The sequence below is a fragment of the Vreelandella mediterranea genome, from assembly GCF_970647075.1.
The window spans coordinates 2666865-2723333 of the sequence record NZ_OZ310198.1; the positions used below are offsets into that span (position 1 = coordinate 2666865).

The window sequence follows — 56469 nt, forward strand, 5'->3', positions numbered from 1 at the left end:
TCAACCCCGCACACTGCGCTCTTTTCAAACGCCCTACCCTGCTCTTCGCTTCGAGCGCTTCTCGATTTCATTTCCTGTTATGACGCTACTGCTTGCGTGTCAGTTCGACCACCAGTGTGGCCAAACGTTGCCGCTGGGTTTTATCCAGCTTCTGCCCCGAACGCTCGAGCGCCAGCAGCGCGTGGTACTCCTCTTCCGGCGAGCGCTTGCGCTGATGGGCACTTAGGTGCTCGACCAGCCCTAAAAGCTCGGTTTCGCGCGTAGCCGCCGGAATCAAAAGCTCCCGCCGGGCAAGCTCGGCCAGCACCTGGCCCTCTTCGCTGCCTTGAAAATGCGCCAGCACCACCTGGGGGCTTTTATAGCGCCCGGCGCGCAAAAGCGTGACCAGCTCGCGACAAAGCGGCGTATGGCTGTCGTCTTCCGGCAGCCAATCGAGCTCGCCCGGGAGTGCTTCGACCAACCGCGGTTCGAAAAGCAGCAATTGATTGATACGTTCGACGCTGGAGAGCACCTTGCCAAGCGCCGACCGCGGCCTGGCCGCTTTCCGAGGGGCCGCAAGGGAAGGCGCGGACTGCGCCGGCTCGTCGACATCGACCTCGGCGGGAGGCGCCGGGGCGCGTTTTTCGAGCATGGCCTGAAGCTGCTCTTTGGCAAGCCCGCTTCGTTTGGCAAGCGCCTCGAACAGCAGCGACTGGAGCATGCCCTCCGGCACCTTACCAATCGCCTGCAGCACCTGGCTTGCGAAGCGTTCGCGCCCCTCGACCGTATTCAAATCGCGCCCCTGGCCGGCCTGCTCGAACAAGAACTCGGACAGCGGCATCGCGCAGGTGACCCGGTCCTGAAAGGCTTTTTCGCCTTCGCGGCGTACCAGCGAATCCGGGTCTTCGCCTTCGGGCAGAAACAAAAAGCGCGCTTCGCGCCCGTCGATCATCTGCGGCAGCGCCGTTTCCAGCGCCCGGCTGGCGGCCTGACGCCCGGCGCGGTCGCCGTCGAAGCAGAACACCACGCGGTTGACCAAGCGAAAAAGGCGATGCAGATGATCTTCGGTGGTCGCAGTACCTAGGGTTGCCACGGCGTTGTGAATGCCGTACTGCGCCAGCGCCACCACGTCCATGTAGCCTTCGACCATGATCAGCTGTTCGAGCTTATTGACCGCCCGGCGGGCCTCATAAAGTCCGTAAAGCTCGCGGCCTTTATGAAACACCGGCGTTTCCGGCGAGTTCAGGTACTTCGGCTGGCCGTCCCCCATGATGCGCCCGCCAAAGCCCAGCGTGCGCCCGCGCAGGTCGCGAATGGGGAACATCACCCGGTCGCGGAAACGGTCATAGGTGCGCCCAGTATCTTCACGGTGAATCAAAAGCCCGTATTCGACCTGGACCTCTTCGCTCACGCCCTTGGCGCTGAGGTGCTGCTTGAGCGCCTCCCAGCCATCCGGGGCGAAACCGATACCGTAGGTACTAATCACCTCATCGGACAAATCGCGCTTTTTGAGATACGCCTTGGCCTCCTGACCTTCCTGCATCTTGAGCCGCTCGCGGTAAAAGCTACCGGCAAGCTCCAGAAGGTTCACGCCCTCTTTGCGCTTTTGCTCGCGCTTGCGCTCCCGGGGGTCGTCACCGCCTTCGCGCGGAACCTCGAGCCCCTGGCGTGCGGCCAGCTGTTCGACGGCTTCGGGGAAAGGGAGCTTGTCGTACTCCATTAAAAAGCGTAGCGCGTTGCCGTTGGCGCCGCAGCCAAAGCAGTGGTAGAACTGCTTGTCGGCGCTCACCGTAAACGAGGGGGTCTTTTCCTGATGGAAGGGGCAAAGGCCCGAGTAATTACGCCCGGCCTTTTTAAGCTGCACGCGCTCACCCACCACCTCGACGACGTCGACGCGGTCCAATAGGTCGTCAATGAATCGCTGGGGGATCTGACCGGCCATGGGTGAAGGTTTCCTGCGCGGGGCAAGATAAAATAATGTAACCCAAACGACGTGCTTGGGTTACGCCACTTTCTCTTGTAAGCATCGATTCTTTGGGACGCCCTTAAAAACAAACGGCCACCTTACGGCGGCCGCTTGGCATCCCTCTTGAAATATCCACTAAAACCGACGTGGATATTTCTGGGTACGGATCAATAGAGCCGTTCGAAACGCTTTTGCTCACGCTGAATTTTCTTGGCGTGACGTTTTACGGCCGCGGCCGCTTTGCGCTTGCGCTCAGCAGTCGGCTTCTCGTAATGCTCACGACGGCGTACTTCGGAAAGAACACCGGCTTTTTCGCAAGAACGCTTGAAGCGACGCAGGGCGACGTCAAACGGCTCGTTATCACGTACTTTTACAGAAGGCATTAAGCACTCACCACCTTAAGGAGACTTAGTTCGGATAGTGCGTACACCGCTTTATACAACATCTGTAGATACAGTGTACGACCCTTTTTACAGCGCCGAGTAGTCTAGTCGCCACAAGGCAATTTTGCAACCGGCCGCTTTTGGGCCGCCTTCGCCAAACGCCGTTAGCGGCCAGGGCTCAAAGCTGCTCGCGCAGGTGTGAAAGCGAGGCGCCAATGCGCGAGGCGAGCTGCTCTTCGTCCAGGTCCAGAAGCTCGCCGCCGCGTTTGGCGATGCGCCCGCCCACGGCGACCAGCGACACGTTGGCCGGGGTGGCGGCGAATACGATAAACGCATAGGGCTCGGTGGGCAGCATGCCAAGGCTGACGCTTTTAGTATCGAGCATGATCAGATCCGCCTGCTTGCCCGCGGTGAGCGTACCGATCTCATCGCCCATACCGATGGACTCGGCGCCCTTACGGGTGGCAAGGGAAACCAGGCGCTCGCAGTCGACGCTTTGCTGCTCGCCGCTGGCGGCAATCTCAGTAAGCGCGGCGTGTTTCATCACCGCGAACATATCACCGCAACCTGCCAGGGCGTTGCCGTCGATACCCAGCCCCAAACGCTCGACGTCCTTGAAGTGGGAAAGACGGGTGATCCCGTAGCCGACCCGGTGCTCGGTGACCGGCGTCAGCGACAGGCTCGCCCCGGCCTCGGCCAGAGCTGCAAGGTGCTCCTCGCGCGCGTCGGTGGCGTGCACCACCTGAAGCTTGGGTACCAAAAACTCGCCATCGATCAGGTGCTGGAACATCTCATGGTGGCCTTCGCCGCTTACGTGCACGGCAATCGGCAGGTCAAGTTCGCGCGCGGTGTCGAACTCCCGGCGCTTCATGGTCAGCGCGTCCTGGTTGCCCAGATTATCCGGCAGCCGCCAAGCCAACCCCAGGGAAAGGCGCCCCTGCTCGCCGTAACGCTCCCAGTTTTCGTGAAGCTCGCTCAAGCGTTCCAGGTCGATCTGGCTGCCGTTGGTTTTGCTTTCGTTGCCGAAAAGAAGCCGCGCGCGCAGCGGCGAGGCGGACAGCGCCTCAAGTGCCGCCTGGCTATGCTCGGGGCTACGGTTATTGTCGAAAAAGTCGTTACTGGTCGTGATCCCGGCGCTAATGTTCTCCATCGCCCCCAGATATTCGCCGACCCAAATATCCGAGGCGCGATAATGCTCGGCCAGTCGGTTGGTCAGCGGAAAGAACAGGTTGTCCTCGCGCTGGCCGAACATACCGCGCATTTGGGTTTGCCACAGGTGGTTGTGAGTATCGACGAGTCCCGGCATGACGATGAAGCCTTCGCCGTTGATGATTTCGCTATCACCGGTATCGAGATTTTCACCGACCGCTTCGATCTTGCCATCGACGACCCAGATGTCGGCCTTTTCCAGCGGTGCCTTGTCCGGCTCCATGGTCAGCACGGTGGCGCCTTTGATACACCAGCGCCTTGGGGAGCCTTCGGGCGCGTCTTCATCGCGCTCGTTTGAGGAGTCGCTTGCGTAAGCGGCGGGAATCAAGCTCGCCCCCGCGATGGCGGACACTGTGCCCAAAAGCCTACGCCGGGTAATACTGAACGGGTCCCGCATTACAATCTCCTCGAAGTGGATAAACGGACCTTCAATAAAGCTAGTCGAGCTTTTCCTGGCGTCAACCGGCGGTGAACGACGAAAGCGCATAACGGCTCGCCGGGCAAGCGTGATAAAATCGCCGCTATCAAGTGATTTACAGAGACCCCCTATGCGTGTGCTTGGCATTGAGACCTCCTGCGACGAAACCGGCGTAGCGATATTTGATACACAAAAGCCCGAGGGCGAAGGGCTTTTAGCCGATGCGCTCTACAGCCAGGTGGCCATGCACGCCGAGTACGGCGGCGTCGTGCCTGAGCTCGCATCAAGAGATCATACCCGCAAGCTTTTACCGCTGATCGACCAGGTCTTGCACCAGGCCGGTCTTGGCAAACAGGATCTGGACGGTATCGCCTACACTGCCGGGCCGGGGCTTGTCGGCGCACTGATGGTGGGGGCCAGCACCGCCCACGGCATGGCCCGGGCGCTGGATATTCCGGTGCTGGGCGTGCACCACATGGAGGGCCACCTGCTCGCGCCGATGCTCGAGGAGCACGCCCCGGCGTTTCCCTTCGCCGCGCTTTTGGTCTCCGGCGGGCATACCCAGCTGGTCGAAGTGGCCGGGCTCGGCCGCTACCGGCTGCTGGGCGAGTCCGTGGACGACGCCGCGGGCGAAGCCTTCGACAAGGCCGCCAAGATGCTGGGGCTTGCCTACCCCGGCGGCCCGCGGGTCGCCCAACTCGCCGAACGCGGCGACCCCAAGCGTTTTCGCTTTCCGCGGCCGATGACCGACCGCCCCGGGCTCGACTTCAGCTTTTCCGGGCTCAAGACCCACACCCTGACGACGCTGAAAAAACTCGATGCCGAGGGGGCGCTGGACGAGCAGGCCCGCGCCGACGTCGCCCGGGCGTTCGAGGAGGCAGTCGTCGATACCATGGTGATCAAATGTCGCCGGGCGCTGGACGAAACCGGCCTCAAGCGGCTGGTGATGGCCGGCGGGGTCAGCGCCAACGCGCGCCTGCGCGAGCGCCTGGCCGTCGAGACCCGAAAGCGCGGCGCCGATACCTTCTACCCCCGTGCGCGGTTTTGCACCGACAACGGGGCGATGATCGCTTTTGTGGGCGCGATGCGCCTGAACGCCTGCGAGCATGACCAGATCGGCATCATGCAGGCCACGCCGCGCTGGCCACTGGCGTCGCTCACCCCGCCCGCGCGTTAGCGGCGCCCGCCAAGGTCGGGCTCCTCGCCCCGGCGCAAACGGCGAATATTGAGCGCGTGGCGTAAGAACACCACCAGCGTAAAAGCGCCCACCACATACACGTAGGCCGGGGAAAACCAGAGCGCCAGCAGCAAAGCGAGCAGCGCGCTTACAAGCGAGGCCACCGCCGCGGTGCGCAGCCGCCAGGCCAGCAGCGCCCAGCATGCCGCACTTGATAGCGCCACCCACGGCACCAGCACCAGCAGCGCCCCAAAGGCGCAGGCCACCGCCTTGCCGCCGCGAAAGCCATGCCACAGTGGGTAGCTGTGGCCAAGCAGCACCGCAAGCCCCACCCCGCCTTGAACCCATACCGGCAGCCCCTGACCTTTGGCCAGGGCAAGCACGGGCATCGCTTTGACGGCATCGAGGACAAGCGTCGCGCCCGCCAGGCGCGGCCCGTAAAGGCGCAGCACGTTGGAAACACCGGGATTGCAGGAGCCGCACTTCCGCGGATCCGCCACCCGGGCCAGGCGGCACACGAAAAGCGCGGCGAGCCAGCTACCGCAAAGGTAACCCAACACCACGCAGAGAAGCGCTACCACCCGGCAACAACCCGCTGTTTTGTATCGTTGACCGGCTTGCTCACGTACACTATTTCCTGACTGTGATGGGGATAAGACGCATGGACCGTATTTTAATTGAAGGCCTGGTGATTGAAACCGTTATCGGCGTTTACGATTGGGAGCGCACCATCACCCAGTCGCTGCGCCTGGATCTAACGCTTGCAACGGATATACGCCCGGCCGCGGCGACCGACGATTTACGCCTGACCCTGGACTACGCCGCGATCTGCCAGCGTATTCAGCAGTTCGCCGACGCGCATCAGTTCGCGCTGATCGAAACCTTCGCCGAACGGCTTTGCGAATACCTGCGCCACGAGTTTCCGATCAGCTGGCTACGCCTGGCCGTGCGCAAGCCCGGTGCAGTGCCCCAGGCACAAAGCGTCGGCCTTGAAATCGTGCGCGGCGAGATCCCCGAGGTCATCGAGGCATCCACGCCGTGAACCTGGTGTGTTTAAGCCTTGGCAGCAACGCCGAGCCACGACGTCATTTGGGCGCCTGTTTCGAGGTACTCGAGCAAACCTTTGGCGAGGTCAGCATCTCGCGGGTCTTCGAAAGCGAGCCGGTCGGCTGCGAAGGCGAAACCAACTTTTATAACGCGGTGGTGGCGTTTAAAAGCGATTGGAGTATCCAGGCGCTCAGCGCCTGGACGAAGGCCCAGGAAGCGGCCCTGAACCCGCGCGTCGCCACCCAGCGCCACCAGCCCAAGGCGCTGGATATCGACCTTTTGAGCGTGGGCGACACCTGCGCGCAAGTGGGGGATATCACGCTTCCCCGGGACGACATCACCCGCTACGCCTTCGTGCTCCAGCCGCTTGCGGAGCTTCTGCCCGACCAGCGCCACCCCCGCTGCCAGACCCCTTACAAAACGCTTTTCGAGCGCACTGATTTCCCCCACCAGCGCCTCTGGCCGGTGGCCTTCGAATGGCGCGGCGTGACGATCTCGCCCTGAGCTTTTTAACCTGACAGCGCCTCAGAAACCGCCCACTGGCGCCGCTCGCGCAGCGCCTGGCCAAGCTCCCCACCGTGAAAGCCCTCGGCTATCAGCGCCTGGGGGTTGATCTCGCGTGCGTGCCCAAATGCCTGGGTCAGCGGTTCCCGTAAATCCGGCGCCAGCGTCGCCACCAGCTCAAGCTGTGCTTCGACCTGAGCGGGTTTACGAAAGGCGTCCAGCCGCTCCAGCCAGTTAAACACGCCCTCGCCGCTCAGGCCGGCCTTCAACAGCGCACGGGTGAGCGCCACGTGGCGGCAAAGCGCGGCCACGGCATTGGGCAGGCGCAGCCGCTCGACCAGCGCCTCCCGTTTGGCATCACTAAGGGCACTTGCCAGTAACGCCATCCGCCAGTGGGCCAGCGCCTGACCCTGCTCGGGCGGGGCCAGGCGCATCAGCGCAAGCGCCTCGACAAGCACCGCCGCAAGCCCTGGCCACCAGCTCTCAAGCGTCCCGCAATCGTTCAAGGTGGTGAAATACGCCGCCGGGCTCGGCTCGCCCAGCGCCTTTTCGGTTTCCACCCATACCCGCTCGGCGGCCAGGTGTTCGAGCTCGCCGGCGTCGCTCATCCGGCGCATCAGCCCAAGGGTTTCATCGGCGATGACAAAACCAAGCCCTGCGTAGCGGGCCAGAAAACGGGCGGTGCGCAGCACGCGCAGCGGGTCTTCGCCAAACGCCGGCGAAACATGGCGCAGCACGCGTTTTTCGAGATCGCCCTGGCCATCGAACGGGTCGCAAAGTGTGGCGTCCGGGCGCTGGGCGATGGCGTTGATGGTCAAATCCCGGCGCAGCAAATCCTCTTCGAGCGTTACCTGTGGGCTTGCGTGTACCTCGAAGCCACTATAGCCGTGACCGGCCTTGCGTTCGGTACGCGCCAGGGCGTACTCCTCGGCCGTTTCCGGGTGCAAAAACACGGGAAAATCGCGGCCCACGGGCTTGAAGCCGCGCTCACGCATCGCATCGACCGTGGCGCCCACCACGACCCAGTCGTTGTCATAAACCGGCCAGCCCAGCAGCGCATCGCGCACGGCGCCGCCCACCCGGTAAACCTCCAGCCCCCCCAGGCGACGATCGTGTTCGGCCACCTCAAGCTCCTTCATTCTGACTTGCCACCGCGATGCGCTCGCCGGTATCGAGGTTCATCGCAGTCAACGCGCCGCCCCACACGCAGCCGGTATCCAAGGCGTGGACGTCGATTTTAGCCTTGGGGGTCTGGCCCTCGAGCGCAGCCCAGTGGCCGAATATGAGCCGGATATCGTCCTCCCGCGGGAACTGAAACCAAGGGTAGAAACCGGCTGGCGCGCTATCCAGGCCCTCCTTGGCGGCGAAATCAAGGGTGCCATCGGCGCTGATAAAGCGCATACGGCAAAACACGTTGACCAGGGCGCGCAGCCGGTCCATACCATCCAGCGCCTCGGTGAAGCGCGCCGGCTCATTGCCATAAAGCGTCTCGAGAAAGCGCCCGGAAGCCTCGCTTGCAAGCGCGGCCTGGACCTCGGCGCTGTAGCCAAGCGCGGCCTCGGCGCTCCAGCTCGGAAGTATCCCGGCGTGGGCCATCAGCGTGGTCTCTTCTACGACCGCCAGCGGCTGGGCCTGAAGCCAGTCGAGCAGCGCCTCGCGTTTGGGGGCGCCCAGAATATCGTCCAGGGTGTCGCCGCGCTTGAGCCGCCCGCCGCCCCGGGCGGCCACCAGCAGGTGAAAATCATGATTGCCCAGTACGCAGCGCGCGGCACTTCCCAGCGCCTTGGCCTCTTGCAGGCAGGCAAGCGAGCCGGGGCCACGGTTGATCAGATCCCCCACCAGCCACAGCGTATCGCGGGTCGGGTCGAAGCTGAGCTTATCGAGCAGGGCGACGAACTCCGCGTGGCAGCCGTGCAGATCCCCGATGGCGTATGTACTCATAAAAAAAGCCTTATGGTTGGCTAATAAAGATTAAAACGTTAAAGAAAATGCCCCGCTCCCGGCATCCGATCGGCTAATCTGGGGGGACGACCATCACAACGAAAAACGGGCCCTATGCGAGCTATCTCTTTAACGAAGACCGGTCAGCCATCAACGGCGAAAGACCCTGCGCGCCGGGCGCTTTTAAAAGCCGCCTCGTTGGGCGCCGGGAGCGCGCTGTTGGCCGGCGCGCCCTGGGCCAGCACCTTTGCCGCCCAAACCAAGGCACCGGTGATCAAAAACGGCTGGCTGCTCGCCCCCGCCGATCTGGACACTAACCGCTAATGTATCAGCCATTTGAAGCGCTAAGCGAGCGCCAGCCTTATGATGTCTGCGTGATCGGCGCCGGGGCGGCGGGCATTACCCTTGCCATGACCCTGGCCCAGCAGGGCCACCAGGTGCTTCTATGCGAAGGCGGCGAGGCCTCGCGAAGCGAGCGCTCCCAGGCACTTTACCAGGGTACCAGTATAGGCGACACCTACCTGGATCTGGCCAGCATCAGGCTTCGCTATATGGGTGGCTCGACCAACCACTGGGGCGGCGTGTGCCGGACGCTTGACGCCCACGACTTCACCGCCAAGACCGCCGCGCCACAAACCGGCTGGCCGATCGGCAAGCAAGCGCTCGCCCCTTATTTTGAAGCCGCCGCGGCGCTTTTGGACCTGGAAACCATCCCACCGGATGCGCCCATCGACGGCGCAGGGCTCGAGCGCGTTTATTTCTCGTTGGGTCATGCCGTGCGCATGAAGGACAAGTTCGCCGCCACCCTGAACGGGCTCGAGACCCTCACCTACTGCCTGACCGCCAACCTGGTCGGGCTCGAGACCGACGGTGACCGAGTGCACGCGGCTACGTTTAGCGACTTCGATGGCGTACGCAAAACCATACGCGCGCGCACCTTCGTGCTGGCCTGCGGCGGTATCGAAAACTCGCGCCTGCTGCTTTGGTGCAATCAGCAAAGCGGCGGGCGGCTGGTGCCGGATGACAGAACGCTTGGCCGCTACTGGATGGAGCACCCCCACGCGACCATCGGCCAGGCGCTGTTGTTCGAGCCCGCCCGCTTCGGGCTCGACACCGATTACAACGTTTATCTCTCGCCCACCGCCGCCGCTATGGCCGAGCGTGGCATCCTCAACTGCGGGCTGCGTCTGCACCGCATGGCCCCGGAAGCCACCGAGGCGCTCATCGCGGAGCTTGCCGAGCAGGCGCCCGGGCTTGGCGCCGAACTTGCGGGAAGAGCCGGTGGCCCGGTCATGCACGGGGTGTACCTGCGCGCGGCCTGGGAGCAGGAGCCGCGATTCGACAACGCCGTGGAGCTTTCTAACGAGCGCGATGCGCTGGGCGTGCCGTTGAGTCGGCTGGTGTGGCAGCAGTCGGCACTCGACCGGCATACGATTCGCGAAAGCCTGATGCTTTTGGGCGAGTACCTGCTTAAGCAGAATATTGGCCGCGTGCAGTTCGCCGACTGGCTGGCCACGGAGCCGGTAGCGCTGCCCGAAGAGGGGGAAATTGCCGGGCGCCACCACATGGGTGGTACGCGCATGAGTGATAGCGCCGACCAGGGCGTGGTCGATCGCGACTGCCGACTCTTCGCCCAGCAAAACATGTACGTGGCCGGCTCCAGCGTGTTCGCAAGCGCCGGCCACGCCAACCCCACGCTCACCATCGTGCAGCTCGCCCTGCGCCTTGGCGTTCACCTCGACGAAAAGCTGCGTGGGGAGATGCCTGGCTAGTGGAGCTGGCTGGGCGCGGCCAAGCGAAACGGCGCGATGGCGACGTCGAAAGCGCGCTGGGTGTAGGTGTTGAGCAGCGTATAGGCGCCTTCCATGACGCCGACCGGGGTTTGCAGAATCGCCCGGCTGGTGTAGCGAAAGCGCTGGCCGGGGCCGATGAGCGGCTGCTGGCCGACCACGCCCTTGCCGCGTACTTCCTGGGCGTCGCCACTGCCCTGGGTGATTTTCCAGTAACGCGCCATCAGCTGCACGCTGTGCGGGCTCTGGTTATGCACCGTCACGGTATAGCTGAACACGTAACGCGACTCGCTTTCGCTAGACTCCTCCGGGCAGTACGCCGGGACCACGCTCACCTCGATCGCTAACTGGCTCACGAATCACCCCGCTCGGCGGCCGGCGAAAGCGCGGCCACGTGGTTGGCGATCGTGACGTACTCTTCTACGGTCAGCGTTTGGGGGCGCCGGCCCGGGTCGATCTCAAGGCTTTCCAGGGTCTCGGCGCTAACCCGCCCCTTGAGGTTGTTGCGCAGCGTTTTGCGCCGCTGGCCGAAGGCGAGCTTGACCAGCTCGAACAAAAGCGCCGGATCCGTCGCCGTGTGGGGCAGCTCCTCATGGGGGGTCAGTCGCACGATGGCGGAATCCACCTTGGGCTGCGGCACGAACGCCTCCGGCGCCACGACGAAGAGCTGCTCGACCTGGCAGTAATACTGCGCCATGACCGACAGCCGCCCCCAGTCGGTGCCGCCGGGTTCGGCGGCCAGCCGTTCGACGACTTCCTTTTGCAACATGAAGTGCATATCCGCCACCGCGGACCCCATGCCCAGCAGGTGTACGATCAACGGCGTCGAGATGTTGTAAGGCAGGTTGCCCACCACGCGCAGCGCCGGGCCGTCGCCCTTGAGCGCGTGAAAGTCGAACTTCAGCGCGTCGCCTTCGTGGATGACAAAGCCCGGGTAGTTGAAAAACTGCACGCGCAGCCCCGGGATCAGGTCACGGTCGAGCTCGACCACTTCAAGGGCGCCGTTGGCGTCCAGAAGCGGCCCGGTCAGCGCGCCCTGGCCCGGGCCGATCTCGATCAGCCGGTCGCCCTTCGCCGGCCCAATAGCGCGAACGATGCGCGAAATGGTGCCAGGGTCACGAAGAAAGTTCTGACCGAAGCGTTTTCTAGCTCGGTGTTGAAGGGGCGCTTGAGACATCTAACGAAAGTCCTTGAGTAGGATAGAGCATGTAACGGTGTGGGCGGGCCGGTGACGGCTAAGTGGGCAGCGCGGCGGCGCGGCGGCCGCTTAATCGGCGCGCCAGGTTGAGCGCCACCAGAAGGCTATCCGGGTTTGCCACGCCGCGCCCGGCCAAATCGAGCGCGGTGCCGTGGTCTACCGAGGTGCGCACCAGCGGCAGGCCCAGGGTGATATTGGCCGCCCGACCAAAGCCTGCATACTTTAGCACTGAAAGCCCCTGGTCGTGATACATCGCCAGCACCGCGTCAGCCTCTTGCAAGTGGCGCGGGGTAAACAGCGTATCCGCCGGGAAAGGGCCGCGCACGTCGATTCCCTGGCCACGCAGGTGAGTAAGCGCCGGGGTGATCGTCTCGATCTCCTCGCGCCCCAAGTGCCCGTCCTCCCCGGCGTGAGGGTTCAGCCCGCACACGGCAATGCGTGGGGCGGCGATACCGAACTGGCGGGTTAGATCGGCGGCAAGAATCGTTACGATCCGCGTCAGACGCTCGAAGGTGATCGCATCGGCGACGTCGCGAAGCGCCAGATGGGTGGTCGCCAGCGCCACGCGAAGGTCCCCACTGCCCTGCCAACTGCTTGCCTGAGTATGCAGCGCGCAGTCGGTGGCCAGCATCATCACCACCTCGTCGACCCCACAGGCGTCGCGCAGCCACTCGGTGTGGCCGGTAAAATCCTTGAAGCCGCCGTCGATGATCACGCCCTTGTGCAGCGGCGCCGTGACGATGGCGCAGGCCAGGCCTTGCTGGCAGGCGCGAACGCCCACGTCGAGGGTTTCGATCACGTAGGCGGCGTTGGCCGGGTCGAGGACACCCGGGGTGCACGGCGCTTTCAGCGCTACCGGCCAAACCCCCAGATGCGGCGTGTCGGGGCGCTCCAAATGCCCGCCCTCGGCGACGACGATCTCCACGTCCAGGCCAAGGCGCGCGGCGCGATCTTGCAGCATTCCGGGGTCGCCCACCGCCAGCGTCTCGGGCCCGAGACGCCCCTGGGCTGCCAGCATCAGGACCAGTTCCGGGCCGATACCGGCGGGCTCCCCGGTAGTGATCAGCAGCGGAAGAGGAGCGCTTTCAGCCATTACCGGCGGATATCCACGAAGGCCTGGTCGCGAATCTCACGCTGCCAGTTTTGCAGCTCTTCGTTGGCACGGCGCTGGAAAATCGCCTGGCGTACCTGCTCGCGGCGGCTCTCGTCGGTCACGTCCTGACGGCGGCGGTCGAGCACTTCGATGATGTGATAGCCGAACTGCGAGCGCACCGGCGCGGAGACCTGGCCGGCGCTTAGGTCGTTCATCGCCTCTTCGAAGGCGGGCACGGTCTGGCCCGGGCGTACCCAGCCAAGGTCGCCGCCGTTCATGGCGCTGCCCCGGTCGTCGCTGAGCTCGCGGGCCACCGCACCGAACGCCTCGCCCTGCTGTAAGCGCGCGCGGGCCTGTTCGGCGCGCTCCCGCGCCTGGTCTTCATTGCGGGTGGGCGTAAGCTCCACCAGAATGTGGCGCGCCTGGCTCTCTTCGATGAACGCCTGGCCCTGCTGGGCGGGCTGCTGCTCGAGGAATCGCTCGACATCGCGGTCGCTGACGCTTACGCGCTGCTGAATCTGGCGCTGCTGGACCTGGCGCATGAGCATCTCGCGGCGCACGTCTTCGCGCACCTCGGCAAGCGACATACCGTCGGCTTCGACGGCGTCGGCAAAGGCGTCCATGCTCAGGCCGTTGGATTCGGCGATGGTTCTTAGCTGACGATTGAGCTCGGTATCGTCGACGCTTAGATTGGCCTGGCGGGCCATTTGCAGCTGGATCTCGTCGAGCACCATGCGCTCGAGCACCTGCTCCTGGAGCTGGCGGCGCGGGGGCAGGTTTCCGCCCTGGGCCTGGGCCTGCTGCTCGACCTGCGCCATACGCTCGTCGAGCTCGCTTTGCATGATCACGCCGTCGTTGACCACCGCGGCCACGCTGTCCAGGGTTTGGCGTTGGCTATTTTGAAAGTCTTGGGCGTGGGCGTTAACGCTTACCAGCGCCGCGCTCGCGCCCAGACAAAGCGCCAGCGCCCCGGCCGTCGACAGCCACTTTAGCTGCCGTGAAAAACCGCCACCTGCCAGGCTCTTGTTCATCGTCATAGAAAAATCTCTTGTCGTCGCTATTGAATAAAAGCGGGGTATTGGATGGTCATGCGTTACAAGGGTGACGGGGTATAGCCCGGAACCGCCCGGTCGAAATACGTGTTCGCCCCTTGGCCCACGCCGCCCAAACCGCGGAACACGAAGCGCAGAAACAGTCCGCGGTCGCTGAAATCGTCCCCTACTCGGGCGGTGTCGTTATCGTCGATCCACTCGCGCCAGACCACCTGCACGCCGTAGCAGCAGTCGTTCCACTGCACACCGGCGAGCTGCTCCAGCGCCCGGTCGTTGGTTTGGTCATACAGATAGCGCCCGATCAGGTCGATCTGCGGGGCGGCCTTGTAGCCCACCGAGAGATCCCACTCTTCGCGGCTATAGTCGCGAAAGCCGTCGTCGCCGGGTACCACGCCCGGGTCGTACCCTTCGATCTCCCAACGGTAGCCAAGGTTCACTACGTGGCCCTCGGGATGACGATAAGCCACGTCGACGCTGGAGCGCTCGGTCTGCTCGCGTTGATCATCGTACAGCCACTCGTAGCCGGTGCTCCAGCGATCGCTGATCTGCCAATCGAGCCGGGTGACCAGCGGCGAGCGCTCGCGGGTCGCCTGGTAGCGGCTTTGCGGGTTCACGTTCGGGTTCTCTTCCGGGCGGTCCGGCAGCGTATCCGGGTCGCCGTCGCTGTCGATGCGCCGCTCGGCGAAGTACACGCTTTGGCCGACACCGAAGCTCAGCCGGTCCCGCCCGGCGCCATCCTCGATCAAACGCGACTGAACGCCTAACGACACGCGGTTGAGATCGCCCACCCGGTCAGCGCCGGAGAAGCGATGGGGCGACCAAAGCTGGTCCCAGGAGAAGGCGCGCTCGCGGCTGTCGAACTCGGGTAAGTCCACCTGATCGGTACGTGGAACGTACGCGTAGTTGAGCCGCGGCTCCAGGGTCTGGCGGTAGTCGCTTTCGCCCAGCGCCAGTTCGCGCTCGAACACCAGGCCGCTGTCGATAGAGGTAATCGCGACGCTGCGCGTAGGCGAGGTGCTTCGACTGGTGTCACGGTCGCCGTAATCGAGCTCGTAGGCGGTGTTCCAAAACTCGGTGCGCGGCTCGATATACCCCCAGGGCTCCTCGAAACGCCAGCCCACCGCCGGCGAAAGGTGAAGCCGAGAGCCGTTGGCGGCTTCGCGCTCCGGCACCAGGGTTTCATCGACATCGCGCCAGAAGTAGGTGGCGTTGGAGCGCCACTGGCTATAAAAGCCGTTCCCGAGCTGCCAGTTGTTCGTGTTGGCCGTCAAACTCGGTAGCCGGTAAAAGGGCTTGTCGCTGTCGCTTAGCGGGTCTTCCAGGCGCTGAAACCCTTGGGCGCGGGCGTCGAGCTGCCAGCGCTCGCCGCGGTAATCGACCTGGGCGAAACGCTCCATGGCGGCGCGGTCGCTGCGGCCGAACTCGGCGCCGAAGTCGTCGAAGTAGCGCCCGTCGCTGGCCCCGCCGTAGCGCAAGCTGTAGTTGCTGCGCGGGTTGACGCGGCCGCGGTGGCGGGCGTCGATATACCAGCGATCCTGGCCTTCGAAACGGTTATCGCCGGTGCGCCGACCGCCGTCGTCGGCCAGATAGCCACCCTCGACCATGCCCTGACTCTCATCGAGCAGGTAGCGGTACTCGCCGTTTAAAAGAAGGCCCCGGTCACTCATCAAGCGCGGAGTGATGGTGGCGTCCTGATTGGGTGCGATGTTCCAGTAAAACGGCTGGGCGTAGTCCAGCCCGCTGTTAGAAAACCCCAGGGTCGGCCACAAAAAGCCGGTTTGGCGGCGCTCATCCAGCGGAAAGCGCACCCAGGGCCAGTAAAACACCGGCACGTCCTTGACCTCGAGGCGGGCATTGCGCGCGGTGCCAAAGCCCGCGGCCTGATCGAGGCGGATGTCGCTACTCACCAACTGCCAAGTGTTTTCGCCCGGGTCGCAGGTGGTAAAACGAGCATCGTGCAGCCGGTACTGGTCTTCGCCGGTCTGTTCGAGCTGGCTGGCCTGGCCGCGCAGGTGGGGCTCGTAGAGCACGAAACGGCTGTCGTCGATACGGCCGCGGTCTTCGTCCAGGCGCAGGGTGGCCTGGTCGCCGCGCAAAAGCGCCTGGCCGTTGCGCAGTGCCAGTCCGCCTTCGACCTCGACCTGTTCCCGGCTGGACGGCAGAAAAACCTGCGCGGCCTGGAGCTCGCTATCCGCCCGGCGCAGCACTACGTCGCCGCGCAGCAACGCTTCGCCATCCTGGGCGTAGTCGGCTTGTGTCGTTTCGATCGAGAGCGTTTCGGGGTTTCGCTCGGCGGGCAACCGGTAGCCGGGCATGACGTAGCGCCCGCGGCATAGCTGGCCCTCGGCCTCGGCGGGCCGGTACGGTTGCCAGTCCAGCGCCTCGGCAGGCAAGGGTTCACTCTGCGCCATCGCTGAATACGCGGTGAGCGCAAAAATGCCCACCAGCGTGTGTCCTACCGGCGCAGTGCGCGTAAATCGCTTGCCCATGTTCGTTATCCTTGGCATTCAGAATCGGTATTATACAGCTCGCTAGATGTCCGACCAGCAAGGAGCTTGCATGCCCACTTCCAGGATCGACGCCCTCACCCGATGGGTCGCTGAAAAAAACGGTCTCGCGCCGTCCGCTCTCACCCTCGCCCCGGCCGGGGGGGATGCGAGTTTTCGCCGCTATTTTCGCCTGATACTACCCTCAGGCGAAACACAAATTGTCATGGACGCCCCGCCCGAGCAAGAGGACTCGGCGCCGTTCGTCGCCATCGGCCGGCAATGGCACGCGGCGAACCTTCCCGTGCCCGCCATCTACCACGCCGATCTTGACGCCGGTTTCATGCTGCTCGAAGACCTGGGCGATACCCCGCTTCAGGCGGCATTTACCGATGCCGCCAGCGCCCGCGCGCGCGCCGGTGAAGCGCTCGAGCTGATCGGTCGGCTGCAAAACGCCGCCAGCCCTGACGCTCTGGCGCCGTACGATGCCTCGCTACTACGCCGCGAACTCGAGCTGTTCCCCACCTGGTGTTTAACCCAGTGGCTTGGCCTCGAGGCGCCGGAAAGCCTGGCCGCGCTGAACGACGACCTGATCGCCCAGGCGCTGGCGCAGCCGGTGGTGAGTGTACACCGGGATTTCGATGCCATGAACCTCATGCCCCACGCCGGAAAGCTCTACATGATCGATTTTCAGGACGCGGTGGCCGGCCCCATCAGCTATGACGTCATCTCGATTCTTTGCGGGCGCTACTGGCGCTTCGAGCCCGCCGAATTCGACGCCCTGGTCAGGCACTTCTACACGCAGGCACGCCGGGACGGGCGCCTCTGCTCGAAAGTCGATGAAACCACGTTTTTGACCCAGTGCCGCGCCATGGCCGCCCAGCGTTCGCTCAAGGTGCTGGGGATTTTCTGCCGCCTGACCCTGCGCGACGCCAAAACCGGGTACCTGGCCCGTTTGCCGCACTTTTTGAACCACCTCGAGGACAGCCTGGCAGCACTTGGCCAGCACGCCGCGTTCACCACCTGGCTGCGTGACACCCTGCGCCCCGCGATCACCGCAAAGCTGGGTGAGACTTCATGAAGGCGATGATTCTGGCCGCCGGGATTGGCACGCGTATGCGCCCGCTGACCGACACCTGCCCCAAGCCGCTTTTGCCGGTAGGCGGCAAGGCGCTGATCGAGCACCACCTGGAGCACCTACGCTTGGCCGGTATCGACGAGGTCGTCATCAACGTAAGCTACCGCGCCGATCAGATCATCGAGGCGCTGGGCGATGGCGAGCGCTTCGGGCTTTCGATTCGCTATAGCGTCGAGCCAACGCCTTTGGAGACCGGCGGTGGCATTTTCAACGCGCTACCGCTTTTAGGCGAGGCGCCCTTTTTGCTGGTCAACGGCGATGTCTGGTGCGACTGGCTGCCCACGCCCACCCTTGCCCCGGGCAAGCTGGCCCACCTGGTGTTAGTGGATAACCCGCCACAGCACCCGGAGGGCGACTTCGCCATCATCGAAGGCCTGGCCCGGATGGCCACACCCGCGCTCACCTATTCGGGCATCGGCGTTCTCCACCCGGCGCTGTTTGAAAACTGCAGCGCCGGCGCCTTCGCCCTGGCGCCACTTTTTAAAGCGGCGATAGCCAAGGGCCTGGTCAGCGCCGAGCACTTTGCCGGCCACTGGGTCGACGTGGGCACGCCGGCGCGGCTTGGCGTGCTCGAACGCCATTTGGCAGCGCGCTAAACTGATTTACCCTTTTGACAGGAGGCCCCGTGAGCCTTGCCGATGATATTGCCCTGACGCCGCTGGTCGCGGTTTACGGCACGCTGAAAAAAGGCCTCAACAACGCCCACGTGCTGGAGGGCGCCGAGTTTTTGGGCGATGACCGGAGCGCGCTCCTTACGCTCTACGACGTCGGCCCCTACCCCGGCGCCAAACGCCGTGACTCCAAAGGGGTCGCGCTGGAGATTTACCGCGTCGATCAAGCGACCTTAGCGGCGCTGGATGTACTGGAAGATCACCGCCCACAAGCGCCCTTTGACGGCGAGTATCAGCGCGTCACGCTTGCCACTCGCTTTGGCGACGCCTGGGTGTACCTCTACAACCCGGATACCGCCGCACTGAGCGCCATTGGCGAAGGCGGCTGGCCGGTAGAGGGATAGCGCCGGTTGGCGCAAAGGCGTGTTATGCTGCGCGCCACGTACGAATCGTTAGCAAGGAGAGCCGCGTGAAAGCACGGGTGAAGTGGACAGACGGCCGCCAGTTCGTGGCGGAATCGGGCAGTGGCCATAGCGTTGTGATCGATGGCCCGCCGGATCACGGCGGGCGCGATACCGGCCCCCGCCCCATGGAAATGCTGCTGATGGGCATGGGTAGTTGCACCGCCTTTGACGTGCTCAACATTCTCGACAAGGCCCGGGCAGACGTGACGGACTGCGTGGCGGAGATCGACGCCGAGCGCGCTGACGAGGTGCCCTCGGTATTCACCCGCATCCACGTTCATTTCGTGGTGACCGGGCGGGCGCTCAAAGAGAAGCAGGTCCAGCGCGCCGTCGAGCTTTCCGCCGAGAAGTACTGCAGCGCCTCGATCATGCTGGTCAAGGGCGGGGTCGACGTGACCCACTCCTTCGAAATTCAGGACGCCGCGGCGGATTAAAATCGCGTCGCTGGATGCAACTCGGGGACCGGGCGGGCATAATACGCCCGCCCGGTCCCCGGGCAACGTAAAATCAGGAACATGTACGGATCCGGTTCCGGCGCTGGCTCGTCGGGGTGTTTTCACTGCTACCAGGAGGCGCGGAATTGCCTGATAATCTCCGACTCCACGGGTTTAACAACCTCACCAGCTCGTTAAGCTTCAACATTTACGATATCTGCTACGCCAAGACCGAAGAGCAGCGCGGCGAGTATATCGATTATATCGACGAGCTTTATAACGCCGAGCGTTTGACGCAGATTCTCAAGGATGTGACCAATATCATTGGTGCTCACGTGCTCAATATCGCACGTCAGGATTACGAGCCCCACGGCGCGAGCGTGACGGTGCTGATCGCCGAGCACGAGTTGGACGAGCCGCTACCCGCGCAGACCAAGCCGGGCCCGGGGCCGCTACCGGAAACCGTGGTCGGCCATTTGGATAAAAGCCACGTTACGGTGCATAGCTACCCGGAATCCCACCCGGATAACGGCATCAGCACCTTCCGGCTGGATATCGACGTCTCCACCTGTGGCCACATCAGCCCGCTCAAGGCGCTGAACTACCTGATCCACAGCTTCGATTCCGATATCGTCACCATCGACTACCGGGTACGCGGTTTCACCCGGGATGTGGACGGCAAAAAGCTCTTCATCGATCACGCCATCACCTCGATTCAGGACTACCTGGCCGAGGATACCAAGCAGGCGTATCAGATGATGGATGTGAACGTGTATCAGGACAACATGTTCCATACCAAGATGCTGCTCAAGGATTTCGAACTGGATAACTACCTGTTCGGCACCTCGCGCCGGGACATCACTTTTGAGGAAGCGCGGGAAATCGAAAACCGCCTGCGCAAGGAGATGCTGGAGATCTTCTACTCGCGCAATATCGATTAGCCTTTGGCGATCGAAGACGAAAAAGCCGATGCCCGCGCGTCGGCTTTTTTTGATGGCGGCTCCGGGCCCGGAGGCTCGCGCAACCCTACGCGGGGGCGCTGTGAATACTTCCCTGTAAGCTACTTTCGCCTTCCCTGGCGAAAGACCCCCGCTACGGGTTACACGATCCTCCTCCCACTGAGCGCATAGCTTTGTATCGATCCTCGGCTAGTAAACCTTTTCCTCTCCTTCCGGGCGCGTTTTGAAGCGCCGGTGCAGCCACAGATACTGCTCCGGGTGCTTGCGAATCGCCCGTTCGATGAACTGGTTGACCCGGGTGGCATCCTCTACCTCGTCCTTGCTCGGGAAGTTCTCGAAGGCGGGCAGGCACTCGATGGTATAGGTGCGGTTGTCCGGGTTTCTATGGAACATCAATGGCACCACCGGCGCGCCGGTCATACGGGCGATCTTGGAGGTCAAGCGGATGGTCGCCGCCTGTTGACCGAATAGCGGCGCGAAGACGCTGACATCGCGGCCGAAATCCTGATCCGGCGAGTACCACACGATATGCCCCGCCTTGATGCGGCGCACCACCCCGCGCAGGTCGTGCCGGTCGATAGCCTGGCCGAAAATGCGCGAACGGGCGCGGGTCATGAAACGCTCGAACAGCGGGTTGTTGTGCGGCCGGTACACCACGTCCGCCGGGAAGAAGAGCGAGTGCAGCGCCCCGCCCAAATCCAGCGTCGAAAAGTGAATGCCGACCACCAGTACGCCCTTGCCCTGTGCCTTCGCCCGGGCCAGGTGCTCCTCGCCGTTATAGGCGACCCGGTGCCTGAAGCCCTGCGCGCTGCGACACCACCCGGTGGCGGTTTCCACCAGCCCGATCCCGTTGGCGATGAAGGTCTCCTTGACCAGCTGTCGCTGGGCCTCCGGGCTTTTCTCGGGAAAGCAGAGCGCGATATTGGTGGCGGTAATGTGGCGCCGGCGTTTGATCAGCGCCCAGGCGAGCAGACCGATCATCTTGCCGATCCAAAGCTTAAGCCGCCAGGGCAGCCAAGCGACGAGATACATCGCGCCAATGGCGACCCAAGTGGGCCAGTAGCGCGGATGCGCGAAAGAGCGGGGAAACGTTTTTTTAGACATACCAGTAACCGTTAAGTGAGCGCGCCGCTGTAAATGCGCGGCACGCGAGGCAAGACCCCGGTCAACAGCGTATAGCTGATCGTATCGCAGTGGCGGGCCACTTCATCGACGCACAGCAACGCGCCGTGGGCACTTTGGCCCCAAAGCACCACCTCGCTGCCAATCCCGGCGTCGATATCACTCACATCGACCGTGAGCATATCCATCGACACCCGCCCGGCGATGGGGCAGCGCTGGCCGTTGACGAGTACCGGCGTGCCGTCACTGGCGTGGCGGTCATAGCCATCACCGTAGCCTGCGGCCACCACAGCGATGCGCGAGCGCCGCGGCGCTAACCAGCGCCCCCCGTAACCCACCGGCTCGCCTTTTTCGACACTGCGCAGGGCGATGATTTCTGAGCGCAGGCTCATGACCGGGCGAAGCGCGCGGGTGATGGCGTTATCCACATCGAGTGGATTGCTGCCGTAAAGCATCACACCAGGCCGGTTCCAGGCGCCGTGGGCGTCACGGTGGGCAAGCGTTGCGGGAGAGTTCGCCAGGCAAAGCGGAGCGCCGAGGGTTTCACCGAGCGCTTTGACCGTCGTCATTTGCTGGTCGAAATAGCCACGCTCGCCGGCGTCCGCCGTGGCGAAGTGGCTCATCAGATGAAGCGCGCCCACCTGAGGCGCGGTGCTCAAGCGGTGCCAGACATCCTCCACGCGCTGTGGGTCAAAGCCCAGCCGATGCATCCCCGAATCCACCTTCACCCACACGGGGATCGGTTTTTCGGGCGTGCAGGCTAAAAGCGCCTCGACCTGCCAGTCGCTGTGCACGCTGACCCATAGGCCAAGGGTATCCACCAGGGCCAATTCGTCGGCGCTGAAAAAGCCTTCGAGCAGCACGATGGGCCCTTGTATGCCTCCCTCGCGCAGGGTGATGGCCTCTTCGATACAGGCCACCGCGAAGGCCGGCGCCTGGGGGGCCAGTGCGCGGGCGCAGGCAAGGGCGCCGTGGCCGTAGGCGTTGGCCTTGATGACCGCAACGGACTGGCTTTGGGGCGCGCAGCCCGCGGCTAGCTGATAGTTATGACGCAGCGCGTCTAAATCGATATGGGCCGCTAGCGGGCGCATTTTAACGGTTCTCACTTACAAACGCCTCGCGGCGCCTGACGACGGTCGTTCATGAAATCGGATATTGAAGGCGCCCGAATGGGTAGCCCACTAACATTAACGCACCGGATAGTTAATCCGGTGCGTTAGGTCTTGCCTTTTTTAAGGCTCGCTGGAGGTATTAGCTCTCGAAAATAGCGTCGAGAGAAAGGCCCTGTTTCTCCAGCGCGCGGCGAAGCTTCTTTAAGGCTTCCACCTGTATCTGACGAACCCGTTCCCGGGTCAGGCCGATTTCAGCGCCGACTTCCTCGAGGGTCGCCGATTCGTGTCCGCGCAGGCCAAAGCGGCGAACCACGACTTCACGCTGCTTTTCACTCAGCTCGTCGAGCCAGTGATCCACGTGCTCGCGCACGTCACCATCCACCAGAAGCGATTCCGGGCCGGAGACATCGTCATCGGCCAGGGTATCGATCAAGGGCTTGTCACTTTCCCCACCCATGGGGTAATCCACGGAGGAGACGCGCTCGTTGAGCCCCAGCATCTTCTTGACGGTTTCGACCGGTTTATCCAGGTGCTCGGCGATCTCTTCCGCCGTTGCCTCGTGGTCGAGCTTTTGAGTGAGTTCCCGCGCGGCGCGCAGGTAGATATTGAGTTCCTTGACCACGTGAATGGGCAAACGAATGGTACGGGTCTGGTTCATCAGCGCCCGTTCGATCGTTTGGCGAATCCACCAGGTCGCGTAGGTCGAAAAACGAAAACCGCGCTCGGGGTCGAACTTTTCGACGGCCCGGATCAGCCCCAGATTGCCTTCTTCGATCAAATCCAACAGCGTCAGGCCACGGTTGAGGTAGCGCCGGGCGATTTTTACGACCAGGCGCAGGTTCGATTCGATCATTCGCGAGCGCCCAAGCGGGTCACCCTTGCGCGCCAAACGGCCGTAATAGACCTCTTCTTCTGGCGTCAACAGCGGCGAAAAACCGATCTCGTTGAGATAAATTTGCGTAGCGTCCAGGCTTTGGGTCGCTTGACGATCCTCGCGACCCAGCGCTTTTTCGAAGGCGTTTTCCTCTTCGGTGGCGGTGTCTTCAGCGTCGTCCAACGCTTCTTCCACCGTCTCCAGGTCAACCTCCTGTAGGTCCTTCTCCAGCATACTCATGGTCTTACCCCCGTTGTCTTGCCTAACCGCCATGTAGAAAAGTATGGGTGGCCGCACTTCAGTGTGCGCGTGCACCGTTATTGTTATATGACGCTCTTATCAAGCTATCCGGGTTCTTCCAATGGCGCCAAGCGCCCTTACCAAGCCGTTTAGAGAGAACGCGTTAGCGCGATGGTAAAAATTCCAAGGGGTTTTGGGGCTGGCCATCGCGGCGCACCTCAAAATGGAGTTTGACGCTGTCGGTATCGCTATCGCCCATCGTGGCAATGACTTCTCCCGCTTCGACCACATCGTTTTCGCTGACGCTCAAACTGTCGTTATGAGCATAGGCGCTGAGATACTGATCGTTGTGTTTGAGCAGTATGAGGTTGCCGTAACCCCGCACACCGCTACCGGCGTATACCACGATGCCAGGACCGGCAGCTCTTACAGGTTGCCCCTTTTGTCCGGTGATATCAATCCCGGCGGTAATCGTACCGCCTTCACCGAAGTTTCCGCTCACCTGCCCATCGGTGGGCCAGCGCCAGTTGACATCGTCGACCGGGGTGAAGCTTCGCGAGGAGCGATCCGGCGCGGAAGCGGCGGGCGCCGGTTCGGGCTCTGGCTCGGCGGCGGGTTCGGGTTCCGGCTCGGGCTCCGGCGTCGGCTCGGGTTCCTGTTCGGGCTCCGGGGGGCGCTCGTCCGCCTGGGGCGACTCGCTTTGCTGGGCGTCCTGTGCCGTTTCGGGCTCGCTGGCGTTCGGGGTATCCGGCGTCTCGCTTTCGCCCCGCTCGGCGTTGATGCGCTGATTACGCTCGATCGCGCTTTCATCCGGCAAGAGCCAGTCCATCTGCTGGTTGTCGCTTTGGCTGGCGGCCTGATTACTAGCTGCCACGGTCGTCGAGTTCAAGCCCGTGGCGACCGCGCCGCTTTGCCGCGACACTTGAATGTCACCGCCTTGATGGGAGGCCTGATTACGCGCCGGAGCGCTTCCCGCCCCCTGGCGCAGCGCAATGGTCTGGCCCGGATGGATCTGATAAGGCGCGTCGATATCATTGAGCGCCGCCAGCTCGCGGTAGTCCAGGTCGTGCTGCCAGGCGATACCGTAAAGCGTATCGCCCGGGGCAACGGTGTATTGAGGCGAGTCTTCCACGGCGCGCCTCGCTTCGCTCAAGTCCCGTACCTGCGGGGTGTGTGGCTGCTGGTTAGCGCAGCCGCTAACGGCCAGCGCTAACAAAGACAGTGTCAAAACCTTACGCATGCAAACCCTACTCCTTTTCAACGCCGCGCGCTTTATGTCGAACTGCGTGGCCTTTGAGCTGCACGCCGATTGAGTAATACTACCAGAAGCGCCCCAACGAGCATCAATGCGACCACGCCCACCACCTGGGCGGAAGCACCGGTCAACGCGGCGTACTCGCTTGGCAGTAAGTAGCGGTGGGCCAGTGGAATCATCTGCCCTTCTGGCCCCTGTTGGTAGCTCAGTAGTTCGCGCCAGGGCCATAGCACCGGTAGCGAGCCGACGATGAAGCCAAGCAATAGCTGCATGGTGCCCGCGTGATAGCGCTTTAAAAGCCAGCCTAAAAACCGTGAAAAAAGCATCAAGCCGACAAGGCATCCCACGCCAAACAGCATGATAATACTCATATCAAGACTTTTGATAGCCCCCATGATGGTGCCATAAAGCCCCATGGTGAGTAACAGAAAGCTCCCCGAGACCCCGGGCAGCAGCATCGCACTGATGGCGATGGCACCGGCGGTCATCACGATCAGCGCCTCGTTACCCAGCAGTAAAATCAGCGGCATCAGCGCCGGCAGCCCGCGAGCGAGCAAAAAGCCGGCCAAAAGCGGCAGTATATAGATAAGCCGCCAGCGTCCGGTGGCGCGGCCGACCACCAGCGCCGAGGCGGCCACCAAACCAAAAAAGAAACCGTCGAGCAAGAGCGGATGCGCCTGCATCAGCCAAAGCGCCAGATGCGCTACGCTGACCAAACTCACCGCGACGCCCGCCAGTAGCGGTATTAAAAACCCCAGGTTGAGGTGGGCAAAAAGCCCGCGCCAACCACCCCGACGCCAGGCCCCCCAAGCGCTGGGGCCGAACTGCCGGATGGTATGGATCAGCTCTTCATAGATACCGGTAATGAAGGCTATGGTACCACCGGAGACACCGGGGACCGCGTCGGCGGCGCCCATACCCGCGCCTTTGAAAAATACGCCCAAGCGTCGATGCTTCAATCCACCACTCCTTGCAATAAAGGGACGAACCGTACCGGCTCGAGTCTTCGTTTCTCGAACGCGCCGCCGATACGCTTGACCTGCGTTAACCACTGGCTGCCGTCCGGCGCCTCCAGCGGGGCAATCAGTACGCCGTCGCGGGTTAGCTGCTCCAACAAGGGTTCCGGGAGCGTCTGCGCGCAGGCGGTCAATAAAATTACGTCGAAAGGCCCTTTTTGCGGCCAGCCTTCGCCGCCGTCGGCCAGGGCCAACTGGACGCGGGCATCCAGATATTCGAGCCGCTTGGCGGCGCGGCCGGCAAGCGTCGCTATACGCTCGACGGAGTAGAGCGAGGGCACCAGCCGCGCCAGAATGAGCGCCTGATACCCGGACCCGGTTCCCACCTCCAGCACGCGCTGCGGCCTGGCCTTTAGCACCAGTTCGGTCATCCGCGCCACGGTAAACGGCTGCGAGAGCGTTTGCCCGCAGCCAATCGGCAGCGCCGTGTCTTCGTAGGCGCGATGGGCAAGCGCTTCGTCGACGAACAAATGGCGTGGCTCGCGGGCCATCACCTCGAGCACCCGGGTATTCGTAATGCCCTGGCCCACCAGACGTTCGACCATACGATTACGCGTGCGCTGGGACGTCATGCCCCGCCCACGGCGCTCTCCTGACGAGAGCTCAGTCAAAAGCGTCCAGCCAGGCTTGCACGTCCGCGCGGGCGGGGTGGCGCGTTAAATCGGTCTGGAGCGGCGTAATCGAGACAAAGCCTGCGTTGATCGCGGCAAAATCGGTATCCTCGCCGTCGTCAGCATTGGCCGCGACCGGAGCGATCCAGTACCGCGTGCGCCCTCTTGGGTCCTGGACCGGCAGCGCTTTTTCCGCCGGCCCCCGATAGCCAAGCCGGGTCACCTTGACGCCCTGTATCTCCTCCCAGGGTAGATCCGGCACGTTGACGTTCAAAAGCGTGCGCGGTGGCAGCGAAAGCGCGCCAGCGGCGCCCACCAGCGTAGCCGCCATGCGCGCCGCGGTCTCGAAGTGGCGCCCACCGCAAAGCGACACCGCCATCGCGGTCATACCCAGGTTGCGCCCCTCCATGGCCGCGGCCACCGTGCCGGAGTAGAGCACGTCGTCGCCCAGGTTGCTGCCGTGGTTGATACCGGCAATGACCAGGTCCGGGCGCTCGTCCCACACGCCGTTGACGCCCAGATACACGCAGTCGGCGGGCGTGCCGTCGACACTGTAAAAGCCGTTATCAAGTGCGGTGAGCGACAGCGGGCGCGAAAGCGTCAGCGAGTTGCTCGCCCCGCTGCGGTCCCGGTCCGGCGCGACTACGCGCAGGTGGGCATGACTCACCAGCCCGTCGTGCAGCGCGCGCAAACCCGGCGCATACACACCGTCGTCATTGGATAGCAGCAGTCGTCGCATGGGCCTCTCCTGGGGCGTTGTCTGGGCGTAAAGCCTGGTTCAAAAGTCCGGATGATCGATCAGCTCGCCGAGAAGTGAGGTGGCAAAGCTTCCCCTGGGCAGCGAAAATTCGAGCACCGCGGCCGCGCTCTGCCAGGTAAGCCGGGGCTCGATAACGCGGACGCGCAGCGCCCGGTGGCTTTTTTTCACGCCCGCCTTGACCAGGCCATCGCAAAGCGCCGGGTGGGAGGCGTAAAGCGCCTGCTCGTAGGCCAGTGCCTCGCCGGTTGTCGGCTCGCCGGTGCCCCAAAGCGGGCCGGTCGGGTGCAGGTCGAGGGCGTCGGCCCGCGCCTCGAGCCCCTCGTCCTCGGCCTGGGCATTAAACACGCTTTGCGTGCCGTCGAGCATCAAGGTATCGCCTAAAAGCGGGGTTCTCCAGCGGCCGTCCGCGATCCGCGCGCCTAGCACTTCATTGAATAGAAAGCTACGCGCGGTGGAAAGCAGCATTCCCTGGCGGTCGTCGCGCTTGCGCCAGCCTTTTTGCAAAATGGCCGCCGCTTTTTGCAGGTTGCGCCCCTCATTACCAAAGCGCTGGGGGCCGAAGTAGTTGGCCACCCCCTCACGGCAGAGCGCCTCCCAGCGAGGCAGGAACGTATCCGTGTTGATTGCCTCACCGCTTACCCGCAGGCGAAAGCGATTAGTGCGGTGAACGCCCCGCTTGAGCTTTCTTGGGTGGCGCCCCTGCTCGATCACCTTGATACCCAGCGCCTCGAGCGCGGAATCGAGGGTCGGCGGTGCGCTCGCCCCCGGCAGTTGTACGCTGAGCCACTGGCGCGTGACCGCGGACCGGTCCTTCATACCCGAGTAGCCCACGACGCGGGGACTCACCTCGCAGAGCCGGCTTAGCGCGTTCACCACGTCGAGGGTGGTCTGGTTGCGCTTTTCGATACGCAGCCACAGGTGCTCACCGCTGCCTTCCGGGGTGAAGTCGAGCTGCTCGTCGACCCAAAAATCCTCCGGCGAGGCGCGGTAGCTTCCCGGCGCGCGGGGCCCAAAGCGGGCGTCGAGCACCCGCGGCCAAACGGGCAGTGCCCCCATTAGTTGGCCGCCGGCTTTAGCAGCACGACCGCCTCGGCGGCGATGCCTTCGCCACGGCCGGTAAAGCCGAGGCGCTCGGTGGTGGTGGCCTTGACGTTGACCAGGCCCATATCAGCCCCGATATCCTCGGCAATCACACGGCGCATGGCGTCGATATGCGGCGCCATTTTAGGCGCCTGAGCCATGATCGTGGCGTCCAGGTTGTTGACCACGAAGCCCGCCTCCCGCACCAGCGCCATTACGTGGCGCAGCAGCTCGCGGCTGTCCGCGCCTTGCCAGGCGGCGTCGGTGTCGGGGAAGTGGCGGCCGATATCGCCCAGCGCGCAGGCGCCCAGCAGGGCATCGCTGATCGCGTGGAGCAGCACGTCGCCGTCGGAGTGGGCGACGAAACCTTGTTCGAAAGCGAGCTTGACCCCGCCGACCATTAGATGGTCGCCGGGGCCGAAGCGGTGTACGTCAAATCCATGGCCAATACGCATCGAGACTACTCTTCGCTGTTGCCTGCCTGTAGCGCCAAAATGGCCGCCGCCAGGGCAAGGTCGTCAGGGTGGGTGATTTTCAGGTTGTCGCGCCGCGCACTGACCAGCCGCGGTGCTTGGCCCAGCGCCTCGACGGCCGAGGCCTCGTCGGTCACCATTACGCCGTTCTCGACGGCCTGGTCGAGGGCACGCTTTAAAAGCGCGAAGCGAAAGCCTTGGGGCGTCAGCGCGTGCCAAAGCCCGTCGCGGGGCTCGGTTGTCGCGCTCAAACCAGGCCCGCCTTCACGCTTCATGGTATCCGCCACGGGCATGGCCAGAAGCGCCCCGCCCGGGTGCTCCAGCGCCGCCTGGTAAAGCGCGTGCAGATCCCGGGATGTCACGCAGGGGCGCGCCACGTCGTGCACCATGACGATGTCGTCCGGGGCGGCGGCCATGGCATCGAGCGCGTTTTGCACGCTGTCCATGCGCTCATCACCGCCCTCGACCCGCTGCCACTGGGCAAACGGCACCCAGGCCGGGTCGAACCAGCGATCCGCCGGGTCCAGGCAGAGCACCAGGCGCGCTTCGGGAAAGGCGCGGTAAAGACGCTCGAGGGTATGCGCCAGCACCGGGCGCGCCGCAATCGGCAGATACTGTTTGGGGGTGGCGCTGCCCATGCGCCGCCCCTGCCCCGCCGCGGGGACCACCAGCCACAACGCCTTACTCATTGTCGGTGTCCGGGGCGTTCGCCGCGGGCGCAAGGTTTGGCTGGGTGACCAGTGCCGCGTTCAGGCCAATCAATTCGTTTTGGATCGCAACCCCTGGCACCCAGAAAAACTGCTCGTCGCTTCGCACCATGCCCATATCGCTGCGCGCGCGCTCTTCGATCGCATCCAAACCGGTTTTAAGGTCGGTGACCTCGGCGGCCAGGCGCGCGTTGCGCTCGCGCATGGGCGCATTCGCCGCTTCCTGGACTGTCACGCGCGCCTCGACGCGCTGCAAATCCTGCCAGCCGCCGTTACCCAGCCATAGCTGATACTGTAAAAAACCTAGAACGCCCAGCAAGGCGACGACCAGCCATCGATGCATCTGAAGTTCCTGTAATCAAGTGCCTTTGGGGCAGGCGTGAACGGCGCGCATTATGCCATTTAGCGGGCGAAGCGGCGAGCCGTGTCTTTAGCCTTCGGTTTTAAACGGTAGCGCTTCTAACGCGGCTGCCCGGTACGCCTTTACGTGCTGCCCTTCCTGGGCGCAGAACTCGGCCACCCCGGCGGCAAGGCCGGGATGCGCCACATAGTGAAGCGACTGCGTGGGGGTGGGGGCGAACCCGCGCACCAGCTTGTGCTCGCCCTGGGTGCCGGGGTCGAAAAGCGTCAGCCCCCGCGCGAGGCAGTATTCGATGCCCTGGTAGTAGCAGGCCTCAAAGTGCAGGCAGTCGGCGACCACCTCACTGCCCCAGTAGCGCCCGTAAAGCGTGGTGGCACCGCGAAAATAGAGCGCGGCGGCCACAGGTCGGCCTTCCACCAGCGCCTGAACCAGCACCAGTGAGGCCGGCATGTCCCGGCGCAGCGCGTCAAAAAATGCCGCGTTCAAGTACGGCGGGCGGCCGCGCTCGTGGTAGGTGATCGTATAGCACTGAAAAAAGTGCGCCATGGCGGCCTCGTCGATCTCGTCGCCTTCCAGACGGCGCAGCGTAATCCCCTGCTCGGCCACCAGACGCCGCTCGCGCTTGATCGTCTTTCGCCGCTTGGCGGTCAGGCTCGCCAAAAAGCCGTCGAAATCCTCGAAGCCTCGATCGTGCCACTGAAACTGCACGCCCTGGCGGGTAATCAGATCAGGGCTTTGCGCCTGCCAGGCAGCCACCTCCTGGTCGTTGGCAAACAGCAGGTGCCAGCTCGAAAGGCCCAACTCATCGCACTGGCGCCGCCACCCCTTGGCCAGCAGCGCGTAGGCGCTTTGCGGGTCGATATCATCTGCAAGGAGCGTGCGCTGGCCCGGCACCGGCGTGAACGGAATGGCGCTTAACGCCTTGGGATAGTAGTCGCCGCCGGCGCGCTCGAGGGCCTCGGCCCAGCCCCAGTCGAAGACGTACTCGCCGTTGGAATGGCTTTTTAGATACATCGGCAGCGCCGCGACCAACCGCTCACCCTGCCACACGCTTAAATGGCGTGGCTGCCAGCCGGTGGCCTCACTTACCGAGCCGCTTTGCTCCAGCGCGCGCAAAAACGCATGGCGTAAAAAGGGCTGCTCCGGGCTTACCAGCGCATCCCACTGCGCGGGCGCAACGCCGTCGACTGCTGAGAGCGTCACCAGTGTTAGCGCTTGGGAAGACATGCCACCTTGCATGGGCACCTCGCATTGAATCATTAACACTCAAGACGTTCAGTATCGCTCAATCGTTTGCCCACTAGAACCCGGCCGCGCGATTTACCCAATTTGACCTGTAAAACGCCTCGCTCAGTGCCGGATTATTAAAGCCCGGGCCCAAACGTCCGATAAACAATGAATTGGCTCAATTTTATGGACGACATATGCAAGCCGCCGATATACCCGACAACGAACCCCAGCGCCTAGCGGCCTTGCACAGCCTGGAGGTGCTGGACACGCTTCCCGACGAAACGCTGGAACGTTTGACCGAGCTTGCTTGCGATATCTTCGAAGTGCCCGTTGCACTGATTTCACTGGTCGATGAAAAACGCCAGTGGTTCAAGTCGCATACCGGATTGGACGTCAGCGAAACCCCCAAGGAGTTTTCGTTTTGCGCCCATGCCGTTTACAAAAACGACGTTTTGGTTGTCGAAGACACCTTCAAGGACCCGCGCTTTGCCGACAATCCGCTGGTTTTAGGGCCCCCGCACATTCGCTTTTACGCGGGCTACCCGCTGCGTCCGGTCGACAACCAGGTAATCGGTACGCTTTGCCTGATCGACAAAACGCCACGCCACTTTACCGAGCGCGAACAGCGGCTTTTGGCCAACATGGCAGGCCAGGTCGAAGAGATTTTCCGCCAGCACAAGCTAAGGGCCGAGCTTACGCGCACCGCGCGGCGCTTCGAAGCCCTGTTCAGTAAAAGCGCCACCGCCAAGATTCGCATTGATCGCGAAGGCGCCATCATCGCGATCAACCCCTTCGCGCTGAGCCTTTTGGGCTACGAAGCGCACGAGCTTTTGAACAAGAACATCGCCGTTTTGACCCCGCCCCACATTGCCAGCGAACACGATCTGTTCATCTCGCGGTATCTGGCCGGTGGGGCCCCCAAGGTGATCGGCCGAGGGCGCGAAGTCGAGGCGATGCACCGCCAGGGCCACCGGGTGCCGGTACACCTGGCGGTCAATGCCATTCACGACAACCAGGGCAAGGTGGTCGAATTTTTGGGCGTGCTGACCGATCTGACCACCATTTACGAAGCCAACAGACGGATCGTAAAGGAGCAGGGCCTTTTGAAGGTACTGCATCAGGGTATTACCGACTACCAGGCGCTGATGTCCGGCGAGCAGCTCTGGACGTTTCTTTCAGAGGCGCTGCGCGAGCTCACCGACAGCGACTACGCTCTGATCGGCGAGGTCTTGCCAACCGATACTACCAATGCCCTCAAGATTCACGCCATTACCGATCTTTTTTGGAGCACCTCTTCCCAGGAGCTGATGTCTCGCCTGCGCAGTGGTGACATGACGCTGACCGATCCAAGCTCGCTCCTTGGCCGGGTATTTGCTCACGGTGAGGTCGTGATGACCGACGACGTGCATGACCATGGCACGCGCGGCGGCTTTCCACCCGGGCACCCGCGTCTGGACAACTACCTCGGTGTGCCCATTTACAGCGGCGAACGTCTTATCGGCATGTACGCCATTGCCAACAGCAAACAGCCGCTCAACCAGGCGCTGCTCGATTGGCTTCAGCCGTTTACCGATACCTGTGCGCTGCTGATCAATCTGTACCGGCAAATGGCCGAGCGCGAACAGGTCACCTGCGATTTGGCGATCGCCCGGGACCAGGCCGAAAAGGCCAACCAGGCGAAAAGCGAATTCCTCTCGTCGATGAGCCACGAACTGCGTACGCCGCTCAATGCCATCATCGGTTTTGCCCAACTGATGAGCAAGGGGCGCCGCGACCCCCTCAGCGAAAAACAGCAGCGTCAGGTCGGCCAAATCGAAACCAGCGGTCAGCACCTTTTGAGCCTGATCAACGAGGTGCTCGATCTTGCCAAAATCGAGGCGGGGCATCTGGCGCTGTCCCTCGAGCCGATCCTGGTCGCCAACGTGCTCGACGACGCCTGCGCCACCCTCGAGGCCAATATCGAAGCGGCGGGCATCACGCTCAAGCGCGCCAGGGTGAATCCCGGCTTGAACGTCATGGCGGACTACACCCGCACCAAGCAGGTGCTTTTGAACCTGATTTCCAACGCGATCAAGTACAACTGCGACAACGGACTGATCGAGATCGTCGTGACACCCCAGCAAGACACGTTAAAGATCAGCGTGATCGACACCGGCATAGGCATCGACGATGCCCGCCAGCACGAGCTCTTTCAGCCCTTCAACCGCTTGGAGGCCGAACACACCACCATCGAGGGTACCGGTATCGGGCTTGCCATCACCCGGGAGCTCGTTACACACATGCAGGGACATATCGGTGTCAGCAGCGTGGCGGGTAAAGGCTCGACGTTCTGGTTCACGCTACCACTAACCGAACACGGCGTGGCCAAAACGGACACGTCCGCGCCCGGCCTGCTACGTCCGCAAAGCGGTAAGCGGCGTTTTCAAGTGCTCTATGTCGAGGACAACCCTACGAATCAGCAGCTGATGCAGGACATTATCGACGATTTCGAAGAAATCGAGCTGCAAACCGTTGCCAGCGCCGAGCTTGCGCTGGATATCCTGCGCCACGCGGTCCCGGACCTGGTGCTAATGGATATCCACCTGCCAGGCATGAACGGTTATCAGGCCCTTAAAGCCCTGCGCCAAACACCAGGACTCGAGGCCATGACGGTGGTCGCTCTGTCGGCCAATGCGCTGCCGCGGGATATCGAAAAAGGCCTGGCGGCGGGCTTTAACGACTACCTGACCAAACCTATCAATATCGAGAAACTTTCGAGCATGCTCAAAGAGTTTCTCCACGTTGCGCCTGGAAGTGATCCATGAAGCTAGCCCGCAAACATCTGTTAGTGGTCGATGACAATACTGCCAATGTCGAGCTGTTACTCGATCTTTTGGATGATCACGGATTTGACAACACCCATGGCATGAGCGACCCGCGTGAGGTGGTGAGCTACTGCCAAAGACAGCGCCCGGATCTGATGCTGCTCGATATCCGCATGCCGCATATGGACGGCTATGCGGTCATGGAGGCGCTCAACGCCGCGTTCGGTGACCACGCCTTTCCCATCATCGTTTTAACGGCACAAATCGACGATGAAACCCGGCGTCGCGCCCAGTCCATGGGCGTGCGCGATTTCATCACCAAACCCTTCAAGCACGACGACGTCATGCAGCGCGTCCACAACGTGTTGGAGGTCGAACACCGCTACCAGCTGCGCACTCAGCAAGCCGAAACCCTGGAACGGCTAACGGCGCAGCAGCATCAGGCGCTCGACCACCAGGCGCGCACGGATACCATCACCAAGCTGCCCAACCGCCGGGCGATGACCCAGATGCTGCGTATGGCGGCGAAGGAAAACACGCCGACCGGGCTTTTGTTTATCGCCATCGACCAGCTCGACGAGGTGGTGCGCTTTCACGGCTACGCGATTGCCGACAAACTCATGCTACACGTAAGCCAACAACTCTACGGGCAGCTAGGCGACACTGCCAAGCTAGGCATGTGGGGTGGTAGCGAGCTTTTGGTCGTGCTTGCGGAAACCAGTATCGATCAGTTGATCGGCCAGGCGGTACAGCTTTTGGAGTGCTTCAACCAGGACCAGACGCTGGGCGATTTACTGCTGCCGCTGGCCGTGCGTATCGGCATCAGCAGTGCGGAAGGCACCTTCGACCCGGAGCGCCTGGTGCACATGGCCGCCCTTGCCTTGCCGCAGAAAAACGGCCCCGTGCGCGTGCAGAGCTACAACGAAGAGCTCGAAACGCTACAGCGCCACCGCCTGCACTTACAGCAGTCGATTCGCGGCGCCACCCAGCGCGGGGAAATGAGCCTGGCCTTTCAGCCCAAGCTGTCGCTTTCGACCAACCAGGTGATCGGCGCCGAGGCGCTGCTGCGCTGGGATCATCCTTCGCTTGGCCGTATATCACCGGCGGAGTTCATTCCGCTGGCCGAAGCCAGCGGCGATATTCTCACTATCGGCGAGTGGGTCATCGAAGAGGCGCTGCGCCACATCGTGGCCTGGCGCGAACAAGGGCTTTTGGATGATAACTTTCATATCGCGGTCAACGTCGCCGCTCGCCAGCTCGGCCGACGCGACTTTGCCGAGACGCTTTTAAGCACCCTGGCCGCGTTTAACGTTCCCATGCGCTTTTTCGCTTTGGAAGTGACCGAGTCCGGCCTTTTGAGCGATATGCACAATGCGCGCGCGCAGCTTGCCAAGCTCTCCGAGAACAACATCGCCGTCGCCATCGACGATTTCGGCACCGGCCACTCTTCGCTTGCCTACATCAAGACGCTGCCCTTCTCGACGTTAAAGATCGACCGCGCCTTCGTGATGGATCTTGAGGACATGGAGGTCGACCGCCACCTGGCGCTGGCGATTACCCGGCTGGCCCACGCGGTAGGCTGCGACGTCGTGGCCGAGGGAATCGAGACGAAAGCCCAGGCGGATTACCTGCGCTCCATTGGTTGTGAAGCGGCGCAGGGGTATTATTACTCTCAGCCTTTGCCCGCCGATGAATTTTACGACTTTTGTACTCGGTGGGGCGCCCACTCCCCCACGACGAACGCCCAGGAAACCCAATGGCCCACGACCTCCTTGACCGCTTGCGCGAACGGCTCAACGACTTAAACCGCTCAGAGCACAAGGTAGCCAATGTCATTTTGAACGACCCGGCCGCGGCCACGAGCCTAAGCATCGCAAGCCTTGCCCAGGGGGCAGGCGTCAGTGAACCTACCGTCAACCGGTTTTGCCGCAACTTTGGCGCCAAGGGGTATCCGGATTTCAAGATCAAGCTGGCTCAGAGTCTGGCCGGCGGCACGCCCTACGTAACCCGCGCCGTCGAGCCTGGCGACAACGCCACCCAGTACACCCCGAAAATCTTCGGCGCCACGATTGCGGCGCTAAAAGACGCCGAGCGCCAGGTCGACATGGCCGCAGTCGAGCGCATGGTCGACTACCTCACCCAGGCCAAGCACATTCACTTTTTTGGTTTGGGCGCGTCCGGTGCGGTGGCCCAGGATGCCCAGCACAAGTTCTTTCGCTTCAACCTGCCGGTCATGGCCTACATCGATGTCCTGATGCAGCGCATGGTGGCTGCGGCCTGCCATACCGGGGATGTCGTGGTGATCATCTCCTACACCGGCCGCACTCGGGAGCTCGTCGATATCGCCCAAATCGCCCGAGCGGCGGGGGCGGTGGTGCTAGGCATTACCGCGCCGGACTCGCCTTTGGCCCGGGAGTGTACGGCCACCCTGGACGTCGCCACCCCGGAGGACACCGACCACTACATGCCGATGACCTCGCGGGTCATCCAGCTCACCCTGATCGATGCGCTGGCCACCGGCGTCACGCTTCGCCGGGGCGAGGATTTTCTACCGCACCTTAAAAAGATCAAGGAGAGCCTGCGCGACACGCGCTTTCCGCTGGAGTAGCGTTCAAACGGCGCCGCGTGAGCGCTACTCGCCCACCGCAGCGGTTACGGTAATTTCCACTTTGAGCTCCTCGGAAGGCATCGCCGCGCACACGCAAGTGCGCGCCGGGGCGTAGCCTTCCGGCACCCAGGCGTCCCACACCGCGTTCATGGCCGCCACGTCACCGCCCTCCTTGAGATACACCGTGGCGCTCAAAAGCTGCTCGCGGCTGGAACCGATCTCCTTTAGCAGCGCATCGACGCGCTCGAGCATGCTTTGCGTCTGCTCGGTAATATCGCCCTGGCGGGCGTCGGGGCCTGCCACCTGGCCGCACAGATACGCCACCCCTTGATGGATGACCGCGCGGCTCATGCGTGCTTTGGTATCGTGGCGCTCGATCGACATGATTTTTCTCCTTGAAACGGTTTGAGAAGAGTTTGAGAGTACTGGGTGACGGAGCCCATCAGGGGCGGGTGGAGACCGGGCGGTGCTCGAACACCCGGCGCAGCACGAAGCTCGTGTGCGCCCCGGTGACGCCTTCGATACGGTTGATAACACGCAGCAGCAGGTGCTGGTACTCGTCCATATCACGAATCAGAATCTTGAGCTGAAAATCCGCGGCCTGGCCGGTGATGATCAAACACTCGATGACGTTGGGGATCTCGCGGACGTGGCGTTCGAAGTTATCGAAGCGCTCCTGGGTATGCTGGTCCATGGCGATATGCAAAAGGACCATCAGGTCGTACCCGAGCTGGCGGGCATCGACCTCGGCGCGGTAGCCTGTGATCAGGCCGTTTTCTTCCAGCGCGCGTACCCGGCGAAGACACGGTGAAGGCGAAAGCCCGATCCGTTCGGCGAGCAGCTGATTGCTGATGCGCCCCTCCTGTTGAAGCACATCGAGAATATGCCGGTCATAGCGATCGAGCTCTAACGGAGTCGGCAACATCGGCTATCTCCTGCCGTAAAATAGAGTTTTAAAGATAGTTTCTGCCAATTATCCGCGCAAGTCCTCTTGATTAGCAATAATCTTCTACGGCTGCAGCGCTATACTGGTGCTATCGTAAAAGCCCGGCGTCGGGGCCGCTGTGATCCAGAAGCCCAGTGTTCGCCAGGCCTTGCTCATTTTTCCGAACAACCGTCAGGAAGCGTTTATGTCCGCCTTCGATCATCGCAAATACCGCCCTGCCCCCCGCGTTCCCGCGTTCAACCGCACGTGGCCGGACCAGGATCTCGAGCGCGCGCCCATTTGGGTGAGCGAGGACCTGCGCGACGGCAACCAGGCGCTACTCGAGCCGATGAGCGTCGAGCAGAAAAAGCGCTTCTGGCACCAGATCGTCAAGGTCGGTATCAAAGAAGTGATGGTCGGCTTCCCCTCGGCAAGCCAGCCGGATTTTGATTTCGTGCGCTGGCTGATCGAGGAGGACCAGATCCCGGAGGACGTGACCATCGCCGTGCTGGTGCAGTGTCGCGAGCACCTGATAGAGAAGACGTTCGAGTCGCTCGTTGGCGTGAAGCGCGCGATCATCCACCTCTACAACTCGACGTCCACCGTTCAGCGCGAACGGGTCTTCGAGATGGACCGCGGTGGCATTACCGATATCGCCGTGCAGGGCGCGACTTGGGTGAAAACCTATGCGGCCAAGTACCCGGATGTCGACTGGCGCTTTCAGTACTCGCCGGAGAGCTTCTCGAGCACCGAGATCGACTTCTCGCTGGCGATTTGCGAGGCGGTCATGGACGTGTGGCAGCCCACCCCGGACAACCCCTGCATCCTGAACCTGCCCACCACTGTGGAAGTGGCCGGCCCCCATCATCACGCCGACCAGATCGAGTATTTCTGCCAGCACATCAGCCGGCGCGACAGCGTGATCATATCAATACATACCCACAACGACCGGGGCGGCGCGGTGGCCTCCGCGGAGCTTGCGCTGCTGGCCGGCGCGGACCGAGTCGAAGGCACACTTCTGGGCAACGGCGAGCGCACCGGCAACATGGATATCGTGACCCTGGCCATGAACCTCTACAGCCAGGGGATCGACCCCATGCTCGATCTCTCCAACCCGGACGAGATCATCCAGGTGGTCCACGAGTGCACGGGCATTACCATGCACCCCCGCCACCCCTGGGTCGGCGAGATGGTCTATACCGCGTTTTCCGGAAGCCATCAGGATGCGATCCGCAAGTCGCTCAAGCACCAGAAGAGTGATGAGCCCTGGCAGGTGGCGTACCTGCCCATCGACCCCCACGATATCGGCCGCGACTACCAGGCGGTGATCCGCGTGAACAGCCAGTCCGGCAAAGGCGGCATGGCGTTTTTGCTGGAGCGCGACTACGGCATCAACCTGCCGCGCTGGATGATGCTGGCGCTGGCCCCCTACGTTCAAAAAGAGAGCGAAGTGCGCAACAGCGAGCTCTCCAGCGAAATGGTTCGCCAGGTGATGTTCGATCATTTCAGCCACCCGGCGCCGCTGGCCCTGGCGGATTACCGCCTCTCCAGGGGCCAAAACGAAGGTATCGAAATCACCCTGTGGGAAGGTTCGCAAACGCTGCGACTGTCGGGTACCGGCAACGGCGCCATGTCCGCCTTTACCGATGCCTGGCATAAGCACTCCGGCAGCCACGTGGCGATCGTCGACTACAGCGAACACTCCCTCGGCGGCGACAGCGAAGCCAACGCCATTGCGTTCGTGCAGCTCAATGTCGACGGCCAGCGCATCTGCGCCTTCGCCGAAGATAGCGACACGGTCAGCGCCTCGCTGAAAGCGCTGCTTGCGGGCATCAACGCCTCGCTCGAATCCGGTGCCAACACCCCCGCCCCAGCGGACAACGCTACGGCCTGAACCCATTGTCCAGGGCCCGCCGCCGCGGGCCTGTTATACTCTCTCCGATGACGCCTTTGACGAGAGGAATCGATGGGGCAAGGACTGATCAACGTGACACTGCTGGCCCTAGGCGCCGGGCTTGGCGGCATGGGGCGTTTCGCCGTCGTCAACCTTGCGGCAAGGCGTTGGGGGCCGGGGTTTCCCTGGGGCACGCTGCTGGTCAACACAAGCGGCGCCCTGGCCGCTGGCGGCCTGCTGGGCCACTACGGCTTCGAGCATCTTTCAAGCTCCCCGCTCGGCCTTATGTTGGTCGCCGGATTGCTCGGCGGCTACACCACCGTTTCCTCGCTTAGCCTACAAACGCTTTCGCTTTGGCAAAACCAGCGCCGTCTGGCGGCGGTGGCCAACCTTATGGGCACACTTGCCCTGGGGCTACTGATGGCGGGAGTGGGCTGGTGGCTGTCGGGAGGTGGCGTGTGGCAGGCGTAAAAGCGTACCTGGCGGTGGGGTTGGGTACCGCGCTTGGCAGCGTTTGCCGCTACGGCGTTTCGCTCTGGGCGCTGGCCGCGCTGGGCGGCGCCTTTGCCTGGGGCACGCTAATCGTCAACGCGTCAGGATCACTTTTGATAGGCTGGCTTGCCACCCAAGCGTCGCACCGGGGCGAAAGCGTCTGGGCGCGCCTGCAGCCCATGCTGGTGACGGGTTTCTGCGCAGGTTTTACGACCTTTTCGCTGTTCAGCCTGGAAGTGCTTTCACTGCTTCAAAGCGAGCCCGGGCTCGCCCTGCTCTACGTTTCGCTCAGCCTGGTCATGTGGCTTTGTGGCGTAGCGCTGGGCGAGCGGCTGTCACAGAGGCGTTTAGCGAAGAACCAGAACCGGTAACTCGCTTTGACGCAGCATTCTTGTCGTCGTGCTGCCCACCAGCAGGTGGCGGATGCGCGAATGCCCGTAGGCCCCCATGACCAGCAGATCGATGCCGTGCTCCCGCTCGTAGGTATCGAGCGTCTCATCGACCTCGCCTGCGCGAATGGCGCCCAGCGCCTCGTGACCCGCGTCACGAAGCGTGGTCAGCGCCCAGTCGAGCTGAGAGCGATTTTCCGCCGTCTCGGCCCCGGTGATCAGCACGTGGCACTCGCAGCCGGTAAACAGCGGCGAGCGGGCCAGCATGTCCACCCCCTTGCGGGCCGTCTTGCTGCCGTCAAAGGCGATCAGCACCTTTTGGGGCTTTTTGAAACCGGCCGGAACCATGAGGACAGGACGGTGCATCTCGCGCACCACGCGCTCGAGATTGGCGCCCAAATGATGGCTGGCCTGATGCGCGGTTTCACCGCGTTTGCCCACCACCACCAGCCGCGTCTCGTTTTCGAGCCCGACCAGCGTCTCCACCAGCGTGCCGTTCAACTGACGCACGGCGGGGTCGGTCACGCCCTTTTCAACGGCGCGTGTCTGGGCGGCTTCCAGCATTAGCCGCCCCTGTTCCCGGTTTATCCTGGCGCGCTGCTCATCGAGGGTAGAGAGCTCTTCCATCAGGTGCTCGCGGGCACCAAAACGCAGGTTGCCGGAAAGATCCTGTTCGCTGGGGGCCGTGGAGTGATTGTCGACCACGTGGACGAAACTCAGCGGCGCGTTCAACGCCCGGCTCGCCCAGGCGGCGTAATCGCAGACGCCCTCTGAAAATCGGGAGCCGTCGATAGCGGCAACGACGTATTCGGTCATGCTGTTCTCCTTGTTCGTCAGTGGCCGTGCATCAATGGCCGCCCATCAGTTTCTCGACGGCCTGGGGGTCGTTGTGCACCGCGTAACGGTCGACCACCGTGGCACTGGCTTCGCTCAACCCTCTCAGTTCCACCTCGGTCCCTTCGCGGCGAAACTTGATCACGACGCGATCGAGGGCCTGTACGGCGGTCACGTCCCAGAAGTGCGCACGGGATAGATCGATCGTCACCTTATCCAGGCTCTCCTTGAAATCGAACGCCGCTAAAAAGCGCTCGGAAGAGGCAAAGAATACCTGGCCGACTACCTGATACTCGCGTGCACGCCCTGCCTCGACCTCGGTCGAGCCGATATACATGATGTTGCCCACCTTGTTGGCGAAGAACAGCGCCGCCAGCAGCACGCCGACGAATACGCCAAGCGCCAGATTGTGGGTACCCACGGTCACGGCCACGGTAGCCAGCATCACGATATTGGTGCTCATGGGATGCTTTTTCAGATCGCGAATCGACTCCCAGCTAAAGGTACCGATCGACACCATGATCATCACCGCCACCAGCGCCGCCATGGGAATCTGCGAGACCCAATCGGAAAGAAATACCACCATTAAAAGCAGCACAACGCCGGCAATCAGCGTGGAAAGCCGGGTACGCCCGCCGGATTTGATGTTGATCACCGACTGACCGATCATCGCGCAGCCGGCCATGCCACCGAGAAGACCCGCGCCGATGTTGGCCGCGCCCTGCCCCTTGCACTCACGGTTTTTGTTGCTTGGGGTATCGGTCAGATCATCGACGATGGTCGCCGTCATCATCGATTCCAGAAGGCCCACGACCGCCAGCATGATCGCGTAGGGGAAAATGATGGTCAGGGTTTCAAGGGTCAACGGTACATTCGGCCACAAGAAGACCGGCAGCGTATCGGGTAGCTCGCCCATATCGCCGACCGTGCGAATCTCCATGCCGCTTACCATGTACACGATGGTCAGCACCACGATGCACACCAGCGGCGAGGGCAGCGACTTGCCGATAGCGGGCAGGTAAGGAAACAGGTAAATGATGCCAAGCCCCGCCGCGGTCATGGCGTAGACGTGCCAAGTGACATCGGTAAGCTCCGGCAGTTGCGCCATGAAGATCAGAATCGCCAGGGCGTTGACGAAGCCCGTCACCACCGAGCGCGAGACGAAGCGCATCAGTTCGGCAAGCTTCAGATAACCGGCCGCGATCTGCAGGACACCGGTCAGCAGCGTGGCCGCCAGCAGATACTCGAGGCCATGCTCGCGCACCAGTGTCACCATCAGAAGTGCCATGGCGCCGGTGGCCGCCGAGATCATACCCGGGCGCCCGCCGGTAAAGGCGATGATCACCGCGATACAAAACGAGGCGTAGAGCCCCACCTTGGGGTCCACCCCGGCAATGATCGAAAAGGCGATCGCCTCGGGGATCAGCGCAAGCGCCACCACTATTCCCGAAAGCGAATCGCCTTTGATGTTTGAAAACCATTCGTGCTTGCTAAAAAGCGCCATACCCATATCCTGGTCAAAAATGTGCTGAATTATTCACTACACGCCACAGACACGCGAAAACGCGTCGTCCGGGGGCGACAAAACACGGCTAGAAGCCGCAAGGAGGGGGCATAACGCTAGGGTGGAAGGATCTTCCAACGCAGTTTGAAGGACATGGACGGCAACTATCTTGAACTAAAAATTGAGCGATAAGCCCGGATAGAGCTTTCGCCTGGGCGGTGGATTATAGCAAGCAAGCCTTCGATTGCCACCCACTATTAGTCAACTTCTATATTGGATGTAGTAAACCACTATTAGCCAAACGAAGAGCAAAGCAGGATGATGGTCACACTCCCCCGTCCACTATCGTCTACGCACCTGCTCACGCGCTTTCACAAAAAATAGTTAGACTTTGGCTACTTTCGCACTAGTATAATCCGATAAAAGTTGTATGAAAAACGTACAATTCAAAAATATTTGTACAATCATGAAGCTCACCGAGAAGCCACCATGCTCGCTTACATCACACACTCCGCCCTACCCGCGGCGCTGCAGGAACATACTGCCAGCATCCATTTCACCCCGGAGGGCATTATCGAAGATGCCAGTCCCCTCTTTCTGGAAAAGGTCGGCTACTCTCTCGAAGATATCGTCGGCCAACACCACAGCATCTTCTGCGCCCAGGAAGAGGTCGGCTCCCCCGACTACCGGCGCTTCTGGGCAGCTCTTGTCAACGGCGAGTCCCAGCAGGGCAGCTTTCGGCGTATCAGCGCGACCGGTGAGGATGTCTGGCTCGAAGCGATCTACCTGCCGGTGAGAAATCGCCGTCACAAGGTGGTCAAAATCATCAAGATCGCAAGCGACATATCCACGCAGCACGAGTCGGCAGAGAGCCAAAGCGCGGTGCTGAAAGCGCTGGACAGCTCCATGGCGGTCATCGAGTTCACCCCGGATGGCACTATCCTCAATGCCAACGTCAATTTCGAGCGCACCATGGGGTATAAAAGCGGCGAAATCACCGGCCAGCATCACCGTATTTTCTGCACGGCGGACTTCGTTCCCCAGCTCGCGGTGTTCTGGGGCGAGCTTGCTAGCGGCCAGTTCAAGCAGGGTAAGTTCGAGCGACTCAACAGCCGGGGCCAGAGCATCTGGCTGGAAGCGACCTATAACCCGGTTTTCGATAGCAAAGGCAACGTCATCAAGGTCGTCAAGTTCGCCACCGACATCACCTCGGCCGTTCAAGAGAACGAGGCTGCCCGGCGCGCGGTGCTCAACGCCCAAAGCACGTCAAGCCAAACCGAACAGATCGCCCAAAACGGCCTGACGCACTTGCAGAAGGTGGTCGAGGAGTCCCGACACGCGTCCAAAACTCTGGAAGATGCCCAGGCATTGATGGCCGCGCTCAACCAACAGGCGCAAACCATCAATAACATCACCGCATCCATCGCCAAAATTGCCAACCAAACCAATTTGTTATCGCTCAACGCTGCGGTAGAAGCGGCCCGAGCCGGCGAACAGGGGCGTGGTTTCGCCGTAGTCGCCAACGAAGTACGCCAGCTGGCCAAAGGCTCGAGCGAAGCCGTGGCAGAGATCACGCGCGTGCTCAAGGAGAACAGCGACCTGGTCGAGCGCACGAGCCTGGCCGTTCAGCAGGTCGTCGAGCAGGGTAAAAACAGCCAGATAAGCGTCGGCGAGATCGAGACCATCGTCAACGAGATTCTCACCGGTGCCCGAGGCGTCTCCAACTCGGTGGATCAGCTCGCCCTGCAGCCCGCGTAAGCGACCCTGCGGGTATAGAAAAAGGCGGCTAATCGCCGCCCTTCTTCTTATCAAATGCCTGCCATCATTGCAGGCTTTTTTGTGCCCGTTATTTGAGGCGGGTCTTGCGCAGGTACGGCAGCACCGTATCGAACTCACCAAATTTTTCTTTGGCGTCTTCGTTGGAAACGCTGGGCGGAATGATAACGTCCTGCCCCACGGTCCAATCCGCGGGCGTGGCAACGCCGTGCTTGGCGGTCGCCTGCAGCGCATCGAGAGCACGCAGGATTTCGCCGAAGTTACGCCCGACCGTCATCGGATAGGTCATGGAGAGCTTCAACTGCTTGTCCGGGCCAATGATGAACACCGAGCGCACGGTGGCGCTATCCGCCGGGGTGCGGCCATCGGGCAGGTAAGCATCTTCCGGCAGCATATCGAAAAGCTTGGATACCTTGAGACCTTCATCGGCGATGATCGGAAAATCGACCGAACTTCCGCTGTAGCTTTCGATATCGCCCGCCCAGCGCTTGTGGTCGTTGACGCCGTCAACAGAAACACCGATCACTTTGGTGCCGCGCTTTTTCCACTCTTCACTGAGCTTTGCGACCGCGCCGAACTCGGTGGTGCAGACCGGGGTAAAGTCTTTCGGATGAGAGAACAAAATCGCCCAGCTATCGCCAATCCAGTCGTGAAAGCGAATGCTGCCCTGGCTGGTATCGGCTTCGAAATCCGGTACGACTGCATTGATACGTGATGACATCGTTCCTCCTCGGCGGGGCAAGCACCCCTCATAACGAAAATGACTTTTAGCACGCACACTATAGAACATTAAACGCTAATAGACCCAACCCCTGGCGGTCATGCCAGGCCGATTTTTTCGCTATATCACTATAGCGCCATGCCACTATCAGGCGCTGGTGTTCGCCTGGCTCACCATTCGCTTGGCCAGGTCGTCCAGGCCGGTCACGGTCATATCCGGCTCGATCCCCCAGGGGTCGAAGGGGGTATCCGAGCGACGGCGCACCCAGGCGCTTTTAAGACCGGCATGTTTGGCGCCGATCACGTCAAAGGGGTTGCTGGAAATGAGCCAGGTATGCTCCGGGCGGGTATCGAGCCGGCTGCGCAGGTAGGCGTAGACCGCGGGGTCGGGTTTGAAGCGCTTGATACGGTCGACGCTGACCATATCGTCCATATAGACGGTGACCCCGGCCCGGCCGAGCAGCGCCCCATGGCCTCTTCGGTGCCGTTGGAAAACGCCACGCAGCGTAGCCCGGCCTCTTTTAACTGGCCAAGCGCACCCGCCACATCATCGAAGGCGGGCAGCTCGCCGTACACGGCCATCAGGTGGTCGCAGTCGTTGTCGGAAAGGCCGGTTTGCATCGCGCGGTCGGTCAATACCAACGCCTTTTGCGTGCACTCGGCAAAATTTACGTAGGCGCCCATCAGACCAAAGCGAAAGCTGTACTCCAGCTGCTTCTCGCGCCAGCGCCGTGAAAATTCCAGCGCCTTGTCCGGATCCTCCAGGCGGTGTTTAAGCTCCTCGACAACGCCCTGGGTATCGATCAGCGTGCCGTATACATCAAAGGCCAGTACTGGTTGCATTGCGCACCTCGTTTCAAGAGTTCGAACCGTGCCTTTAGCGTAGCCTGCTCAGGTCAAAACAGAAAAGCCGCTACCCGAGTAGCGGCGCTTAATAACCATGTTTAAAGTGCTCATGCATTAAGTTCTTTACGGCGCATTGAGGCCAAAACTTTGCACTCGATAACAACATGGTAATATCTAATCCAGCTTAATATTGCTCAAAGGATGCTGTTGATGTTTGACGAACCCAATGCCGTTGCGGCTCCAGACGCTATCGAACTCTTCATTGACCGCTGGGAAGGCACGACGGGCACTGAAAAAGCCAACTATCAGCTATTTCTTTCTGAGCTATGCGCACTGCTTGAACTGCCCACCCCAAGCCCCGCCAGCAAAGATAACAGCGAAAATGCCTACACCTTTGAGCGCCGGGTGGATATTCAAAACTCGGACGGTAGCGAAAACCGCGGGTTTATCGATCTTTACAAGCGCGGAGCGTTTGTTCTGGAAGCCAAGCAAACCGGCAAGGGGCTGGAAACCAAAGGCTGGGACAAAGCAATGCAGGCGGCCTACAACCAGGCCGACCAGTACGTACGTGCGCTTCCCGCCACCGAAGGGCGCCCGGCGTTTATCGTGGTAACAGATGTTGGCCGAACGATAGCGCTTTACTCCGAATTTTCACGCTCCGGCGGCACCTATGTACCCTTCCCCGACCCGCGCAATTACCAGATAAAACTTAAAGACCTTCGCGAGCCCGAAGTACAGCAACGCCTCAAGGCACTCTGGGAGGCGCCGGATACACTAGACCCCAGCAAATACGCGGCGCGTGTAACCCGCGAGGTAAGCGCCAAGCTGGCAACGCTTGCCAAAAAACTCGAGACCGACGGTTTTGATGTCGATCGAGTAGCGCATTTTCTCAAGCGCTGCTTGTTCACCATGTTTAGCGAAGACGTGGAGCTACTTCCCAAGGGAAGCTTTACCGCGTTTTTGGAGCGCATGAAACAAACCCCAGAGCACTTCGCTGACGCCATAAAAGATTTGTGGGAAAGCATGAACAGCGGCGGTTTTAGCGGGGTGCTGACAGCCAAAATAATGCGCTTCAATGGCGGCTTGTTTAAAGGGATTGACCCGATACCTCTGACTGCCGAGCAAATTCAGCTGTTAGTGGACGCCGCTAAAGCGGACTGGCGCTTTGTAGAACCGGCCATTTTCGGCACGCTGCTGGAACGCGCTCTTGACCCCCGCGAGAGGCACAAACTGGGGGCCCACTACACGCCACGCGCGTACGTGGAGCGACTGGTCATGCCCACGCTTATCGAGCCCCTGCGCCAGCAATGGGCGACGGCTCAGGTCGTGGCGGAAACCCACAACCAGAAAGGTAAAACCGATAAAGCGCTCGCCAGCCTACGCGCCTTTCACCACACGCTGTGCCAAGTACGCGTATTGGACCCCGCCTGCGGCAGCGCCAACTTCCTGTATGTGGCGCTCGAGCACATGAAACGCCTGGAAGGCGAGGTGTTGAATTTGATTGCCGACCTGAGCGGCGGTCAGGATTCCTTCGATGCCGAAGGCCTTACCGTCTCGCCCCAGCAATTTTTGGGTATGGAGATCAACCCCCGCGCCGCCGCTATCGCCGAAATCGTACTCTGGATTGGTTACCTGCAGTGGCACTACCGCATTAACGGCACGCTCGACCTGCCCGAGCCGATCCTCAAGGATTTTCACAACATTGAAAACCGCGACGCGCTGATCGAGTTTGATAGCCGCGAGCCGCTGCTGGATGAACACGGCGAGAACGTCACGATCTGGGACGGCATCAGCATGAAGAAAAGCCCCGCTACCGGCGAGCTGATCCCTGACGAAACCGGCCGCACGACGGTCTATCGCTACCATAACCCCAGGCGCGCCGAGTGGCCGCAGGCCGATTATATCGTGGGTAACCCGCCGTTTATTGGTGCCTCTACCATGCGCCGCACGCTGGGCGATGGCTACGTCGACGCGGTGCGCAATGTATTTAAAGCCACCGTGCCGAAATCCGCCGATTTCGTGATGTACTGGTGGCATATTGCCGCCGAGACGGTGCGCACCGGCGGTGCGCAGCAGTTTGGCTTTATTACCACCAACAGCCTGCGCCAGACCTTTAACCGCCGCGTGCTGGAACCGCACCTGAACGATGCCAAAAAACCGCTCTCGCTGACCTTTGCGATTCCCGATCACCCCTGGGTAGATGGCAACGATGGCGCTGCCGTGCGCATTGCCATGACCGTGGGGCGCGCAGGGGAAGCACTAGGATTATTGCAGCAAGTAACAAACGAGGGCAGCGATGAAAGCCACGAAGCCCGCACGGTGGCACTTAGCCGCCGCGTGGGCAAAGTGTTTGCTGATCTGAGTATTGGGGCGGATGTGGCGGCGGCACAAGTCTTAGAGTCTAATAAAAACTTGACATTCCCTGGCATTGAGCCCCATGGCAAAGCTTTTGTAGTTACTCAACAAGATGCTAAGGATCTTGGCTTAGGCAAGCGTGAAGAACTTGACCTTCATATCCGCCCATATCTTAATGGGCGTGATTTAACTGGTAAGCCCCGCAATGTTCTTGTCATTGATCTTTTTGGCTTAAATATAGATGAAGTAAAAATTAAGTTTCCTGAAGTTTATCAATGGATAAAGGAAAGAGTTAAGCCTGAAAGAGATCACAACCCTCGTGCTTCTCGTAAAGAACGCTGGTGGCTATTTGGAGAGGCTTGCCCAAGATTCAGGGCAGCATTACCTCCTCTCAAACGTTATATTGCAACAGTAAAGACCTCGAAGCATCGTACTTTTCAGTATTTGAATGCTGATACACTACCTGACAGTAAATTGATTGCTTGCACAATTGAAAGCAACTCTTTTCTTGGGGTTTTATCCTCCCGTCCCCATGCCCTATGGGCAAACGTGTCTGGCAGCGCATTGGGTGTTGGCAATGATCCAACATATGTAAAAACCAAAAGCTTTGAAGCATTCCCCTTCCCTGATCTTACCGACGAGCAGGCCGCGCAAATCGGCCAACTCGCCGAACAGATCAACGCTCACCGCAAGCGCCAGCAGGCAGAACACCCCTCGCTAACCCTGACCGGCATGTATAACGTCATGGAAAAACTGCGCGCCGGTGCAGAACTCAATGCCAAAGAAAAAACCATCAACCAGCAAGGCCTGGTGAGCACCCTGCTGGCTGATCACGACGGCCTGGATCGTGCGGTGTTCAACGCCTACGGCTGGGACGACCTGGCCGATAAACTGGTGGGCCTGCCCGGGGCGACCACGCCTTTGCCGGATAAACCCGCCGCCCAGGCCGAGGCCGAAGAAGAGCTTTTAATGCGCTTGGTCGCACTCAACCAGCAGCGCGCTTTGGAGGAGTCGCAGGGCAAGATACGCTGGCTGCGCCCGGAGTACCAAGCGCCGGAAGAAACCGCGCCCACGCAAACCGAGCTGCAAGGCAGTACCAACGAGGCCGGCGCCCCGATCATCGACAAAACCAAAGCCGCCTGGCCTAAAGACCTTGCCACTCAAGTGACCCTGCTACGCGACATGCTCGCGACTCACCCTCACAGCGCAGAAACTCTGGCCGCTCAGTTCAAACGCAAGCCGCTTAAGGGCGTCAACGAAGTGCTGTCTGCCCTCGCCGCCCTTGGCCAGGCCCAACAAGAGGATGAAACGTGGCGGTTGGTAAGGTGACCATGATGCCCTGCATCGTCGAAGCCAGGGAGATACTGCGCCAATCAACGCAAGGCCGCACGAAGCCTTTCATTGTTCGCGACACGCAGGGTGATCAATATATCGTCAAGGGCGCAAGCGGTGTTGGCCCGCCCTCATTGGTCTCGGAGCTCATTTGCTCCGAATTGGCAAGGCGCTGCGAACTGCCCATTGCAGACTATGCATTGATGCGCTTTCCGGCAGGCATGCTGGACTTTTCCCTGGAGCCCGGCGCTTTCGATTTAAAAGGCGGCTTGGCGTTTGCGTCTAAAATAGTCCCTTACAGCCAGGACCTGACCTTCTCGCAAGCGGGCAACGTCAGTGAAGCGACCCAGCAACGGCTTTTGTTATTCGATATTTGGATCAACAATGAGGATCGTTGCCTGAGCAGCCAAGGCGGTAACGTCAACCTGCTTTGGAGCGAAACGCGTGGCCTGGTGGTTATCGATCACAACCTGGCGTTTGACCCTATTGATCGTACAGGCTGTTTTAACAATCATGTATTTAGCCACCAGCGTACTCATTTTGATGATTTAGAGGTTCGCGCGCGCCATGCGGCGGTGCTTGACGCGGCATTGGATGACTGGGATATGATCACTGATTCAATACCGTTAGAGTGGCTTCATCTCGATGTTGATGATGAGGCCACGGAAATACACCCCACCCTGGCAGAGCGTTTTGATTTACTGGCACGCCTACGCGACCCTTCCTTTTGGAGTCTGATATGAGCGCGATTATTTGTAACTACGCGGTACTGCGCTTTCAGCCCTATCTCGATACGGGGGAGTTCGCGAATCTGGGAATCGTCATGCTCTGCAATAACGGTGTATTTCTGCAGCGCGTTGAAACCGTTTCTCGAAAACGTATTACCCGCTTTTTCGATAAGCTGCCAGCCAACGTATTCACCCAGGCACGCCAGCAGTTTGTAACAGAACTCAAAAGAACCGTTGACCTGGCTAACCAGCACCAGGGGCAACCGGATGTACAAGCGCGCATTTTCAATGACCTGATAGAACCCCGTGAAGCGATGTTTCGTTTTAGCAAACCGGGGACCATCGCAGCCCAGCACCCAAAAGAAGCGCTGGATGAGCTGTTTAATCGCTATGTGCATCATGATTTCAAGAACGCTACATCATCCGAAGAGCTTCTTACCAGAAACGTAACGCATTGGCTCAAAGGTATTAATCGTCACTATGCGGAGCAAACGCTGGGCGACGATATAGTGCGTGTCAAACTGCCCTTTGTTTGGTATGAAGGCGGTCGTGTACGCCAAGCTATCAAGCCCATCAGCTTCGATCTGGATGACGCCAGCCGGATTATCGAAAAGGGCGATAAATGGTTGTCACATTTACGCCGCCTTGAGGCCTCTGAGCAGGGCCCTGAAGACATGGTGTTTATTAGCCAAGCCCCTATCACCGAAAACGACTTAAAAATTCGTGCCTATAACCAGATTCGCAGCGAGCTCGAAAACACGTATGCGGCTAGAGTTCTTCCAGAACAGTTAGGTCAATACAATATCCTGAAAGCCGTGATAGAACACGCCGCCTAGCATCGCTTTTAAACACGGTTAAGCACGGCGCTCTTACGCTGATAAGCCTTCAAAATACGGCTTCTCCCAACGTTAGTCTGTCTGGCACGACAATGCCGCTACATTTCGTAGCGGCATTGAAAGCAGCGGGATGAGGCGGCGGCAGCGCTTTAAACGGTAAACGCCGCTTCCTGGTCGCCGGTTTTGAGATCCCCCGAGCGGGTCAGCTCGTCGGTCACCCGGTCGACGGCGCGTTTGGTGCGCTCGATCACCTCATCCACCTCCTGGCGGTTGATGGTCAAAGGCGGTGCGAAGCCGAGAATATCGCCCTGGGGCATGGCCCGGGCGATCAGATTCTCTTCAAGCGCCGCGGCGGCGACCCGCGGGCCGACTTTCAACGCCGGGTCGAAGTGCAACCGCTCGCGGGCATACGGGGAGAACTCGAGGGCGGCCATCAGGCCCACGCCGCGCACGTCGCCCAAAAGCGGGTGGCCTTCGAACGTGGCCTTGAGCTGTTGCTGGAAGTAGCTGCCGGTTTCTGCGGCGTTACCCACCAGGTTCTCGCGCTCGATGATGTCCAGATTGGCAAGCCCAGCAGCACAGCCCAAGGCGTGGCCCGAGTAGGTCCAACCGTGGCCGATCGGGCCGAACTCACCGGTTCCCTGTTCGAGCACTTTCCACACCTTGTCGCCAACGATCACCCCCGAAAGCGGCTGGTAGGCGCTGGTCAGCCCCTTGGCGATGGTGACCAGATCCGGCTTCATGGCGTAGTGGTGGCTGCCGAACTCCGAGCCGGTACGGCCAAAGCCGCAAACCACTTCGTCGGCGATCAAAAGCACATCGTACTTATCGAGCACCGCCTGAATCGCCTCCCAGTAGCCTTCCGGCGGCGGCACGATACCGCCGGTGCCAAGTACCGGCTCGCCGATGAAGGCCGCCACGGTCTCCGGGCCCTCTTCGAGAATCATCGTCTCGAGCTTCTCGGCGCAGTACGCCGAGAATTCGCGTTCGGTCATGCCGTGCTGCTCCGCGGCGCGCAGGTAGTAATGCGGCGCTTCGGTGTGGCGAATGGTGTCGATGGGCAGATCGAAATGGTCGTGAAACGCCTTCAAGCCGGTCAGCGACCCGGACGCGATGCCGGAGCCGTGGTAGCCGCGCATCCGCGAGATCACCTTTTTCTTCTGTGGGCGGCCCAACACATTGTTGTAATAGCGCACGATCTTGAGCTGGGTTTCGTTGGCATCACTACCGGACATGCCGTAGTAGACCTTCGACATGTTCATGCCGGCGGCTTTCAGGATGCGCTCGGAGAGTTCGATCTGCGGCTCGTTGGCGTGGCCCACGTAGGTGTGGTAGTAGGAAATTTCCATCGCCTGCTTATAGATCGCCTCGGCGATTTCGGTGCGTCCGTAGCCGACATTCACACAATATAGCCCGGCAAAGCCGTCGATGAACTCGCGGCCATCCTTGTCGACGATGTTGATGCCCTGACCGCCGGTGATGACCCGGCCCGGGGCGTCGCCCTGGGCGAAATCCTTGAGGTGGGTCGAGGCGTGAAACGTGACCTTACGGTCACGCTCGATCAGATCCTGGTGCAAGCTCATGGCGTTCTCTCTGAAAAAAAACAACCTCCCCACAAGGGGAAGGTCTTGTTGATGGGTCGTCAGCCGTCACTTAGCTTCCGGAAACCGAGCCCAGCGCCCCGAGGCAGTAGTATTTGGTTTCGAGGTACTCGTCGATACCGGTGGTGCCGCCCTCGCGGCCAAGACCGGACTGCTTCACACCGCCGAAAGGTACCGGTGGGCCGGTCATTTTGACCGAGTTGACGCTGACCATGCCGTACTCGAGCGCGCGCATTAGTTTCCAGATGCGGCGGATATCGTGGGTATAGACATAGGCCGCCAGGCCGTACTCGGTGTCATTGGCCATGGCGATGACCTCGTCGTCGCTGGCGTAGGCCGTGATACCGGCAACCGGGGCGAAGTTCTCCTCGCGCCAGACCTTCATCTTCGGCGTGACACCGGTGAGCAGTACCGGCATGAAGTAGTTCTCGCCCGGCGCATCGTGCTGGTCGCCGGCCACCAGGGTGGCGCCCTGGGAGATCGCGTCGTCGACGATGGCGGCGGCTTTCTCCACCGCCTGGCGGTGAATCAGCGGGCCCAGGTCGGTCTCGCTGTGCAGCCCGTTACCCACGGTGAGTGCGGCCATGCGCTCGGTAAACTCGGCAACGAACGCGTCATGAATCGATTCGTGGACCAGAATGCGGTTGGCGGCGAGACAGTCCTGCCCGGCGGTCTGGAACTTGGCGGCCACCGCAGCATAAGCGGCCTCTTTCGGGTCCATGTCCGGGCCGACGATAAACGGCGCGTTGCCGCCAAGCTCCAGGGAAAGCCGCTTGACGGTGTGGGCGCTTTGCTCGATGAGAAGCCGCCCGACCCGGGTGGAGCCGGTAAACGAAAGCGCGCGAATGCGCGGTTCGCTGCACAGTATTTTGGAAACCTCGGCGGGCTCGCCCAGCACCACGTTGAAAATGCCGGCGGGAATCCCGGCGCGCTCGGCAAGCTCCGCCAGCGCCAGCGCCGAAAACGGCGTCTCGTTGGCGGGTTTGATGATCACCGGGCAGCCCGCAGCCAGCGCGGCGGCGGCCTTACGGGTGATCATCGCCAGCGGGAAGTTCCAGGGGGTGATCATCGCCGCGATCCCCACCGGCTCCTTGATCGTGCCAAGCGTTGCGTTGGGAATATGACTGGGGATGGTCTCGCCGTAGGTGCGTTTGCCCTCTTCGGCGAACCAACGTACGAAACTGGCCCCGTACTCGACCTCGCCCCGGGCGTCCGGCAGCGGCTTGCCCTGCTCCAGAGTCATGATCATCGCCAGGTCTTCGCGGTGCGCCTGGATCAGATCATACCAGGCAAGCAGACGCTCGCAGCGCTCGTCGGCGCGCAGCAGGCGCCACTGGCCGAAAGCATTTTCCGCCGCGTCCACGGCGGCGGTGATCTGGTGGGCCTCGAGAAGCGGAATATGGCCAATGGCCTCGTTGGTGGCCGGGTCGAGCACGGCCTCTTCGCGCCCGCCCTTGCCGTGGGTCCATTGACCGTTCACGTAGGCGTACTGGCGGAAAAGACGCGGGTCCTCCAGTCGTTTGGCAAGCGTTGTCGATAGCGTGGTCATGAACATCTTCCTTAAGCCGTCTCGTTTAAAGCACGGCCTGGCTGCGCGTGAACGATCGGCAGGCGACGCAAAACGTGTCGCCTGCTGTCATTCAAGCCTAAGGAAAAGCGCACACGAAGTGTTTTTGAAAACCCGCACATCGAACGGCCCTTTTTTTGCCAGGCCCTGCATTAACGTCTCTTTTTTTGGCGAGCACACTTCGCGAAGGATCGAAAGCAATTAAAACGCAGGTTTCACGGATATAACCAAGCCATGATCAGCGCTATTTGGTGCTAATATCCTCCCAAGGGCTCTCAGTCAAATTTACCAGCCCCTGGATTAGTAATTTCCCTTTCTCTTCGCGCGGTAGCTCAGAAAAGCGATAACTCTACGAGATCACTGTGTACCGACTGCCCTACTTTCAGCTGCTAGCCCAGACCAATGGCACGACCACGGTAAAAGAGCGTTACGATATCGACCGCAACGACCGGCGGCTTCGCACGTTGCGCCTGCTCAGCGCACTGCTGACGATTTTTTACTTCTCCTACATTCCCGTGGACATCTACTTGCTGTCGGACACCGGCCTGCGCTCGGCGATCATGCGCTTTGTCGTGGCCATACCGCTGGCCACCTTTATGTTCTGGTATCTACAGCGCCCCGTTTCCATTCGCCACAAGGAGCTCGCCAGCACCATCATGGTCAGCCTGGCCTTGCTGATATGGTGCTTGAGCCTGCTGGGCACCAGCGACCCCCGCGTGCTGCACTACTTCTATGCGGGGCTGGTGTTTCAGCTCGCGTTGGCCATCGTGCTGGCCCATCCGTTCGAGTACACCTTGGGCGCCTCGCTCTTCATTTGCGTATGCCTTTACACCGTCATCTGGTTTTTACCCGGCGCAAATACGGAATACGTGATCAATCACCTGGTGGTGGGCGTGCCCACCGTGATATTGACCCTCTTGGCGAACTACCGCTTCTCGACGGAGTCGCTGCAGCTCTATTTACAGCACGCCAACGCGGAAGAGCTTCGCGTCGAGCTTGCCAAGCGCAACGAGACGCTGGACCGCCTTTCTCATGTGGACCCGTTGACCGGGCTCGCCAACCGCCGGGGGCTGAACCGGCACGCCGCTTCGCTGACGCGCAATCGGCGCGTACCGGACAAGTTCGCGGCGGTCATCTTGATCGACGTGGATCATTTCAAGGCGTTCAACGACGCCTATGGCCATGACGAAGGCGATGCCTGTCTGCAACAAATCGCCCGGGCCATTCAGAGCGCGTGCGGCCCGCACGATACGGCCTGCCGGTACGGCGGCGAAGAGTTTTTGGTCCTTCATACCGATAGTTCGGACAGCGGCAGAACGGGGGCCTTGCTGGCCGAGCAGATCCGGGCCGGCGTCGAAGCGCTCGCGATCGTCCATCAGGCCTCCCACACGGGGTACGTGACGGTCAGTGTGGGCGTCTGCACGGGGAGTATGGAGCACGGAGAGGGGTTACCCCATTTGATCAAAGCCGCGGATCAAGCGCTTTATACCGCGAAAGGCGCCGGGCGCAACCGGGTGGGGGAAGGCTCTTACGGCGACCCGGACGATATTCAGCTGTCGCTTCTAAGCGACGATTAGAGGATATCCGCGGCGTCGATCTCTACCGCGCTTTTCTTCACCGTCTTGGTGACGATGTAGGTGAAGTAGCGCTCGATACCGGCATCGGAGACCAACCATCGATCCATCAGCCGCTGGTAGCTGTCGATCGAGCGCGCCTCGAATTTCACCAGGTAATCGACGCCGCCGCCCACCGCGACGCACTCGGTGGCCTCCGGCGTCTCCTGCACCAGCGCCTCGAAGCGCGTAAAACTCTCCGCGTTATGCGCTTTTAGCTCGATCTGTACCCAGACCGTATTGCGCGGCACCAGCACGTCGGGATTGATGCGCGCGGTATAGCCTTCGATCACCCCCGCCTGCTCGAGGCGCTTGACCCGCTCCCAGCAGGGGCTTATCGAGAGGTTGATCGCCTCGGCCAGTTTGGACTTGGTGATGCGCCCATCCCGGCTGAGAATATCGAGAATTTTCAAATCGAAGCGGTCGAGTTTTAGCACGCGGTTACTCACGCCTCCAAACGGTCGACGACATCGGCGATCACTGCCAGCGTGTCTCCCATATGGATCAGCGACGGGGCGCGACGGGCCATCAAAATGCCGTCGCGCCCGGCCTGGTAGGCCACGGGCTCGGTACCGCTTCGCGCCATATCGTAAACGTAAGCGATGGTTTGGCCTTTTTTCACGGCATCGCCCAGCGCCACGGTCAGCTCCAACACGCCTTCATGCTGGCTCTGTACGTAGCAGCTCGCATCGGGCATATCGAGATAGACCTGGCCATCTTTGGGCATGGCAACCTCGCCCGACACCAGCCCGTAATGAATCAGAAAGTTGCGCACGCCCTGCTCGGTGATCGCCATGCTCTGCGGCGTGGAGGTGCCGCCGCCGCCAAGTTCGGTGGCCACGAACGTCTTGCCCTGGCGCTCACAGGCGGTATCGAAGAGTTTCTCGGCGTCGAGTTCGAACATCACCATGGCGTAGGGCGCGCCAAACGCCTTGGCGCCCTCGAGTGCCGCCTG

At 61.5% G+C, this 56469-nt stretch carries 53 protein-coding genes and 1 pseudogene (1 of these 54 cut by a window edge); 21 read left to right on the top strand and 33 right to left on the bottom strand.

Features of this window, described 5'->3' with window-relative positions:
• Positions 1-85: 85 nt before the first annotated feature.
• The 3 genes from dnaG to ACWFVE_RS12260 all read right to left on the bottom strand — a co-directional run bounded on the left by dnaG (position 86) and on the right by ACWFVE_RS12260 (position 3934).
• Positions 86-1921 carry a DNA primase gene (dnaG, locus tag ACWFVE_RS12250; RefSeq protein ID WP_447529549.1) on the bottom strand — a complete coding sequence of 612 codons (1836 nt, stop codon included), beginning with the start codon at positions 1919-1921 and terminating at the stop codon, positions 86-88.
• A gap of 191 nt (positions 1922-2112) precedes the next feature.
• Complete coding sequence (gene rpsU, locus ACWFVE_RS12255; RefSeq protein WP_007113641.1) at positions 2113-2328, bottom strand: 30S ribosomal protein S21; 216 nt, start codon at positions 2326-2328, stop codon at positions 2113-2115.
• A 178-nt stretch (positions 2329-2506) separates the two neighbouring features.
• Positions 2507-3934 carry an amidohydrolase family protein gene (locus ACWFVE_RS12260; RefSeq protein ID WP_447529550.1) on the bottom strand — a complete coding sequence of 476 codons (1428 nt, stop codon included), beginning with the start codon at positions 3932-3934 and terminating at the stop codon, positions 2507-2509.
• A 151-nt stretch (positions 3935-4085) separates the two neighbouring features.
• Between ACWFVE_RS12260 and tsaD the strand changes: the two genes are divergently transcribed.
• Entirely contained in the window at positions 4086-5132 is a 1047-nt protein-coding gene (gene tsaD / locus ACWFVE_RS12265; RefSeq protein WP_447529551.1) for a tRNA (adenosine(37)-N6)-threonylcarbamoyltransferase complex transferase subunit TsaD, read from the top strand.
• Here tsaD and plsY read toward each other — a convergent pair.
• Complete coding sequence (gene plsY / locus ACWFVE_RS12270) at positions 5129-5713, bottom strand: glycerol-3-phosphate 1-O-acyltransferase PlsY (RefSeq protein ID WP_447529552.1); 585 nt, start codon at positions 5711-5713, stop codon at positions 5129-5131. The two genes, tsaD and plsY, sit on opposite strands and share 4 nt — an antisense overlap.
• Positions 5714-5793: 80 nt before the next feature.
• Between plsY and folB the strand changes: the two genes are divergently transcribed.
• On the top strand, positions 5794-6174 hold the full coding sequence (gene folB / locus ACWFVE_RS12275; protein ID WP_447529553.1) for a dihydroneopterin aldolase: 381 nt from the start codon (positions 5794-5796) through the stop codon (positions 6172-6174).
• Positions 6171-6683, top strand: a complete 513-nt coding sequence (gene folK / locus ACWFVE_RS12280) for a 2-amino-4-hydroxy-6-hydroxymethyldihydropteridine diphosphokinase (protein WP_447529554.1) — start codon at positions 6171-6173, stop codon at positions 6681-6683. Before folB ends, folK begins: the two co-directional genes overlap by 4 nt.
• Positions 6684-6688: 5 nt before the next feature.
• Here the strand turns inward: folK and ACWFVE_RS12285 are convergent, their stop codons facing one another.
• Together ACWFVE_RS12285 and ACWFVE_RS12290 are read right to left on the bottom strand one after the other, a co-directional pair.
• Positions 6689-7822 carry a polynucleotide adenylyltransferase gene (locus tag ACWFVE_RS12285; protein ID WP_447529555.1) on the bottom strand — a complete coding sequence of 378 codons (1134 nt, stop codon included), beginning with the start codon at positions 7820-7822 and terminating at the stop codon, positions 6689-6691.
• Positions 7809-8624: a symmetrical bis(5'-nucleosyl)-tetraphosphatase gene (locus tag ACWFVE_RS12290; RefSeq protein WP_447529556.1), complete on the bottom strand. Its 816-nt coding sequence runs from the start codon at positions 8622-8624 to the stop codon at positions 7809-7811. Before ACWFVE_RS12290 ends, ACWFVE_RS12285 begins: the two co-directional genes overlap by 14 nt.
• Before the next feature lie 114 nt (positions 8625-8738).
• Here ACWFVE_RS12290 and ACWFVE_RS12295 point away from each other — a divergent pair, with 114 nt between their 5' ends.
• On the top strand, positions 8739-8948 hold the full coding sequence (locus tag ACWFVE_RS12295; RefSeq protein ID WP_447529557.1) for a hypothetical protein: 210 nt from the start codon (positions 8739-8741) through the stop codon (positions 8946-8948).
• Complete coding sequence (locus ACWFVE_RS12300; protein ID WP_447529558.1) at positions 8948-10396, top strand: FAD-dependent oxidoreductase; 1449 nt, start codon at positions 8948-8950, stop codon at positions 10394-10396. Before ACWFVE_RS12295 ends, ACWFVE_RS12300 begins: the two co-directional genes overlap by 1 nt.
• Here ACWFVE_RS12300 and apaG read toward each other — a convergent pair.
• From apaG to ACWFVE_RS12325, 5 genes are read right to left on the bottom strand one after another with little or no spacing between them, the layout of a single operon-like run.
• On the bottom strand, positions 10393-10770 hold the full coding sequence (apaG, locus tag ACWFVE_RS12305) for a Co2+/Mg2+ efflux protein ApaG (protein ID WP_447529559.1): 378 nt from the start codon (positions 10768-10770) through the stop codon (positions 10393-10395). The two genes, ACWFVE_RS12300 and apaG, sit on opposite strands and share 4 nt — an antisense overlap.
• Positions 10767-11591, bottom strand: coding sequence for a 16S rRNA (adenine(1518)-N(6)/adenine(1519)-N(6))-dimethyltransferase RsmA (rsmA, locus tag ACWFVE_RS12310; protein WP_447529560.1), 825 nt, complete (start codon positions 11589-11591; stop codon positions 10767-10769). The genes apaG and rsmA overlap by 4 nt, the downstream gene beginning before the upstream one ends.
• Positions 11592-11649: 58 nt before the next feature.
• Complete coding sequence (pdxA, locus tag ACWFVE_RS12315) at positions 11650-12705, bottom strand: 4-hydroxythreonine-4-phosphate dehydrogenase PdxA (RefSeq protein ID WP_447529561.1); 1056 nt, start codon at positions 12703-12705, stop codon at positions 11650-11652.
• Positions 12705-13742: a peptidylprolyl isomerase gene (locus ACWFVE_RS12320; protein WP_447529562.1), complete on the bottom strand. Its 1038-nt coding sequence runs from the start codon at positions 13740-13742 to the stop codon at positions 12705-12707. Before ACWFVE_RS12320 ends, pdxA begins: the two co-directional genes overlap by 1 nt.
• A 56-nt stretch (positions 13743-13798) precedes the next feature.
• Entirely contained in the window at positions 13799-16246 is a 2448-nt protein-coding gene (locus ACWFVE_RS12325; protein ID WP_447529563.1) for an LPS-assembly protein LptD, read from the bottom strand.
• Positions 16247-16316: 70 nt separating this feature from the next.
• Here ACWFVE_RS12325 and ACWFVE_RS12330 point away from each other — a divergent pair, with 70 nt between their 5' ends.
• The 5 genes from ACWFVE_RS12330 (at position 16317) to speD (ending at position 19831) form a co-directional block, all read left to right on the top strand.
• The gene (locus tag ACWFVE_RS12330; protein ID WP_447529564.1) at positions 16317-17324 is read left to right on the top strand and encodes an aminoglycoside phosphotransferase family protein; all 1008 of its coding nucleotides are present in this window, start codon (positions 16317-16319) and stop codon (positions 17322-17324) included.
• Positions 17321-17977, top strand: coding sequence for an N-acetylmuramate alpha-1-phosphate uridylyltransferase MurU (gene murU, locus ACWFVE_RS12335; protein ID WP_447529565.1), 657 nt, complete (start codon positions 17321-17323; stop codon positions 17975-17977). Before ACWFVE_RS12330 ends, murU begins: the two co-directional genes overlap by 4 nt.
• A gap of 29 nt (positions 17978-18006) precedes the next feature.
• Complete coding sequence (locus ACWFVE_RS12340; RefSeq protein ID WP_447529566.1) at positions 18007-18396, top strand: gamma-glutamylcyclotransferase family protein; 390 nt, start codon at positions 18007-18009, stop codon at positions 18394-18396.
• Between the two features lie 65 nt (positions 18397-18461).
• Complete coding sequence (locus tag ACWFVE_RS12345) at positions 18462-18890, top strand: OsmC family protein (RefSeq protein ID WP_447529567.1); 429 nt, start codon at positions 18462-18464, stop codon at positions 18888-18890.
• Positions 18891-19036: 146 nt separating this feature from the next.
• Positions 19037-19831: an adenosylmethionine decarboxylase gene (speD, locus tag ACWFVE_RS12350; RefSeq protein WP_447529568.1), complete on the top strand. Its 795-nt coding sequence runs from the start codon at positions 19037-19039 to the stop codon at positions 19829-19831.
• A gap of 207 nt (positions 19832-20038) precedes the next feature.
• Here speD and lpxL read toward each other — a convergent pair whose 3' ends face one another.
• The 12 genes from lpxL to ACWFVE_RS12410 all read right to left on the bottom strand — a co-directional run bounded on the left by lpxL (position 20039) and on the right by ACWFVE_RS12410 (position 30687).
• Positions 20039-20953 carry an LpxL/LpxP family Kdo(2)-lipid IV(A) lauroyl/palmitoleoyl acyltransferase gene (lpxL, locus tag ACWFVE_RS12355; protein ID WP_447529569.1) on the bottom strand — a complete coding sequence of 305 codons (915 nt, stop codon included), beginning with the start codon at positions 20951-20953 and terminating at the stop codon, positions 20039-20041.
• A gap of 11 nt (positions 20954-20964) precedes the next feature.
• Positions 20965-22062, bottom strand: a complete 1098-nt coding sequence (gene alr, locus ACWFVE_RS12360; protein ID WP_447530537.1) for an alanine racemase — start codon at positions 22060-22062, stop codon at positions 20965-20967.
• Between the two features lie 160 nt (positions 22063-22222).
• Positions 22223-23197, bottom strand: a complete 975-nt coding sequence (gene rpoS / locus ACWFVE_RS12365) for an RNA polymerase sigma factor RpoS (protein ID WP_447529570.1) — start codon at positions 23195-23197, stop codon at positions 22223-22225.
• 163 nt (positions 23198-23360) lie between these two features.
• Complete coding sequence (locus ACWFVE_RS12370; protein ID WP_447529571.1) at positions 23361-24437, bottom strand: peptidoglycan DD-metalloendopeptidase family protein; 1077 nt, start codon at positions 24435-24437, stop codon at positions 23361-23363.
• A 32-nt stretch (positions 24438-24469) separates the two neighbouring features.
• A complete protein-coding gene (locus ACWFVE_RS12375) occupies positions 24470-25411 on the bottom strand; it encodes a DUF368 domain-containing protein (RefSeq protein WP_447529572.1) in 942 nt (313 codons plus the stop codon).
• Positions 25408-26040 (bottom strand): protein-L-isoaspartate(D-aspartate) O-methyltransferase, encoded by a 633-nt coding sequence (locus ACWFVE_RS12380; RefSeq protein ID WP_447529573.1) that lies wholly within the window; start codon positions 26038-26040, stop codon positions 25408-25410. The genes ACWFVE_RS12375 and ACWFVE_RS12380 overlap by 4 nt, the downstream gene beginning before the upstream one ends.
• A 31-nt stretch (positions 26041-26071) precedes the next feature.
• On the bottom strand, positions 26072-26818 hold the full coding sequence (gene surE / locus ACWFVE_RS12385; RefSeq protein ID WP_447529574.1) for a 5'/3'-nucleotidase SurE: 747 nt from the start codon (positions 26816-26818) through the stop codon (positions 26072-26074).
• A 39-nt stretch (positions 26819-26857) separates the two neighbouring features.
• Positions 26858-27895, bottom strand: a complete 1038-nt coding sequence (truD, locus tag ACWFVE_RS12390; protein ID WP_447529575.1) for a tRNA pseudouridine(13) synthase TruD — start codon at positions 27893-27895, stop codon at positions 26858-26860.
• A complete protein-coding gene (ispF, locus tag ACWFVE_RS12395; protein ID WP_447529576.1) occupies positions 27895-28374 on the bottom strand; it encodes a 2-C-methyl-D-erythritol 2,4-cyclodiphosphate synthase in 480 nt (159 codons plus the stop codon). The genes truD and ispF overlap by 1 nt, the downstream gene beginning before the upstream one ends.
• 5 nt (positions 28375-28379) lie before the next feature.
• The gene (gene ispD, locus ACWFVE_RS12400; RefSeq protein ID WP_447529577.1) at positions 28380-29081 is read right to left on the bottom strand and encodes a 2-C-methyl-D-erythritol 4-phosphate cytidylyltransferase; all 702 of its coding nucleotides are present in this window, start codon (positions 29079-29081) and stop codon (positions 28380-28382) included.
• Positions 29074-29442 (bottom strand): cell division protein FtsB, encoded by a 369-nt coding sequence (gene ftsB / locus ACWFVE_RS12405; RefSeq protein WP_447529578.1) that lies wholly within the window; start codon positions 29440-29442, stop codon positions 29074-29076. Before ftsB ends, ispD begins: the two co-directional genes overlap by 8 nt.
• Positions 29443-29529: 87 nt before the next feature.
• Positions 29530-30687, bottom strand: a complete 1158-nt coding sequence (locus tag ACWFVE_RS12410; protein ID WP_447530538.1) for a GNAT family N-acetyltransferase — start codon at positions 30685-30687, stop codon at positions 29530-29532.
• A gap of 197 nt (positions 30688-30884) precedes the next feature.
• On the opposite strand from ACWFVE_RS12410, the gene ACWFVE_RS12415 reads away from it, so the two are divergent.
• Genes ACWFVE_RS12415 through hexR form a run of 3 tightly spaced genes read left to right on the top strand, consistent with a single transcriptional unit; the run spans position 30885 to position 36102 of the window.
• Positions 30885-33494, top strand: a complete 2610-nt coding sequence (locus tag ACWFVE_RS12415; protein ID WP_447529579.1) for a GAF domain-containing protein — start codon at positions 30885-30887, stop codon at positions 33492-33494.
• On the top strand, positions 33491-35299 hold the full coding sequence (locus tag ACWFVE_RS12420; protein WP_447529580.1) for a GGDEF/EAL domain-containing response regulator: 1809 nt from the start codon (positions 33491-33493) through the stop codon (positions 35297-35299). The genes ACWFVE_RS12415 and ACWFVE_RS12420 overlap by 4 nt, the downstream gene beginning before the upstream one ends.
• A complete protein-coding gene (gene hexR, locus ACWFVE_RS12425) occupies positions 35251-36102 on the top strand; it encodes a transcriptional regulator HexR (RefSeq protein ID WP_447529581.1) in 852 nt (283 codons plus the stop codon). The genes ACWFVE_RS12420 and hexR overlap by 49 nt, the downstream gene beginning before the upstream one ends.
• Before the next feature lie 24 nt (positions 36103-36126).
• Here the strand turns inward: hexR and ACWFVE_RS12430 are convergent, their stop codons facing one another.
• Positions 36127-36486: a RidA family protein gene (locus ACWFVE_RS12430; RefSeq protein ID WP_447529582.1), complete on the bottom strand. Its 360-nt coding sequence runs from the start codon at positions 36484-36486 to the stop codon at positions 36127-36129.
• Between the two features lie 58 nt (positions 36487-36544).
• Entirely contained in the window at positions 36545-37027 is a 483-nt protein-coding gene (locus ACWFVE_RS12435; protein WP_447529583.1) for an Lrp/AsnC family transcriptional regulator, read from the bottom strand.
• A gap of 205 nt (positions 37028-37232) precedes the next feature.
• On the opposite strand from ACWFVE_RS12435, the gene ACWFVE_RS12440 reads away from it, so the two are divergent.
• The 3 genes from ACWFVE_RS12440 to ACWFVE_RS12450 all read left to right on the top strand — a co-directional run bounded on the left by ACWFVE_RS12440 (position 37233) and on the right by ACWFVE_RS12450 (position 39784).
• Positions 37233-38921, top strand: a complete 1689-nt coding sequence (locus ACWFVE_RS12440; protein WP_447529584.1) for a 2-isopropylmalate synthase — start codon at positions 37233-37235, stop codon at positions 38919-38921.
• Positions 38922-38993: 72 nt separating this feature from the next.
• Complete coding sequence (locus tag ACWFVE_RS12445) at positions 38994-39392, top strand: fluoride efflux transporter FluC (protein ID WP_447529585.1); 399 nt, start codon at positions 38994-38996, stop codon at positions 39390-39392.
• Positions 39380-39784 (top strand): fluoride efflux transporter FluC, encoded by a 405-nt coding sequence (locus ACWFVE_RS12450; RefSeq protein ID WP_447529586.1) that lies wholly within the window; start codon positions 39380-39382, stop codon positions 39782-39784. Before ACWFVE_RS12445 ends, ACWFVE_RS12450 begins: the two co-directional genes overlap by 13 nt.
• On the opposite strand, the gene ACWFVE_RS12455 is transcribed toward ACWFVE_RS12450, so the two are convergent.
• Complete coding sequence (locus ACWFVE_RS12455) at positions 39761-40618, bottom strand: universal stress protein (protein WP_447529587.1); 858 nt, start codon at positions 40616-40618, stop codon at positions 39761-39763. The two genes, ACWFVE_RS12450 and ACWFVE_RS12455, sit on opposite strands and share 24 nt — an antisense overlap.
• A gap of 31 nt (positions 40619-40649) precedes the next feature.
• Positions 40650-42140, bottom strand: a complete 1491-nt coding sequence (locus ACWFVE_RS12460) for a SulP family inorganic anion transporter (protein ID WP_447529588.1) — start codon at positions 42138-42140, stop codon at positions 40650-40652.
• Positions 42141-42629: 489 nt separating this feature from the next.
• Between ACWFVE_RS12460 and ACWFVE_RS12465 the strand changes: the two genes are divergently transcribed.
• Positions 42630-43898: a methyl-accepting chemotaxis protein gene (locus ACWFVE_RS12465; RefSeq protein ID WP_447529589.1), complete on the top strand. Its 1269-nt coding sequence runs from the start codon at positions 42630-42632 to the stop codon at positions 43896-43898.
• Between the two features lie 88 nt (positions 43899-43986).
• Here the strand turns inward: ACWFVE_RS12465 and ACWFVE_RS12470 are convergent, their stop codons facing one another.
• Both ACWFVE_RS12470 and ACWFVE_RS12475 read right to left on the bottom strand, forming a co-directional pair.
• Positions 43987-44637: a peroxiredoxin gene (locus ACWFVE_RS12470; protein ID WP_447529590.1), complete on the bottom strand. Its 651-nt coding sequence runs from the start codon at positions 44635-44637 to the stop codon at positions 43987-43989.
• A 147-nt stretch (positions 44638-44784) separates the two neighbouring features.
• Positions 44785-45479: pseudogene (locus ACWFVE_RS12475) on the bottom strand (haloacid dehalogenase type II).
• Between the two features lie 213 nt (positions 45480-45692).
• On the opposite strand from ACWFVE_RS12475, the gene ACWFVE_RS12480 reads away from it, so the two are divergent.
• From ACWFVE_RS12480 to ACWFVE_RS12490, 3 genes are read left to right on the top strand one after another with little or no spacing between them, the layout of a single operon-like run.
• A complete protein-coding gene (locus ACWFVE_RS12480) occupies positions 45693-49166 on the top strand; it encodes a class I SAM-dependent DNA methyltransferase (RefSeq protein ID WP_447529591.1) in 3474 nt (1157 codons plus the stop codon).
• Complete coding sequence (locus ACWFVE_RS12485) at positions 49148-49912, top strand: HipA family kinase (RefSeq protein WP_447529592.1); 765 nt, start codon at positions 49148-49150, stop codon at positions 49910-49912. The genes ACWFVE_RS12480 and ACWFVE_RS12485 overlap by 19 nt, the downstream gene beginning before the upstream one ends.
• The gene (locus ACWFVE_RS12490; protein WP_447529593.1) at positions 49909-50733 is read left to right on the top strand and encodes a DUF3037 domain-containing protein; all 825 of its coding nucleotides are present in this window, start codon (positions 49909-49911) and stop codon (positions 50731-50733) included. Before ACWFVE_RS12485 ends, ACWFVE_RS12490 begins: the two co-directional genes overlap by 4 nt.
• A 149-nt stretch (positions 50734-50882) precedes the next feature.
• Here ACWFVE_RS12490 and ACWFVE_RS12495 read toward each other — a convergent pair whose 3' ends face one another.
• Positions 50883-52316 carry an aminotransferase gene (locus tag ACWFVE_RS12495; RefSeq protein ID WP_447529594.1) on the bottom strand — a complete coding sequence of 478 codons (1434 nt, stop codon included), beginning with the start codon at positions 52314-52316 and terminating at the stop codon, positions 50883-50885.
• Positions 52317-52386: 70 nt separating this feature from the next.
• Complete coding sequence (locus tag ACWFVE_RS12500) at positions 52387-53883, bottom strand: NAD-dependent succinate-semialdehyde dehydrogenase (RefSeq protein WP_447529595.1); 1497 nt, start codon at positions 53881-53883, stop codon at positions 52387-52389.
• Between the two features lie 380 nt (positions 53884-54263).
• Here ACWFVE_RS12500 and ACWFVE_RS12505 point away from each other — a divergent pair, with 380 nt between their 5' ends.
• Positions 54264-55478, top strand: coding sequence for a GGDEF domain-containing protein (locus tag ACWFVE_RS12505; protein ID WP_447529596.1), 1215 nt, complete (start codon positions 54264-54266; stop codon positions 55476-55478).
• Here ACWFVE_RS12505 and ACWFVE_RS12510 read toward each other — a convergent pair.
• Entirely contained in the window at positions 55475-55951 is a 477-nt protein-coding gene (locus ACWFVE_RS12510; protein ID WP_447529597.1) for an Lrp/AsnC family transcriptional regulator, read from the bottom strand. The genes ACWFVE_RS12505 and ACWFVE_RS12510 overlap by 4 nt on opposite strands.
• Before the next feature lie 8 nt (positions 55952-55959).
• Positions 55960-56469 carry the 3' end of a N(2)-acetyl-L-2,4-diaminobutanoate deacetylase DoeB gene (doeB, locus tag ACWFVE_RS12515; protein WP_447529598.1) on the bottom strand. Its footprint extends 522 nt past the window's final position, so 510 of the gene's 1032 nt are visible here — the last part of the coding sequence; the start codon falls outside the window, past its right edge; it ends in the stop codon at positions 55960-55962.

Coding starts and splice junctions, on each gene's coding strand:
- ACWFVE_RS12415 (WP_447529579.1), top strand. CDS start 30,885: ATGCAAGCCGCCGATATACCCGACAACGAACCCCAGCGCCTAGCGGCC.
- ACWFVE_RS12490 (WP_447529593.1), top strand. CDS start 49,909: ATGAGCGCGATTATTTGTAACTACGCGGTACTGCGCTTTCAGCCCTAT.
- rsmA (WP_447529560.1), bottom strand. CDS start 11,591: ATGTCTCAAGCGCCCCTTCAACACCGAGCTAGAAAACGCTTCGGTCAG.
- ACWFVE_RS12465 (WP_447529589.1), top strand. CDS start 42,630: ATGCTCGCTTACATCACACACTCCGCCCTACCCGCGGCGCTGCAGGAA.
- ACWFVE_RS12260 (WP_447529550.1), bottom strand. CDS start 3,934: ATGCGGGACCCGTTCAGTATTACCCGGCGTAGGCTTTTGGGCACAGTG.
- ispD (WP_447529577.1), bottom strand. CDS start 29,081: ATGAGTAAGGCGTTGTGGCTGGTGGTCCCCGCGGCGGGGCAGGGGCGG.
- truD (WP_447529575.1), bottom strand. CDS start 27,895: ATGGGGGCACTGCCCGTTTGGCCGCGGGTGCTCGACGCCCGCTTTGGG.
- lpxL (WP_447529569.1), bottom strand. CDS start 20,953: ATGTCTAAAAAAACGTTTCCCCGCTCTTTCGCGCATCCGCGCTACTGG.
- ispF (WP_447529576.1), bottom strand. CDS start 28,374: ATGCGTATTGGCCATGGATTTGACGTACACCGCTTCGGCCCCGGCGAC.
- folB (WP_447529553.1), top strand. CDS start 5,794: ATGGACCGTATTTTAATTGAAGGCCTGGTGATTGAAACCGTTATCGGC.
- ACWFVE_RS12500 (WP_447529595.1), bottom strand. CDS start 53,883: ATGACCACGCTATCGACAACGCTTGCCAAACGACTGGAGGACCCGCGT.
- ACWFVE_RS12330 (WP_447529564.1), top strand. CDS start 16,317: ATGCCCACTTCCAGGATCGACGCCCTCACCCGATGGGTCGCTGAAAAA.
- ACWFVE_RS12440 (WP_447529584.1), top strand. CDS start 37,233: ATGTCCGCCTTCGATCATCGCAAATACCGCCCTGCCCCCCGCGTTCCC.
- ACWFVE_RS12430 (WP_447529582.1), bottom strand. CDS start 36,486: ATGTCGATCGAGCGCCACGATACCAAAGCACGCATGAGCCGCGCGGTC.
- ACWFVE_RS12320 (WP_447529562.1), bottom strand. CDS start 13,742: ATGACGATGAACAAGAGCCTGGCAGGTGGCGGTTTTTCACGGCAGCTA.
- ACWFVE_RS12420 (WP_447529580.1), top strand. CDS start 33,491: ATGAAGCTAGCCCGCAAACATCTGTTAGTGGTCGATGACAATACTGCC.
- ACWFVE_RS12285 (WP_447529555.1), bottom strand. CDS start 7,822: ATGAAGGAGCTTGAGGTGGCCGAACACGATCGTCGCCTGGGGGGGCTG.
- hexR (WP_447529581.1), top strand. CDS start 35,251: ATGGCCCACGACCTCCTTGACCGCTTGCGCGAACGGCTCAACGACTTA.
- tsaD (WP_447529551.1), top strand. CDS start 4,086: ATGCGTGTGCTTGGCATTGAGACCTCCTGCGACGAAACCGGCGTAGCG.
- ACWFVE_RS12460 (WP_447529588.1), bottom strand. CDS start 42,140: ATGGCGCTTTTTAGCAAGCACGAATGGTTTTCAAACATCAAAGGCGAT.
- ACWFVE_RS12380 (WP_447529573.1), bottom strand. CDS start 26,040: ATGACGTCCCAGCGCACGCGTAATCGTATGGTCGAACGTCTGGTGGGC.
- dnaG (WP_447529549.1), bottom strand. CDS start 1,921: ATGGCCGGTCAGATCCCCCAGCGATTCATTGACGACCTATTGGACCGC.
- ACWFVE_RS12295 (WP_447529557.1), top strand. CDS start 8,739: ATGCGAGCTATCTCTTTAACGAAGACCGGTCAGCCATCAACGGCGAAA.
- ACWFVE_RS12495 (WP_447529594.1), bottom strand. CDS start 52,316: ATGAGCTTGCACCAGGATCTGATCGAGCGTGACCGTAAGGTCACGTTT.
- alr (WP_447530537.1), bottom strand. CDS start 22,062: ATGCGCCCGCTAGCGGCCCATATCGATTTAGACGCGCTGCGTCATAAC.
- pdxA (WP_447529561.1), bottom strand. CDS start 12,705: ATGGCTGAAAGCGCTCCTCTTCCGCTGCTGATCACTACCGGGGAGCCC.
- ACWFVE_RS12445 (WP_447529585.1), top strand. CDS start 38,994: ATGGGGCAAGGACTGATCAACGTGACACTGCTGGCCCTAGGCGCCGGG.
- ftsB (WP_447529578.1), bottom strand. CDS start 29,442: ATGCATCGATGGCTGGTCGTCGCCTTGCTGGGCGTTCTAGGTTTTTTA.
- ACWFVE_RS12455 (WP_447529587.1), bottom strand. CDS start 40,618: ATGACCGAATACGTCGTTGCCGCTATCGACGGCTCCCGATTTTCAGAG.
- ACWFVE_RS12300 (WP_447529558.1), top strand. CDS start 8,948: ATGTATCAGCCATTTGAAGCGCTAAGCGAGCGCCAGCCTTATGATGTC.
- ACWFVE_RS12470 (WP_447529590.1), bottom strand. CDS start 44,637: ATGTCATCACGTATCAATGCAGTCGTACCGGATTTCGAAGCCGATACC.
- ACWFVE_RS12325 (WP_447529563.1), bottom strand. CDS start 16,246: ATGGGCAAGCGATTTACGCGCACTGCGCCGGTAGGACACACGCTGGTG.
- surE (WP_447529574.1), bottom strand. CDS start 26,818: ATGCGACGACTGCTGCTATCCAATGACGACGGTGTGTATGCGCCGGGT.
- ACWFVE_RS12435 (WP_447529583.1), bottom strand. CDS start 37,027: ATGTTGCCGACTCCGTTAGAGCTCGATCGCTATGACCGGCATATTCTC.
- rpoS (WP_447529570.1), bottom strand. CDS start 23,197: ATGAGTATGCTGGAGAAGGACCTACAGGAGGTTGACCTGGAGACGGTG.
- ACWFVE_RS12410 (WP_447530538.1), bottom strand. CDS start 30,687: ATGTCTTCCCAAGCGCTAACACTGGTGACGCTCTCAGCAGTCGACGGC.
- murU (WP_447529565.1), top strand. CDS start 17,321: ATGAAGGCGATGATTCTGGCCGCCGGGATTGGCACGCGTATGCGCCCG.
- ACWFVE_RS12370 (WP_447529571.1), bottom strand. CDS start 24,437: ATGCGTAAGGTTTTGACACTGTCTTTGTTAGCGCTGGCCGTTAGCGGC.
- ACWFVE_RS12290 (WP_447529556.1), bottom strand. CDS start 8,624: ATGAGTACATACGCCATCGGGGATCTGCACGGCTGCCACGCGGAGTTC.
- rpsU (WP_007113641.1), bottom strand. CDS start 2,328: ATGCCTTCTGTAAAAGTACGTGATAACGAGCCGTTTGACGTCGCCCTG.
- ACWFVE_RS12480 (WP_447529591.1), top strand. CDS start 45,693: ATGTTTGACGAACCCAATGCCGTTGCGGCTCCAGACGCTATCGAACTC.